The sequence below is a fragment of the Bacillus sp. FSL K6-0073 genome, from assembly GCF_038006085.1.
Taxonomy (GTDB): domain Bacteria; phylum Bacillota; class Bacilli; order Bacillales; family Bacillaceae_G; genus Bacillus_A; species Bacillus_A cereus.
Genome location: NZ_JBBOUN010000003.1, coordinates 268,612 through 317,697, shown reverse-complemented (window position 1 = coordinate 317,697; position 49,086 = coordinate 268,612). Strand labels below are relative to the sequence as shown.

The following is a 49,086-nucleotide window of genomic DNA, read 5'->3' as shown; positions in this document are numbered from 1 at the left end:
AAACCTAAGATGTTATCTTGTGCTAATTTTTTCAATTTATCATTAACAACACCTGACATTAGACAATTTTCAAAGCAACCTAAGTCTTTATTATAAGCACCAAGAACTATAACACCATATTCAGCTAACATGCTATCAAACTTTTCTTCAATGAAAATTTTCCCATAATATACATCGTTCATAGTTAACATAGAAATCCCTCCTGATTGTATAAGGTTACATATTTTCTGCATCTCTTTTTAATAAAGTTTTCCATAGAAACGCCTTATTTAATGTGTACTTTATATTATATATTCGAAGGTGCTGAAAAATAAGAGAGTGAATGAGGATTTCGTTTGCAAAGGGAAAGATATATAAATGTATCTATTACTTTGATTATAAAAAGTAAGGGGGAAACCAAAGTGAAAGGGTTTGTTTGTATTACATCATTTGAGAATTTACACGAATTTGACCTACATCCATATGCTGTGCGTCTGCATATTACCCGAAGTATAAAACAAGGGATTATGGTCGGAAAAGGATTTGTTCATGTACCACATCTATCTCCATCCTTACATCTCTTTTTTCAAACAAAAGATAAATGGAAAAAGTTAAAATTTACAGAGGAAGAGAAAGAGAAATTGGAAAAAGGAAATACAGGGACATGGTATGATTTGTATGAAGAATCGTTTATTAAAGAAGCAACAGAAAGAAAGGACTTTCAAAAAGCGTATAAGCGTCTTAAGCAGCGTTTAGAGGCAGGAGAAAATGCAGTATTGGTTTGTTATTGCGAGAACAAAGATAAGTGTCATAGGGGGATTGTAGGGCGTTTATTAGAAGAAGATGGTTATCAAGTAATCTATCAATAATAAAAATGAGAAGGTGAACCCATGCGTTCTAAAATTGTGCCGAAAGAAATGATACCTGAGATTACAAGAGGAGTATTTGTCGAATATGAACCAGAGTTGCCATATCCATTTGTTCACTATCCTACAAGAATGGGAGTATTTCATGCCTTCCAACAAGAGAAAGATGGCCCTTTATTTTATTGTTCGTGTCAAAAGCAAGGTGTTGAAAATTATTTAAAAGTAAAAGAACGTTTATCGTTTAGTGGTCTTCCGAAAGCATCACAGTTGGAATTAATGGAAATCTTTATTCAAAACATTAAATTCGAAGATAACTTATGCCACATCTGTAATAAAGTTTGTCCGAAGTATGGACATGGAAAAACAATGAATGAAACAAAGTTTTATTCTATTTATGGATATTATATAAAGGCATTGTCCTATTCTTATGGATTAGATAATAGATTTAGAGATATTTGCTACCCGAAGCATATTCCTGGGGATATTGTCCCGCTTCTAATTGCAGAAGAGCAATATGGGGGACGACTGGTTCTGGACGAGCAATCCTCTAAAGATTTTAAACGATACTGTGAAAATGTTATAAGAACTCAAATGGGGTACTTTGCAATAGGGAAAAAGTGGACATCTGAAATTAAACTTTTAGAATTAATTAAAGGGATTTTTCCTGGATACACGGTTATTCATCAATATGAGTTAGACCATCTAAAAGCGGATATCTATATTGAAGAATTACAGCTTGTCATTGAGTATCAGGGGGAACAACATTACAAACCTATTCCGTTCATGGGTGGAGAAGAAGGACTGAAGAGAAGGCAGGAAAGAGATAAGGAAAAAATAGATTTATGTAAGTATTATAATCTGGATTTAGTGTATGTAACATACTTAGATGAGTTGTCAGAGAAAGTGATAAAAAATAAAATATCTCCTTATTTGAGGGAGAGAATAAATTGAACGCAGGTTCTGAATAGAATCTGTGTTTTTTTTATTTGATTTATTGCTAAATAATCCTCTATAAAGATGATTTTGTTAATAGAGGATAACAAAAAGGCATATATTCTATAAAACTCTTTTATTGACTTTAGTCGATAAAATAAATAAAATTAAATAAGGGAGTTGATGTCGTGAATAAAACTGCAAAAAGGTGTCTATTAGGAATTCTAAGCATAGGTGTGTTAGCCATTTCTGTAGGTTGTGGGAATAATGAAGAAGAAAAAAAAACACAAACTACAAAATTAACACAAGAGCAATTGCAAAAAGTTTTAGATTCTCAAAATAAGAAAAAAGATAAAACAGAAGAAAATAAAGATGATAATAGCAAAGAAAAAGAAAAGCCAAAGCTTGAAAAAGATAAATTCATAAATGAAGTGAATCTAATGATGGGTGGAGAATACATCAAGAAAATTGATGTGGCTGATACCCATGCTACCTTAACTTACTATGATTCTTATCAGGCTGTTGTCTCTGAAAACTCTGCAATGAAAGATTTAAAAGAAGAAACATATAAAGAATATTGGAGTACAGGAGATAAGATTGATAAATTGTTTGTAATTGAAACAACGAGACTCTTTAAAAAGAATCCTGCGTTAGAAAACTTAGAAGTTATTCTTCCGTTTGAAGGAAAAACATATGAGGCTTCTATCAATAAAAAAGAATTAGAAAAAGTTCTGAAAGTAAAAATGGATACTTTGAATGAAAGTACAAATTGGAAAGAATTTACAGATAAATATGCCTATGGATTAGATAATGTAGAAAGACAAATGGTATTTAAACACTTTGTTACGATTGAATAGGTGTATGTAGAGAGTAAAGGAGGTGGAATATATGATACAGATGCATCAACCAAGAATGAGAATTCCTCATTTCACAGTCCATTAGGTGGACCAAATAATGGTCCCTAAGAAAGGGATGTGATATATATGAGTAGAAGCTATAAAAAAGTACCATGTGTAAAAGATAATCAAAAAGCAGAAAGAAAATTTGCCAATCGAAAGGTTAGAAAGTTTAAAGGTGAGCTTGCAAACGGAAGTGCATATAAAAAACTATATGACCAATATGACATTTGTGATTGGAAAGTTACCTATTATTACAATACATATGTTAAAGATAAAGAAGCAGAAGAAAAATCATTATTAAACGGTGGGCAAAAATGGTCTTATTGTGATGATTATTCATATAAAGATTGGTACAAACGATACAAAAGAAAATAAAGGAGCTAATACATGAAAACAATTCAAGAAATACAGGACGAAATGCAATCTTGTTTCCTAACGATTAGAAACTATAAAAATGCGTTCAATAATAAAAAAATTCCTGAAGATGTCCTGCAATCTGTTGTCTTGGAAAATGAATCAATGATACTATCGCTTAATTCAGCTTTGGAGATGACAGCAGAGCAGGAGATAAGAGATAAGATTAAAGATTTGGATGCCAACGAGAATGCTATACGGGATTCTTACAAGCAAGGGGAAATAGATAGACAAGTCTTTCGTTCGGAATTGTTGCAAAATAGCTCGCAAATTTTAGCTTTGAAATGGGTATTAGGAGAAAATGATAGATTTGATTAAAAGAACAGTAGAAAATTACTGTTCTTTTTTATTATGTATAAATACAGATGCAATAAAACCAACTGTGGAGCTTATAAAAACAGTTGTGGATAAAACGCTTACTCCTATAATAAACCAACCATCAAAAAGGAATGCAGACACATAAAAGGTTAAGCAGGACATAGCAATAAGAATTGTAGGTAGTACAAACTTTAGCCCTGGCTTTTCAGGATATTTTTGTTCGATAAAAGCAGAGAAAGAAATAATCAATATAAATACAATAAGACCAAGAAGAATTAGCTCGAAAAATCCATCCATACTATCAACTCCATTCTGTACAGTTATACTTATTATATGGGGAATCAACGAAAGGTAGATTGTTGTTTTTAATTATATTACTATATAAAAGAAAAAAGCACCTTTTAAGATGCTTTTCAGTGCTAACTTGTAAGGAATAGTATAATCCAAGGTATAAATATGATGGATGCAATAAAAATTCCTACATGAGTAAATAAACTTCCTGTATTCTTTATATTTGAACGCAATAAATGAATGAAATAAATTAATGAGATAGCAGGGAATATTAATACGAATAAGGTAGCTGTGAATTCATTTTCAGCCAAAGGAATTACAAGGGCGAAAATTGCTGATATCCCCACGCCCCCACCTAAAATTATTGTTAGTAGGTAAAGAATAAACTTAATTTTATTGCTCGTTAGCTTCATAACTTACAATTCTCTTTACTTGTAGGTAATTTATACAAAGATTCGAGTTGTTCTTGGGATAAAAGTACATTGCCAAGGCATCTATATTCTTTAAATGTAAAAACATACATTAATCCATTCGGAAATTTTTTAGCAATAGATTCAATGCCATCATTCACTCCAATAGATGTATATCCTGCATTCAATAAAGAGTCATACATTTTTTTATCTTCCATTACACTCATCCTTTGTATGTTATTTGAGGTTCTGCATGGCATATAACTGCTCTTGTGATAGAATCATCGTTCCAATACATTCGTTATCTTTAAAGGAGAAAGAATGGATAACGCCATCTGCAAACACTTTAGAAAGCACCTCTGTACCATCATGTACACCCACACTTTCATATCCTGCTTTCTTTAAATTCTCATACATTTGTTTTCCGTCAATTGCTTCGTTCATTCATGACACAACCTTTCGTTTTTTCTTTTTTAGTTCTTCATTTTCTATTGCAAGTTATTCACTAATCTTCTAATACTTTTCCTCCAGTAATTTCAAGACTCTATGTATCTCATCATTTGTTAAGGCTTTTATATTAGGAGCATATCCTAATGCTTCATTCATAACGAAATATTTTTCAGGAAGTGTAAAACCACGTTCTTTGAACTGTTTTTGAACTTCACGTCTTAGGTCATTTGTATTTTGAAAGAACTCTACCAGTAACATGTTGTATCCTCCTTTTATTTATAAGCGGTTGCTAAACGTCTGTTTATCCAAGTGCATATATTATTTTTTGTTATCGTATTCATTTCTCTTCTTTCAACGTAAATGCATAGTGTTTTAACATCATATTTTCGGTTTGTAAGCTCGTTCAAAATCTCTTTGAAGCAATCTTTGCCGATTAAATCAAATGCAATGAGAGAGCCATCTGACTTGTTAGGATAGCGAATCATCCACTCTTTTGTTTGGTAGTTCCAGTAAATGGCCAGAACATTTTCCTTTCTAAAATGGCTTGTTCGTTTTCTCGGATGGGATTCAGAAAATTCGTTTGTATGAACTCGGAACAAAAAAGTAGAGAGGTCATAATCTCTATTTAACAATTCCTGTAATAAAGAGAGAAAGAAACGTCTTTCAAGCAGTTGAGAATGTAGATAAGAACCACTTCCTGACCTTGGAAAATAAATCACCCAATCATTCTCTTTTTCTGACCATTTAAAACCTAATGTAGTCTTCGAATTAAGAGAGTAGTTCATCGCACTTTTACTCCAAACTCTTCTTCAATTCGTCTTTCCATAATCTGAACTTCTTCATCTTCCGTCATATCATACGCCCATCCTGAAAATAGTCTTTTTAAAATCTCTTGTTTTGAGGAGAGGGCATTTTGGAAAGCTTTATTACTTTTCTCCTTCATTTCTTTCAAGTGTGTTTCTGCTTCTATTTTGTCGAAGAAGTAGATTTTTCCAATATAATCCGTATCAAACCCGATGCTAAAATACTTCTCTTCCTCAGATAAGCATTTTAAGTTCCATTCTATAGAGTTATTCAGTGACTTCCTTACTTTACAGGGTTCAACTTTTTCGCCTCTGCATGAAGGTATAATTGCGTAAATAATCATGCCTTCTTTTATCTGATATTCTTTTGTCATTTCATTCACTCCACTCTTTTTCGTTTCGGAACTTTCTATTTAATGTACTTGTAGAAAGGGTACTAAGGATGTCTATTAATGTAGAGCATAAATCATCTGTATATGGGGAGTCTTCATGCTTTAATGTCTCTTGAAGAGCCCAAGCATCATAATCTAAATAAGGGATATCCTCTTTAGAAATAGGTAGTTTTGATTTGATAGTCTCTGAGTGAGAAAGCCCCTTGTCTAACATCCATTTCGTACATAATTCTGCTGAACGAGGCATCTCTAATTTTTTCACCTGTTCAAAAAAGTTCGTTATATTTGTAGATGTATGAATGTTGTAATACTTCATGAGTGCTGATTTATATAAGCGTAAAAGATTATTGAATGAAACATCGCCTGGATGTAATAAGTTAGATGATGTTGAGATGTTGAACCAATCCCTAATATCATCATCTTTTACTTCTATATTCTCTTTAATATTTATCCATATCACTGCACCGAGAGGGTGAGAGTAAGGAATCGGTTTTGGAAAGATAACAGGATTTCTAAAGACCCATGCGTGAGTTTTTTTATAAGGTGGTTCTGTATCTCCAGTCACAGGGATTTTATGGTGTTCTTGAGTACTATTAAAGGCTTCTTTTGTTAAGGGAATGCAATCTACTAAATCGACAGTTCCAAATACCATGCCTGAACCACTTTGAATCAACGCAATTGTTCCTCGGATTTTTGCATTTCTTCCTCGAATTTCCCAATCTTTTTGACCGCTTAATATAAGATTTATCCAATGTTTCTTAATTACAAGACCTTTCATAACCTTCTTTCACCGTCCTTTTGTTGATAATATTATAGTAACAATTTAATTAACTATAGTCAATGAAAAAAGCAACACCTATTAGGTATTGCTTTCATTCTGTTATGCTATTTTTTTAACGCTTTGATGAAATTCAAAGTATTCTTCAGGTTTTAACTGATGTGGAGAATCTAATAAAGTAGCACTTCGATAAAAACCGTTAGTTAATAAGTAATACATTACTCTATTATTTACTTTCTCATTTTCGTATCTATTTAAATAATATTGAAGTGAAGAGTGATTTTCCTTTTGCTTCGTTGGATGCTTTAATTGTTCTTGAATTGCGTCACATAATTCTTTATTTCCCCAAAATGCATCCTCTTGTGCGAATAACAGATGAGCATAAGACGCTCCTTGTAAATATGGGTTACGCTCTAATGCCACTTTGAAATAATTCTCAATGATTTGCATCAGATTTTTATATCTTGGGATACCAAAAACCTGCTTGAATAGATTTTGAGCACAGATAAAATTATCTCCTTCAATTTTATCAGCTTTTTCTTCAATCAGAACACCATTCATATAGTGTCTAAAATAGCCTGTATCCGTTACGCTATGGAAATGGAAGACGATGAAATCCTGCAAAGGAATTCTTTCTGATAATTCCTTTGCTAATGTCTCATCAGCAAATGGTGCAATTTCGTGATTCAAAATACTTCCGTAATTGATAACCTTGAAATTATATTTTTCATCTACAGGTAGCGTGACTAAGCACTGACTTCCGTAGTTAACTTTTAATTCGTTGTCCTTTAAAATTTCTAATGTTTTTTCTGCTAATACTTTGTTTGAAATAGAACCATGAACCATGATTCCGTAAAATTGTCTACTCATATATTCATCCTCCTTCATTTTATGATGCGGTTGCTAATGGTTTATATTGATGATTCAGTTTTAGCACACAAGGGAATAATTTATCTATTTGCATAAACTGATTAACAGGAAGTCGATGAAGCTCTAATTGAGATGTAAAGATCACTCGTATACCTTTCTCATTTAATCGTTCTACAAACTTTATAAATGAGGGGAAAGGTACTTCATTTAGTAGTTGCATTCCTTCATCAATCATTACCGTTTTTATTCCACTTTGAATTATAGTTTCAAAACTACTTACAAATTCCATGAATGAATGTTTGACTTCATCTAATGATTTTGAAAATGGATTAATTTCAACGATTTGAAATAAAGAACCATCAATATCATCATTTATTTTGGTAGAAGAAATCGTTCTACCATTAAATTTTGTAACAGGTGTTTTAAATTCATTTATATTAGGTGTTAGTAGTAGGGTGTTTTCGCTTTTCGTTAATAAATCCATAAGTGATTCATTTAAGAAAAAAGTCTTTCCCACTGCGATACCACCTGTAACCAGTAAGTTTTGATTTAAGATATGTACTCTGAACACAAGAAAAACCTCCGATGTGTATTTATAAGTTATATTATAAATAAATTATTAACTATAGTCAATAAAATCAAAGGAGTTTTGCTCGTGTGTATTAAATTGTAAGACTTCTATAATCCGATGTTAATTGGAAATAATTATTAGGTGATAGATAGGTGGGAGCATCTTTTAATGTTGCGTCACCCTCGAATCCATTCGTAAACAGATACATTTTTTCTAACGCTATATTTTTATTTGACTCCATTATGTAACGTTGATAATAAGGTCGAACGATAGAAGGAGGGAAACTGTGGGAACCTTTCAATGTACCTAATTCTTCATCCGTTACATTAGGATTTTGAATCAACGCTTGTACTTGTTCATACAATGCTCTACGCATCGGTCTTTTTTCGGATACAGAAGAGAAATGCAGGTGAGCATAAGAGATAAGAGAATAGGGATTTCTCTCATGCAGAAAAGAAAAATAAGAATCAATTGATGATAGGATAGATTCAGAAGCAGGGAAGTGTAAGGTATCAGTTAATAACTGTCGTCCTATTTCTAATTTATCGAGTTCTGGACTTTCAATTTTTTGCACAAGGCATCCATTTCTAAAATGCGAAATTAACCCTTGGGCAGTTCCGTCGCAATAATTGGCAATGATAAAATCCTCATTTCTAATTACGTTTGATAATTTCAGTGCGAATTCCCTGGGTGTAAAAACAGGTGATTCATAATTTCCAATAGAATCTAATGAGATTTTTTTGAAATAAAAATCAGGTGAGGGTGGGGCTACCATTAAAACATGGCTGTCCATTATTATATTTGGTTCATCCTTAAGTATTTGATGTGTTGATTGAATTAAGTCTTCATTTTTAATTGTTTTTGGTAGTAATAATACTTCAAAACGCCAACCCATTTCTATTCATCCTTTCTGTTTACTACTTGGTTTCATTTTCTTCCTCTATTTTGCGAATGATAGAGGAGATACTAATGTATGTATCTTGTGTTATCTGATGAAATTCTTTAATTAATTGTTTTGCTCTTTGATAGCAAGAAGGGCAAATATAAACAAATGTACCTCGATTAGAAGGGATTACACCCCATCCTGCATCTATTAGTTCTTTATTTAGAGAGTTTTTATTTGCCTTTATACTATGCTGTCCACATGTACAAGTTACTTTATGCATCATTCAATCTCATCCTCTAAGAATTGGTCTATAGATATATAAGGCTTTTCAAGAAGTTGATGCATGGCTACAGCATGTTCTTTTGCTTTAGTCCAACACGTAGGGCATAAATGAATGCACTCTGCATCAAAAGTAAATATAGTTTGAAATCCTGTATGTAAGAAGATATCTCCAATAGATGCAATACCTCTGTCTATCGTTTTCTTCTCTCCGCATTTACATGTAATGGTTCTCATTATTAACTACTTCCTTTCTTTACATTTCTTTATTTTCTGAACTGGTTACAACTGTTAAGCAATCAGATGGAGTAGGGGAGCTCAACCACACCTCGTCACCTGCATATTCAAAAGTTACGCCAAGATTCTTGGCCATAATGGTATCTACTTTTAATAAAACGGGAAACTGATTGCGTTTCGCAGATTTATTTGCAAAAAAGGTTGTTTCTGATAAGTGAACATTTACTCGTTTCATTGGCAGTAATCCCAAATTTTGAATAGAGTCCAAATGTTCCATACCAGTACCATGATAAAGAATATCTGGCAACACTCGATTTTGCTCTTCATCACTTTTTACCGCAATACTATGACCGTATCGAGCTTTTATTTTTGTTCCTGTAGAGTCGAGTTTGTAACGTTGTTTTTCGTCTGTTTTAACAACCTCTAAAATCATCTCAACATTCACAATATTAGCCCATTTTTCATTCGAAGAAATGGCATTTAATAGTTCATCAATTGGTGCATAACCATATTCATCTAAAGAAACATGGAATTGAGAAGGGGAATGACGAAGGATTTTACAAAGGAATCCACCGAGTTTATTTGCTTTTGTTTTTGATAAACGAGCCATGTGTAAAATACAATCCTTTCTTTAGTGGGATTTTTTATTTGGTACAAAGAATATTAATAAGGGCATAGCAATAAAACAGACAAAAACATTCATTGCCAGTGCATAATATAAAAATCCTTTATGAAACAAAAAAGATTCAAGTTCTTTATCATTTATTAACAAAAGAAAAAGGGAGCTGAATAGTACAGCTAATGTTGTCTGTAATAAAGTAAGATATGTATTTTTACTGCAAAAGTATAACTTTATTAATTGAATTCTATAATTTATAGGAGTCACGTCCTTTATCAGTGTTAATCGTATATAGTTATTGTAAAACGTAAATAAACTATTGTAAATAAAATATATAAAACAAGTAAAAAATATATTACTTAAATAGACAATCATTATTGTTTTTTGAGATTATATAAAATAAAAAACACCGTATTACAGTACGGTGTTTTTGTAAGAAGTATATAAGTTTATACTCCTATCTCCATATCGGATGTTTACCAATTAATCAACATTATACTTTACTGCAAAGAGAAAAACAAATGTTAGTTAACCTTGATTTTTCCGTTCTTCTTTAAGAAACGTAGTAATTTTCTTTCTTTTCTTTCAAGAGCCTGTTTTTCGGAGTTATTCATATCAAAATTATAGTTAAATTGAGAACCTGAAATTGTTTTGTTAATTCCTGTTAACGTTGCTTCAACTATGTAATTATGGCAATTTGGACATTCTTCTTTAACTGAGATTAACACACTACTATAATTAGAAGATTTCTCTACTAATGTAGACCCACAAACCATGCATACATTTTGTTTTATTTGTTTTTTCTTAATTCTCTTGTTCATCTGCTAAAACATCCTTTCAATGTATACAAGCTGAACAATGTATACACTTTCTTTTTTCAGCATATCGAGAAGAGACTTTTTCGTCAACTAATTTATTGTTTAGAGGTATTAGATTATGAGATTTTTTCTAAGTTTTTCATATGTAAAGTAGAACCATTTTTGCTTTTGAATTGCCCGTTGCCTACATAACTTTCAATGACATGTGTTTTACCACTTATTTTGTTAAGAACTGAATCCCCTTTGAAAAACGGATATTTATCAGAATTATCTTCTTTAGGTTCAAAAGTTTCTAAAATACGGATGGCGAATTCAATTTTTTTGCTATTTAATTCGTTTTTAGGAATTAATAAATTTTGAATAATTTCCGTACTTGTAGGATTTTCCCGTGCTTGTTTCTTGTAATTCTCGATATCTTCTTTTATACACTCCAAGTGTTTATTAAGTATCATAAGAGGTGCATCTAATGTACCCATTCTATTCACTTCCTTATTGTTTTTAATAAATTTACAAAAAGGCATTCGGATGAACTGGAATGCCTTCTTTTTAGTTATTGAGTTATTCTTTTAATCAGTTCAGGGATAGGAGGGAGCAATACAGGTAGTTTTTCTTTAAACTCCTGCCAATTGTTCACTCGCGTAATATCCGCTGATACCTCTTGGTTCCATGGTTGATTCATACATACAGTAACACGCCCTAATGAATGAAACTCTTCTAAATTATGAGGAGCATCATCAAATAGTAATGAACCTGTTACTAAATATTTTGAAGAAGTAAAAACAATGTTCTTTTGCTGAACAAAGGGCAAGTATTTCTCCACCCATTTTCTTTTATCGTCAGCAGGGTTAGAGGTTTTGTAATACTTGTGGCAGTGTGCCTCCCCATTAGCATGTCCTCTTGGGCTTGCTGAGACTAATACGATTTCATAGGTATCAGATAGCTCTTGTAATACGTCAACAGCTCCAGGCAAGGGTTTAGGATAGTGTAAGTATAATCCTGGATGTTTTAACAAGTCATAGATTTGTACCCCGCAATAATCTTTCGTATAATGCTGAACATCCCAACTTAACAATTGTTCTTTTTTTAAATTATCTTGATAATGATTGTTGTAAATAGATAACCATTCATCTACAAAATTAGCAATCGTATCATCCATATCGAATAATAAGATTTCTTTTCCTTCATTTGTAAAAAATCGTTCTTTACCCTTATAAAATACTCTTTTAATCATGCTTTTTTCCTTTCTCGTATCAATACAATATCTATTTAAAAAATTAAAGAATTCACTACTCCTAATAAAATATCTGCTTCAAAAACAAGTTCTTCAGATGAATTCCCCATGCCTAATTCGAAAAAATCTTCTTCTTTATTATAAGAAATATGTAATGGTTCTGTAGGATAGGGTGTGTTAAATGAATCAGATTTTACAGTAACACTTACATTGTTATTTGTAGTTTTTGCAAGAAATAACATGCGTTGTAATAAATCTGATTGAATACAAACTTCACGTTCAGAATGACCGTCTACTTCAGAATCATTTTCGCTTTGAAATACGAGTTCAATATTCTCACTTTCTAAGTAATGAATCACTGTTACAAGGTAGTGATAATCATATATATTTTTGCTTTTATTCTCTAAAGTTACCGTCATTTTTTGAGTCAACTCTTATCCCTCACAATCTTTTATTATACGTTTAATTATATATTCGCATTTAACTATAGTCAATATTATGTTATATTTAAGTAAATAATAATTTACGGTGGTGTAAACAGTGGAAGAACTAATTTACCTAAAAGGAGAAAACAAGACAGAAATAACAGCAATGCATATTGCACAAGAATTAATTAACAAGAGTAAGCCAAATACTAATGAATCTATCACACATCTAAAATTGCAAAAATTGCTGTACTATGCACAAGGATGGAATTTAGGGATTCATGGAGAGCCGATGTTTACAGATGATATTCATGCATGGGTACATGGACCAGTTGTTCCAACCATTTATAACCGATTTAAGCGATATGAGTATTTTGAAATTGGGAAGATTAATTGTTTCTGGGATGAAAAAACAAATAAACCCTTTGTAGACCATGAATTCAAAAGGATTTATTGTTCTAAAGAGTTATGGTGTCACATCATAAAGTCTGAAATCATGAATAAGTCGCAGAAAAGATTGTTTCATTTTCGAGGGAAGGATATAGAAGAAGAGATGAGCGAAGAAGTTAAAAGGGAATTGAAAAAATATCAGGATTATAATTTTTATCCAGAAGGAAGAGAGATAATATGATTAAACCACTGTTATATAAAGGTCTAACAAAGGGAGGGAAATGGGTGCGAGGTAACTTAGTATACACAACCGATTGCGAGAAAGAGCATCAGGCAATTATTATCCCTACTGAAAATAATGGTATGTATACACAAGAAAATACTTCATATCCTGTTTCAAAGAGTGATAAAGAATGTCTAAGAAAGATGGGAACGGAAAAATTTGAAACGAATGATTTAGGTTTTGAACAATGGTATCCAGTTGACATCAATACTGTAAAAATTATTAATAAGATAGAAAATGAAAGTTGTGCTGAACTACTCATGAAGAATGACAAAATAAAAGTTACAAAAGAAATTGCTGATGCATTATATGAACTAATAAATATGTGCGGAAACAATCCAGTTTGGGCAGTGAATGAATATTTTGATATGCGTTTTGAATGGGAGGAGCAAGGTGATGGACTTAAAGTTCTTACTGAATTAGGAACAGATAATTTTATAAAAGCGATGTACTTCGGTTATGAAGTTAAAAATGAAAGAGCAGAAAATGGAGTTGAATAGAAGTTGCTTGTAAAAAATTAGTACAGTAACCAATATCCTTAAACGAAAAAATCACTTTCTCAATTATAGGAAAGTGATTTTCAAGGAGAATATGTTATACTTCTTGTAATGTGATTATTAACCTAATACTCTGGCAATTTAAAGTGATATCGGTGCGCTTGATATACTTATGCATAGAATTAGACTATTTATCCATTATAATCATAAAAACAATTTATAACAATATTTAATTTTCATATATTTATAATAAAATTTATAAATTTGTTGCAAGCTTACAACAACCACTATCGTACAAATAATAGTTGTAAAAAAACAAGGGGCTAATTAGGCTCCTTGTTTTTGTTTTGCAACTAAATCTTCTGCGTAGTATGGTCTCAATATATCTTCAATTGTAAATTCTTCATTTTTATCTCTATTGAAAAACAGTTCGAATGGTGTTTCAGATGGTCTTTCTAAACGTAATTCAAATGTATATGGTGCTGTCATGATACTTACGGCACAATCACTGCCGATATAGCTACCGTTATCTGTTTGAATATGCTTTACAAATATTGATATAGTCAGTAATAACTGACTGTTATGTAAGTATGCATCTAAACATTGATATAACTGTTCATGAACGGAATGACCATTGTCTTGATATTCTGCTTCTGTAATTAAATCAAAATTATCTTCATAAAAATGAATGAGTCGAGGTAGCCTATCTCCTAAGTACATTTCCTTCCATAATAAATTTGATTGCAATAGAAGTGGCTTGTGATTTGCATGACGATTTCGAATTGATTTTATATGTGAGCCATAACCAGTCCCTAAATTATCAAAATCAAAATCAATTAAATCTTCTTCACCAAAAACACGCAATTCATCGTTTTGCAACTCGTATATATCAAAGAATAAACCTGCGTAAAAAGCGAGTTGAGATAAATCAAGTTCCTTTCCAACAACTGCTTCAATAAACATCAAAATATGTTCTAATTTTTCTCCAGTCATTTTTGTAGCAAAGACCTTTTTCATTTTAGGTTCAGTTTGATAAATTGTAAATATTTTAAACTTATTTCCATATAATCTTTTTCCATTCACTGTTTTCATTACAGGGTTTAGTCCTCTGTAGTAGGAGTATATAGCATGAAGGTTTTCTCTGATGCATCTTGCATTATTATCATCTTCTTGTTGAAAATAATTACTTGCTTGTATGTACCGTTGCAAAACTTGCTTATAGGATTCCTCAGAAAAGGAATCTAATGATATATCAATCCCTTTTAATATCGTTTCTTTTGCTATTTCATGAACAGAGAAGAAAGACAACTCTTCTAACTGGCTATATTTCATATTGAAATCTTTAATTAATTCAAGCATTTCTTTATCCATTATCATCACCTCAATTTTATTTTTTATATGTTATTGATAAAGATAAGTGAATATTCCTCATACATTTCTCTATCGCATATGTATAAATCAAAGGAAATGTTCTTTAAACTTAAATAAAAAAAGAACCCTTGGTACTATCATTGGGGCTCTTTAATCTGGTCTTTTATGGTTACTACAAATAAAAAAATTATTAAAATACTGGCACTTGAGAAATAGGAGATGTCAAAATATAGATTTTCTCTACAAATTCTCATAGAAGAGCAGAGAACTAAAATGAAATAGATAAAAAACAGAAGTTTAATAGAAGAGGGGAAGCCCTTAATTTTTTGTAAATCTATTTTGTCTTTCATTTTTATAGATTCCCTAACCGATAATAGTTTCCATCACGCTTTTCCCTTAAATCCCATACTTTAGAATAGGCTTCCTTGAACGTTAAACCTTTTTCTAATTGTACAACTTTTCCTGATTTGTCTTGCATAAGAATCCCATCTTTTTTTGGTTCTGTCATGTTATTCATCCTCTCTGATATATCTAATCTATTAAAATTATAAACATAATTATTTACTATAGTCAATTAATAAACTTAATCAAGTAAGGTATTTTTGATATTAATAATTGTTTCAAAGATGCGTTTTCTAATAAAAAAGACCTTTTCTATGAATATAGAAAGGGTTTTTAACAAAAAATTCATGCCGTTATTTGGCTGGAAGAAGAGTATATGACGGCATATTCTTTTTTCGTGTAAAGATATTCATATCGAGCTTTGGTAACTGCACCGATTAAGGAAAGGGTATTGCCACCTTTGTATTTTTCCTTGCTCTTGATATTAGACGTTTTCGGTAGTACTGTGCCTTCTATATGGACAGTTGTATATCCGTTATCTTTCCTTACAATAACGTGTACACCGTCCCAATTCGAAATCTCTGAATGTATTTTATAAACGGAAGCGTGTTCTGATTTACTAAGTAAATGAATCAAATCAACCATTTTTATTCTCCTTTTTTTCAGAATCTTTATTTTTGTATACAAAGAAAAATGCAATAATGCAAAGCCACCATAGGAATATAGCAACTGCATAACTCTTTAGAGCATCTATGAAGTTAGAAGCTCCAAGCATAAGATTGATACCTGATTTTTCTTTCATAGTTCTTGCAAAAATCATAGATAGTAAAAATAAAAACCCTGCCAATAAATACAACTCCCCGATAAACACCCACATAAGTATCCATCTCCTTTCTTAATTAAATCCATCCACCTCGATTGGACATACAAATAAATGCAAATAAAAGTAACCACCATAAGAAAATAGAGAGTGCATAACATTTCATTGCATCTATGTAGTTATTTTCTCCGATTTTGAAATCTGGTTTTTCTTTATCACGTATTGATTTTGTAAATATCATTCCAAATGTAAAAAGAATTCCTACTGAAACATATATGATGAAAATCTGGATAAATAGTTCCATGCCATTCACCTACTTTCTTATCTTGTTTAAATCCAACCACCACGACTCTGTGCAATAATGGCACAAGCAATGGCGATAGGCCATGCAAAAATGGAAATGCAATAGACTTGTATAATATCCACGAGTTTTGTTTCGCCAAATGTAAAATCTGGTTTTTCTCTATGACTAATGGAATTAAGGATAATACCTACTAATGGAGTTAGACATCCAATTAATAGATAAGTTTTTGCAATGAAAAAGAATGTATCCATATACATCACCTACTTTCTATTCTTCGTTTAGCTTTTTCATAAATCATGTCAAATATCATTTTCGCCAGTCTTCTCTGTGCAAGAGGGATATTAATGTTATTTATTATATGCAGATTACGTTCTAATGATTTTCTTTCTTCAATTGATACGTAAACCTTATTTGTCATATCCATCCTCTACACTTTCAGGTACTCGTTTAATATCCATATAAAACGTTCCTAAGAGTGGGTCTTTCGAAACAATATAGACTCTTGTTCCCGCATATGTCACGTTTTTAATAGATTCATTATCTCTCAATAAATCGGATATTTCTTCTGCTAAATAAGACCGATGATAAAGAGAGTTAATAGATAAGAACTCGCTTTTTGTAATTCGAGAATCTTCACGGTGATTAATTTTTTTAAATAAAATAGAATCATCCTCATATGAAATATTTAATACCTCTGCCCATTGTTTAGGAGTCAAGATAATAGGGGAAGAGGGTATATCTGTCCCTGAATTTGTGACATTCACTTTCTTTTTACCTAAAATAGATTTTAAAAATCGAAACATCAGAACCAACGCCTTTCCATTAAATACAAAACCCCTCCGAAACATAAACCTATATACTTAAATATTTTTTTATTAAATTGAATTTATTTAAATAAAACATAAAGAAACCATTTACATAAAAACAATATAAATAGAAAACGGTTTTTGTTATTTCTTGATAAATTAATATCCTTATAAATAGATTACTATTTTTCATTGACTATTGTCAATTTAATTTAGGTCATAGAAATAAAAAAGTCCTTCACTTAAAAAGGTGAAAGACTCATTGAATAATTTATGGTAAATGTTATTCAGTAAGAAAAGACTCTTTTTCTAAAGAGTCTTTTCTTACGAACTTGTGGTAGATTGTATTTTCGTAGCCCAGAAGTTTTTAATACGCTTTTATGAACACTTTCATACAAATTATAACATTTTTAATGAGCGACATTCAACAATATTTCCTATATATATAAAGTGTCTTTATTCTGAAATTATTTCTTTTTTCGTATTGAAATTTGATGATTGCATTTCTTTCAAAAACGCAGGTAAAATACAACTCAAATTCCCATCATCGAATTGAATAACCAGTGTATTTACATTTTTTTCTTTGCCAGACTCTTGATAACCTGCAATAGTTACAACAAACTGTTTGTTATCTCTTTTGTATAGGAAATCTTTCTTTGGTTTTGCGTTAAAGAATCCCCATTCTTTACACTTTTCGACGTAATGTTCTTCTGTTACAAAAGAAATATATTCGCCTGTGGGAGGAATGTATTGAGTTGGAATATGTTCATCCATTGTAAATAAATTGTATTCCATGTTTTTTCTCCTATTCAGTGAATGTAGCATACAGAGTTTCTACTTTTTTCAAATGTTGTTTATCCATCACACGACCAGTTGTATTCAGTTGAATGAAATATTCTAATTTCTGTTTTTCTGTTAGTTCATTTTGACTTTCGGCTAATGAAATAGAGTAGTTCCCAAAATGATTCTGGTCCCGTTGTGTTAATTGGCTAAAGTATTTTCCTTTGTAAGTGATTCTATCTTCAAAAAACTCTTGTAATGCAGATAGGCGTTGTTTTCCATCTAAGACTTCATACACATCGCCTTCGTATCCTCTAAAAACGAGAACGAATTTACCAATTTCTACGTGATTAAAAATGCTATCAATTAAAGATTCTTTGTCTTCTTGAGACCATACATAATCTCTTTGATAAAAAGGTGATGTATCAATACCTAAATGGTATAACTTGTGAAGAAGAGAATTGACAGTTACTTAAAAAAAATCCAAGCGAACATTATCTTCTTTAACAAAATTCGTTGCAGATTCATCAGGAATAGCTCTTACCTTCATCCACTCAAACCAAGCAATTCTCTCTGTATATTTATGTTCTCCTCCAACTCTAAAACTTTTCTGATAAGAGATTTCATAAAAACGACCATCATCGTAAACAGCTTCTACTTTTGCATTTCTTAAATGACTAACATTTACGGTATCTCCAATTTTATGTTGATAAGAAGGAGTGGGAGTGAATGCCCGACCTGTTCTAAGCTTATGTAGCTCTATTTCTCTTATTTCTTCAATTGTTAATGGTTTGCTTTCTTCTGTTTTTCGAGTTTTTCTTGGCATGTTTATCACTCTTTTCTTTACTAATTAACTAAGTAGTATCCTTAGTGCAAATACCTCCAAAACTTTTTCTGGTGTATCTGGGTTGCAAGGAACAAAAACTTTATATTTCTCATTTTTAAAAATAATATTTACATATTTTCCGTACATGCTATCTCCTTGTATCTATCTGTAAAATCTAAGGTGATTATCACCGATAGTTCTGTTTGTCACTTTATATTTATGATATAATCATTAAAAACTATAGTCAATAATTTTATATATAATAGTAAAAAATAAATTACTAAAGTGATTAGAGAGAATGGAGAGGTATTCTTTATGAATGAAAATCAAGCAAAAGCAAAAGAGTATATTAGGAAGCTATCAAAAGGATTAGTAAAATCTTTTTGCTATACGATATTGGTGAAAAGATTCAATCTATCAACGCAAGAAGCCATTGAAGTATGTAAAGAGCTTGTATCTGAAGGATTATTGGTTCAGAAGAATGATGTTTTATGCTATGAATGTTATCGAGTAATGGACTCGTATGTAGAAGGTGAAAAATCAAAGATTTCATTTCCCTATGATTGTGATTTATGTGGATTTGAACATGAAGAAATAGAGGATGCTTTAGAAAAATCGGATTCTTATCAGTTTGTCAAAAAGGGGGCGTGAGAGATGAAAGAGTTTGCATTTGATAAAGAAAAAGCAATTGCATTAGCTGAACAATTAGGTCTTACAGTGAAGTTGAATTCGAATACGCCTGGTATTTACTGTAATGGTAAAGAAGTGAATGTAAAAGAGATATTCCCTGAATTAAAGAAATTAGAAGAAGATACGTGTCTAATTTTATCAGAAGATGAAGCGGTAAAACATCAATCAGAATGGGAATACCCTGTTCTAATTCGCATTGCAGATAAAGATGGGGATTTACCTCCACTGGATAATCAAAATCAATACAAAGGGATATTAGAACTCTATTTCTATGATTTACGAATAACAGAAAAAGAATGGAAAGATAGAGAGTTGGAACAATATCCTATTTTTACAGATTTACAAGCATATCAGTTATTTTCATTCGTTAGGCAACATAAGGGGGCGGATTCCTTTGTAATTCATTGTGGAGCAGGGGTAAGTAGAAGTCCTGCAATTGCAATTGGTGTAGCCAAATATTTAGGAGATGCTGATTTAGTAAAAAGGATTATGGATAACAATAGATATTCACCTAATAAACACGTAATAAATGTGATAAGTGAAATGTTATGAAGATAACCCTATAAAAGGGTTTTTATCTACAAAAATCTTTAGAAAGAGGTACTAAATATGACAATAAGTATAAGCAAACAAAAATTAAGAGAAATTGGAGAGAGATTTTTCCCGATTAGTAGTAAATTGTATGTAACTATTTTTGTAAGCGAGCAGAACAAAATAATTATACGAGATAAAACGGGTGTATATGTAAATCAATTTCTTCCGTTTCCTACAATCTTACTGGTGGGTTCTGGCAAGGAGTGGACTCTAAAATGTATAGGGCAATCTTCAGATTATGAATGTATACTTAACTAAAAAAATATCGAATTAAACGACCACTTACCTTCTTTTTATTGTAATATAATAATGTAATACTTAATAATACAGGAGGTTTGTATGAATAAAGAATTAAATATGATTACCGAAAAATATCAATATGATAAAAGCATTCGTAAACACGCAGAGAGATATTTTGACTTTCATCAAAGAAGTAGCATTCATAGAAAAATCGAAACAAATGAAGATGTGTTGTTAGAAAAAAACGGGATTGAAAACAGGTTGCAAACTTATAAAGAAGTGTATCCGCTTATTTCTCAAGATATAATTGATATAGAGCGGTCATTAGCGAGATATGAGATTGCAGTAGGGAAAGTAATCCAATGTCCTTGGAATTTCTCTTTTTCTGCACAAGAGGTGTTAAATTTCATTACGAATATATCAGTCTATGAAGAAGAGATTTCGCATTTTCGTATGAGACATGCGTGTCAAGATTAACAACAGATTAGAAGAGACCTACACAGGTCTCTTTTTATTTTCTATAAATTAATGGTTTCAGTGCAAAAATCGTTTATTCCAGGACATTTTATTTGTGCTTAGAGCTACTACACGAGTTGTTAGAGCAGAAAAAAGTTATAACATTCCTCTTCTGTTTATATTATTAACTAAAGTCAATAATTAAGAAGGGGGAATTAACATGAAAAATAATAGTTTATTTGTTGGAACTGATAAGGAGAAGAAAAAGAAAGTCTTTTTAAAAGAATCGAGTAAAGGACTTAACACCTTGATAGTAGGCAGTGTAGGTACTGGAATATCAGGGATGTTTCACATACCAATGATAAAACAAGATATAGAACAAAAGAATCATGGTGTCACAGTCTTTGATAACCAAGGGGATGTAGCAAAGGTTGCTTATACATTAGCGAAAAGTAATCGAAGAAACGTGATTTATTTTAGTCCCTACCTTAAAAATGTGAAATTTAACCCATTAAGGGGAGAAGAAGAATTCGTTATTAATCTGATGAAAAAAATAGTGAAATGGGAAGGGAGAGATACCCCTAAATTTTTCTTAGACACACATGAACGTATATTAGAAGCATCTATCAAAATTCTAAACAAAATTTTTGATAATCATGTTACATTACAAGAATTAAGTGATTTTGTTAACAATACAAATAGAAAAGGAAAAGAATTATTTGATTTATATTGCTCATTAGAGGATGCTGATAGTCTTACTGTATTGTATATTGGAAAATATTTTGAAGAAGGCAGTAAATCATTTGAGCATAATAGTGGATTGAGAATGATGTTGTCTCGCTTAACAACAAACGCTAAAGTTTCTCACATTTTTAATACGAAGGAAAAAGGTGAGTTTGAGGAAATTGATTTTGTTAAACACATCAAAAACAAAGAAGTTGTTATCTTTAATTTGGAAGGGTATTCCTTAGATAAGGATATTGCGAGAATGCTCCCGCAATTAATATCTGGTGTATATAAACAAGCATGTATTTGTAACAAACGAAATAATGGAAAGAATAACAATAATTTGTACGTTAAAGATTTAAATGCTTGGATGAATGGCTTTGAGGATTTCTTTTCAATTAATTATGCAATGGATATTTCAATTATTGCTGATATCCAAAGTCTGTCATTACTAAAAATGAATGTTTCTGATTATGAGAATTACTTAATTGCTAATTTTAAAAATTTCATTTTAATGCCAGGTCTAAATCCTCAGGATATAAATGTATTCAAAGAATATTTTGTAATGGGTAATGAAATTCCTAAACTATATTTGTTAGAGCATGGTGAATTCTTCTTTTATCATTTCAATGATGAAGTTCCAGGGTTTGTAGAAAAAAGATTTTGTAAAGGAAGCCTTTTATCAAAGGAAGACCATGTTTTTATTGATAAACGTTGGAAACGATACAAAAGGGAATTTGAGAAATTAGAAAAAGGAATTGCTCTATAAATGAGTAATTCCTTTTGGTTTTTCCCTCTTTAACTTTGAATAACTCTTTGAAATTTATCAATACTACCATCATCACACCAATTTAAATTAGCACTTTTGGAAGTCGCCAATTTGAAGGATCTTTTTTTCCAATTGTAATCGAATTTAAAGGCAAATCCAACACAGTTACCATCTGTAACAACTTCCCCTTCTTTTATATCAGTTGTCAGCCTATACATCCCTGTTATTATTGCACGATTAATACTATCTTTTTGTTCTCTTGTATAAGAATTATATATATCCCACATAGTTACATACTCTGTATCATGCATTTTACGTTTAGATGGTGTTTCGCAGTCCATATAGTATTTTACGGTAAGCTCGCCTTCTGGAAATTTATCTCTGTTTATTTTATGTAGTACCCAAACAACAACTTTCTCATGTTCTGGTAAAATTACTGGTACATTCAATTCTTTTTTCATTTTATTCACTCCTTCATTGTATAAATCTCTTATCCTATGCTTCTTCTTTTAAAGTGTACTTCGATAAATCAATATCTACTTTATTTCCATTTTCATCTTCAACCCATTCGCCTCTATAATAACAATTTTTCATATTTTCAATGATTTCATCAATAGAATCAAATCGCATAGATTTTTTGTAAGTACCCTCATCTCCCCATTTTGGTGTATTAATCCAACATAATGAGTAAGAATTTTTCATAATAAAACACTCCTTGTAATTATATTTTTTAAAATACCAGATATGTAAACTCTTTTTATTATAGACTGTTCATCAATTTATATAAATATTCTTTAAAAGAGAGGTTGTTGACGATTAAAAAAATCCCCACTTTAAACTATTCTAAGTGAGGGTTTAATTCTTTAGATAATTCCATTCTGCCATCTCTCCGTAGTCTTTTTTCAGATGAGCGACTAATAAATTAAAAATCTATTGCCATGTGTAACCCTTTTTCTTGAGATTTGTAATATCTTCAGTGCTTAATTCTTTAGTGTCTTCTAAATAATCTGCCCACTCGTTTGAAAAATACAATTCTGCGTTAGTTCCGTTTAACTTAATTAATACATATGCAGGTGGTCCTGATACGAAAAAGTCAAAATCAGATTTTCCTGATGTGCTATGTTCACCATCAATATCAAATAGTTTTTTTAAAATGTTCTCCTCAAGGTAATCCAAATCCTCCATAAAAATCCCTCCTAATTTGATTTGTAAAAGTATATAAAATTAGAGAGCATAAGAGCTCTCTAATCGGAATGTTTTATTTCAGGAACAACGGCCACTTCAACATCAATTTCAAAAATCACATAATTCTCTCCATCTGCTCCACGAATGACTTCTCCAATTACAAATGGGCGATTTTCAGTAGGGAATGAATATTGACGAATATAGTTGTTACCTTCTTGTTTGTATACTGCTACTGTTCTTTCTGTGACCATATTGAATCACCTCTTTATTTTTATTAGTAAAATAGTTTCTATTTCTTATACGCATTTCGTAATCGTTTTACGCTATATTTTTATTCGTTTTATTAATCTAATATTATCTTTGCCATATCAGATATTCGAATTACATAGGGTAGGAATTGAATCATTTCTTTATCTTTTTGATTATCAATATCTACTCGCCATAAATATAAAGACTTGGTGTATTGAATTTTGTTAAAGAACCATCCTTGCTTATTTAAAAACTCAATAAATTGATTTTCTTGTTGTAAATCAATCTCAACTTTCAAACTAATTTCTGATTGGGAAGGGTCATTCACTTTACGCCATCTTACAACTGCTTTTTGGTTGTCAGGGTATGTCCATTTAACCGATAATTCCTGTTGAATAGAAATAATGGACGTTTCTAATTCATACATGTTTTTAGATGTGATTTTTTCGTCATGGAAATTACCGCATCCATCAAAAAATCTAATTTTTGTTTGCATTCTATTTTTCACTCCTAAATAAACGCATTACACATTTAAAATAATGAGCTATGATTACGCTATTTTTGACCGTTAATCGAATTTGAACTTTCATTTTTTATGGATTTAGTTTATCATTATTTATATACTATAGTCAATGAAAAAAGAGGTGTTTCCGAATGGTTAAACTGAGCGGAATAAGCAAATTGAAATTCATTTTTAACTTCTATATGAAAGACAAGGGCATCGGATTATCAATCATATTTGGAGCCGTTATAACGATATTTCTCATACAAATATATACAAACACAACGGATTGGATAATGATGACAATGCTTATATCAATTTTAAGTATTGGTTTCATTATTGGGTTTGTTCATTGTTATAAGGTAATTTCGCCTATGATTGACGATTATGAAAAACGTAGGTATTTAAAAGAAAAATATCCAGATTTAATATATAAATTCAACAAAATTAACTAAGAGGGAGATGTGCGTTATGTGTAAAAAACAAATGATTGTTTCACCGCAATTCACAAGGGATATACAGAACTGTTTATTTTGTAATGAGGTAGCAGAAGTGCATGTGCAGGTAATAGATATGGGGTTTAAAGTATCAGGACATTTTTGTAAGAAGTGTGTAAATGAAATGGAATTAGAAAAGATTGAGTTTTGTCCGTTTCAAAACCTTGTATCTGTTTTGAGAAAAAAAGGAATGCAAGAGTGGATAGTGGTTACGAATAAAAAATATGAAAATAATAATGTGGTTTTTAAAAAGATACGTTTTCGTAAAAATTCGAGATATTTTATCGAAATGGAAGTCGTATGTAGTGGCGAATTAAATCGCACTATGGTTCATGAATCTGATTTTAAATTAATGTTAGAAGATATTGTTTATGGAAATTGGTTCATTGAAAAAGAGAAAGAGGGGGAAAGGCAATGAATATCTTAGGTTTTATAGCAGATGTAATAGCAGAAAGATGTATGGGATGGAAAGAGATAGAAAGACCGTTTAGTGAGGAAAATTGGAATCCTATTCGTGTATATGTAGATAAAGATGGACAAGAAATCATGGCAGTTCACAAGTTTAATCCTATGAGGAAAGAAGAGCAAGCTTTTATGATTTTGGATGAATTGAAGAAACAACATGTGAAATTTTCAATTGGAGTGAATGAAAAACAAACGGCCTATACTTTTAAAATATTTGATAAAGGGAAAAACGTTATACATGAACGAGAACATGTAGACCTAATAGCTGTTATTTGTTTAGGTGTTCTGGAGTGGGCAGGTATTACTATTACATCTGAAATTGCTGGGACTGTCGATATTGAGGTAATTTCCTAAAATGAATGAAATGAAAACATATGATGTAATTCTACATAATACGAATGATGAAAAAAATGATATAGATGTTTGGATAGTTATAGAATGTTTGAATGGCACAAAATATCGAATAGAAGATATCTACCTTTCTGTAGATGATATAGATAATACATTGCAATTGATAAGAAAGACGATGAAAGAAGCAGTACAACAAAAATTACCATTGTCCATTACTTACGCAAGAAAAGATTGTGATGAGAATCGCTATCTTTGTATAGATGGAAGTCAAGTTCTTTCTTTTCAAGTGCTTGCTTCAGATATTAAGAGTAGAAAACAAAAAAATGTATCTTAAGAAGAATCTGACATGTATTACATAGAAAGAGAGAGATTCATATGAATAATATAAAAATACCTTACTTTGTAGCTATAGAAATCCAAGAAGCGAAGCAACATGTAATATCTACTGTAGAAGTTTTGAAAAGATTCTATAATAAATCTCAAGACAATGAAGAATTAAAATCCTGGCTAAAAATTGAAGGGAACTCAGTAAAATTATTTGTTGCAGTTGAAGAAGATTATGATGTTGAATACATGGACATTTTTGGTGCAATGGAAAAATTAGAAGCAGGATATATTTGTTGTTGCATTCAGGAAGGGATGAATACATATTACCGATTTAATAGTGCGAGTGCTGTTTATGAGCAATGGTTTAACGAAAATAATAAGCATGTAGATGGATGGATAATGATAGACAGTAATTCTCTTAAAAAGTTAAAAACTGATTGGTATGTAGTTCCAAGGCAATGTGCAGAAAAGTTGTTCATAAATTTAAAATAATGGCTAATGTAGATTGTTAAATAAAAATGAATGGGGTTAATTATATATGTATAAATATGCTGAGAAATACGGAAGTATATATTTGTTTGATGAAAGGGGAGAGGTTCTGTTTGAAATGAAAGAACCTGCCATTCTGTTTGATAGAAACTTTTTTACTCGTCATCAATTAGGTAATAAGAAAGACGTTGAAAAGTATTATGAGGAATGCATAGAAAAGTGTAGGGTAGCAAACAGCACCTTATATGAAGATTGGATGATTATGGATTTACCAAAAGATGTAGAGTTGCTGAATAAGTTATTACATACGATTGATTACATGCAGGTCTTCTTACGGAAAGAGGGCTTAATGGAATTAATAGAAAAACAACAGTAGATAATAAAGGGAGAGATAGAAGTCATGGAATGTTATCATAACGCAATTTCGCTTGAAAAAGGATACCCTCAATGTTTGGATTGTGGCAAAGAGTTTAGAAATGGAGAGTTAGGGAGAATTCGAAAAGAGCGAGAGGATAAATGTAGTCATCCACGTTTAGAGCATGGATATGCATCTAATTCACCTACGTCTTGGTGTCCTGATTGTGGAGGGTATTTCAGCGATTTAGAACTTAAGAAGATGAAAAATAAGCAGTTAAAGAAAGAAGAGATTTAGCTGTATGATGAAAGATTTTAGGGGCGTTGAAATAACTCATGTTCGTACCACAATGAGAATGAGAGAGAATGGGAAAATCCTCTTGTTTGAATATGACAAGGAATATGAAATTGAAAAAGTAACGAAAAAATATATGTATGTTCGAAATGAATTAGGAAATTTAGACTCATTTTCTTTGGATATGCTATCTCCTATATATTACGAGAGATTTTTTGTATTGGTAACACCAGATAATTTTTATGAAAGATTTTACGAAGCACAAAGGAAAGAAATATAACAAAAAAGATGACTTCTTGTAAGCCATCTTTTTTATATACTCTGTACATCTTTTAAAGTTATTCCCTGCCTTGGGAATCTATCTTTTATTTCCTTATAGCTTTTTAATGGTTTTCTCGGATATAGTTTACTATCAATTTTCCCAATCCTCCATATATTATTCGATGTAAAGAAAGCATCAGATATGGGTATCTCAGAGTTCATTAACTTAGAAACAGTAGTCTCATTTACTTCGCTGAATAATAATTCTCGAATGGTTATTACTCCAAAGTTATTTTGTTTTGAAGTGTCTTGTAAAAGATAAACCAAATACGTTTCATTTTTATAATTCAACTCCCAAATAATTGGTTGAGAAATTTCTAAGATGACTTTTTTTTTAACAAAGGGATGATTTGTTTGTTCCCTAAAAATAGCGTCAAATAATATAGCATCCTCTATCTGTAAGTTCATATGCCAGTCCTCCTATTAGATACTTTATTATTTTTGTAAAACCCACAAAGCATTATCTGCAACAAAAGGTGTCATTCTTAATGTTCTTTTTTTGCCAAATAACCATCGAATAGAACCATCCTCATATTTCTTCACACAATAAGCATTGTTATATGCAGGACATAAGTCTAATTCATTTGTGCGTGGGCTATTCATACACTGTGCAATTTGCCCAACTTGTATTGTTTGAATCATCGTAGCAGTTGACACACCGTTTGAATCGAAGTACACATTTAGCAAATCAATTGCCTCTGAAAAATGTCCAATTTTATTTTTAAGCATTTGATATGAGGAAGAATCCTTATCAAGTTGGGATAGTTTCTTTTCTAATTCACTTTTAATTTCTTTTAATCTATTAATCGAATCTTTACGCTTCATTCTGCATCATCCTTTCTTTTTTGTTTTTTCTTTCTTTCTTTTTCCTCGTAGTTTGACTCAACTACAACTTTGGTTCCATCTTCATGGATTTCAATTAATTGGTTATTCGAAACTGCTCTAATTGGTTTTGTCATATCACCATCTTTAACCATATCCATTAATTCTCGATACAAACCAATGAAAGAATGGTTATTTCCTGCAATAAACCCATCATAATCTGCACCAATCGCCCAAAACATCATTAAATGTTGCGTTGGATATTTTAGTTGCCAAGAGCAAATCGTATTGTAAAATATATCAAAAAAATTCTTTATTTGTGCATCAGAATAAGAAGAGGGGTTACTTTCTATATCGAGAAGGATGTTGTTTTGTCTATGTAACCAATCTGTTTCTTCAGCGTTTGTTTGTAAAGCCATTTTCATTCCCCTTTCCATTACTTCAAAATAGTAAGTCATAATCATTATTATACACAAAATAAAATAATTGACTATAGTAAATGAATGAAATAGTATTAACTATAGATAATTAAAGTTAGATAACTATTTTGATTGAGGTGAGTGAACGATGATATCAGCAGAGGTTGGTTCTATCTTTGGAAAAAACAAAGTGAATATTAAAGGGAAAAAAGGTTGTTATGTGACAAAGGTTAAAAGGAAACGACATGATGGTGCAACTGATGGCAAGGGGAATAGAATTAAAGAAGCTGAGTATATTGTTATTCTTATTCCTAAATCAAAAGTACGGAATTTAGAAAAACGCGAGATGTATCAAAGACCATATAAAATAGGTGCGGGTTTTCAAATAATTGATAGAGGATTATATATAGAACTAAGTGGTTTTTTTGAAGAATTATTGGCGACAACTTTTGTATTACATCAATTAAGAATGGATGGATATATATACTACGTTAAGAAAAACTTCCCTGATGAAGCAGGTGAATATCCTATGTTTGTAGAGGCCCACACACCATATCAAGTCACTTACAATGTCTTCTCTGTACTCGCAAGTGGAATATATAAATTATTTCATTGGAATAAAAAGAATAAGAACCAGGGAAATAATGGAGGTGATACAACATGTTAGGTAAAAAACAAGAACTTGATGAACTTGTAGAAAGCTCAAGAACATTGATAAATGAAGCAACTCTTCTATTAAAAGATAAAAGCATAGAAAATTGTTTGGAATTTATAAAGAATGAAAAATTGTGGAGAGTATTAAGTCATTCGAACAAAATGGTTATTACCAAGGATATTGAGGATTATTTAAACAAACATATAATTCCTTCAAATAGTGTTTTTCGTTTTTGTATGCATGGTAGTTTTGAAGTGGTCATCTATTTGTATGTAGAGGATGAAGTTATTGGCTTTTTGCATTTGGGAAGTTCAGAACTACATATATTTAATTCGTTTTGTAGTAAATATACAGTATTGCCCGCAAATATACTTCAAACAAAAACAGAAGTAGCTTATTTCAAATATCAGCTAAAAGCAATGGATAAACATCAAAAGAAATTAGAAGGATTTCCGAAACGACTACTTAAAACAACTGCAAATGAACTAAAATCTCTCGTGGAGAAAAAACAAGAACTGGAGAAACGAAAGTCTTCTTTAGAAATGAACTTATCAAAATATCAAGATGCATACGGGGAAGCTAAAAGTGAAGAAACGATTCATAGGGCAAGAGCAGAACTGTTAGTAATTGCTGATAATTTGAAGGAGCTTCAGATACATACTCGTTATAGAGAATGGGAGCCTTCTAAGGTATATCAAATTTTCAAAAAGAAAGATAAAGAGATTTGCTACGGAAGTAAATGTTTAGCAGAAACAAAAAGTAGGGTCATTGTGTATCAAGGGGATTTTTCGAAAAAAGAGTTTTTGATTTGGAAATTGGATAAATTTGACTTTATAGATTTCAAGCAAGTATTTGAAAGAAATGGATTCAACTGTTCGATTAAAGATGAAGTTTTGTTTGTTGAAAAGGACGTAATTACATATGAGTTTTATCTGGATGGAACAATTGAGATTCATGATAATAAAGCAAGTTTAGTTGATTTGTTAGAGGTAGAAGAAATATCACGAATGTTGTTAGGGGGTGACCTAAGTTGCTGTATGGCATAGATGAGGAAAAGGTATTGGTAATGGATTCAGAAGGAAAGACGTTACATGTAATGAGTTTTACATATAAAGATTTCCTTTTTTATAGCTATGACAAATGGGAAACAAAAGGAGTTCGTGTAAGTAGTTCATTGCCATGTTTAAAAGCAATGCATCAAAAAACAGGGATTGTACTTTGTGGACCAGAGAATAGCTCTATGATTAAGAGTCGAAATTTTATGTGTAGATTTATAGATATGTATCTAAAATAGCGGTTGTTATTTTGCTATATTTTTTCGTAATTTTTAATACCTCCTATATCTATAATAAATAGATATGAAAAACAAGGTATTAATACTAATTAATTTGAGAGGATGTTTGTTATGGTAAAAGTAAACGAACAAAAATTAGAAAGAGTAAAAATGGTAAATGAATTAATTAAATTTATTGCAGATGTTGATATGGCTTGCACAGAAAAAAGTAGTGCAATGTTCTTTTCGAATGAATCAAGAAAAGGTACACAAAATCATTATGCATCATTTGTTTTAGAAGGAAGAAATATTTATTACATTGATGATTATACGGAAGAAAAAGTGTCTTTCCATCCTGCAAGTAAACATCGAGGATTTTCTCCTGGTGGAACAATGTGGGGTCTTGTCAGTGATTTTAAAGAGTGGATTAAGACAGGAGAAGCATCAAATGGGATTCATGGATATGGTGGATTATACGCTTTAAATTGGGGCAGTCGTATTCCTTTATTAGTTAGGGACATGATTATTAACAAGGCAAAGGAGATGGGATATTTAAGAGCTGATGCAACGGAATTTAGTACGTATGTAATAGGCTATGTTGGTGATAAATATGAGCACGTTATTCAGTGGCATTTAGAAGAAGCTAAAAGATTTATAGGTTGTGTTCAACCTGTGGAATCGTTAGCGGAGGTAATGATAGATAGAAATATTTCTCTAATGGATTTAGAAACTGTAACTGGAATTCCTGTTAAAGATTTATTAAAAATCTTAAGTGCAGAAACTCGCATTACAGAGGAAGTTGCAGAGAAACTTGAAATTGCTCTTGCTATAAAGAAAGAATTTTGGATTAATCTTGAAAATAAATTTCAGAAATCTGCATTAACTAAGTAGATAAACAAATGAAAAGAGTGTGATGATTGCACTCTTTTTTATCTGTTAATAAAAAAGGAAAAGAGGAAATTAAGATGGCCAGAAAACAAAAAGATAAAATCGTAAGGGTTCAATTTGCAAAAGAAAATGTCATGATGTTTGGTAATTCCTATAAACCATGGGAAATGCAGTTTGAGGAATACTTACAGATATTGAGACAACACAATGAGCTTACATCTGTAGAACAAGTCAGTGTCAGTGTTTCTGATAATGCTTGGGTATCATGGGGCGGTTTAAAGTGGTGTCCTGAAGAGAATATGCAACATCAGTTCAATCGTGAAGGTTGTCAATCGAATGAAGAGGACAATCCGAATCCTCGAAATTATAACGAAATGCAATTCTACTCTGATGTAACTGTAGCTGAAAAGGTTAATAAACTCATTAAAAAATATAAAAAGAAATAATAAATATAGCGCTATTTCCGTTTATATAAATAAAATTGAAAAGGAAGATAGAGATGACTAAAAAAATTAGATTAATTCGAACAATGGTAACAGAATACGTACCAAACCCTGAGTGTTATGACAAAGGGATGACGATTGAAGAAATGGCTCAATCTGATGCAGAGCAGGATGATTTAGAAACCATCTTTAGTGAGATAGAAAAAGATGAAGTAAAATGGGAAATTATTAACGGAGATTCTACATGCTTTGTGAAAGATGTTAGTGAAGCAGAATCAGTGGAAGTTAGAAATGTTATACCGACAATCTTAGAAGAACAGGAAGTTGTTGTAGCCTGGGCAAGGAAGAAAAAAGAAGATTGGAATGTGTCTTCAATCATTGAAGCTTTAGTAAGTGAAAAACCTTCTAAGACTTTAAAAAAAGATGAAGAATATATGAGAGCAAGAGAAGTATACAGAGGAAAAAACAATAGTTGGCGAGATTCAGTTTTGCTTGCGATTCAAATGAATATATATCGAATGGAAAATGACATTAAACAAGGACAGTTAGTTACAAATGGATGTGCGATTGGTTTTGCAGGGGAATTTGATTTCTCAGAAAGAAGCTTTCATTTATTTGCTACAAAAGATGAAAGTATCAAAATTGGAAAATATCTAATGGATGATTTCCAATCTGTAAAATAATCTATCTAACTGCATTTCTCTTCTATATGTGAAGAGAGTGCAGTTTTTTAGAGAGATTGATAGAACTATACGAATAAAGGAAGATGGGAATAATAATGAAGAAAACATTGATTGCATTAGGAACAGTATTTTTATTAAGTGGATGTGTGGGGTTGCCAGAAAAGGATGTGAAATTACAATTTCTGAATAATAATGCTGAAGTAGTAAAAGAACTTAAAATTGATGATTATGAAATTATGGATGGAGAATTAAAATATCGTATTGGTAAAAAGGTATATATTTCTCAGTATGCACCATTTATTATTGAAGGAGAAAAAAGTACAGAAGATTAAGTAAGGGTGAGATTAAATAGCTGATTATGTGTACAAAAACAATGAAAGAGCGGATATATCATTTGCTCTTTTTTATATAAAGGAGAATAGAAAATGATTGATTTTAAAAGAGTTTCAAAAGAAGATTTAGAACAATTAGAGAAACAAAGAGAGAAGCAATTTGAACAAGCGATGAATGGTATCTTTGTTGAGAGTCAATCTAACAATCTCCTTATTAATGAATTGAGATTCAATCATAATTACTTGTATATGGGGAAGTTTTTAATACAATCGCAAACGGGAGCTAAGTTTGAAATACATGAGATTAATGATGAACATATATTTATTGCTTTTATTGGTGTTCCTACTGAGGACAGAAGACAAGGATTAGGGACTCAAATGATGGAAGAGCTAACTCGCATTGCAGATACACATGGATTCAAACTGTCTTTAAATATTGACCCTAAATTTGGTGTCGGAAAAAGAGTATTGAAGAAGTTCTATAAAAAACATGGATTTGTAGAATCTGAATGGTATAAAAATAATGCGGAAATGATTCGAGAGGCTATTAATAATTAACAGGGTTATGAAGATAACTTAGAAAAGAAAGGGACAGTTTATAATGAAAAAATACGGAATTGTTAAAAACGGTGTAATTCTTGAAAGATTTTCTGATAGGGATGAAATGAAGCGGGAATTCATAAAACGTAGAGAAGAGGATAAAGAATTATGGGGTAGAGAATTAAAGTTTGATGAGCTTTTAGAGGATGAAAAACTTGAGGTAATGGAAGAGAAGTTGAAAGAACTTCGTGACTTCTTGGACTTTGCACGTGAAAACTATGATGGAAGAACAATCCAAACTCATACAAGAATCTATGCTGATGAGCTACAATGGCTGATAGAACATGCAAAGAGCAATCTTGGTTATACAAATAGTTAAGTTAAGAATAGATTTAAAATTTAATAGTTTATTAAAGTAAAAAAGCAGAGAATTTTTCCCTCTGCTTTTTTAGTATTTACTTCATTCTTTTTAAAATTTCTTCATATAATCTATCAATCATGACCGCAAAATATTCTTTAGCCTGCTCATCAGTTTCATATGTTCGAACTGCACCTGTATAATGACTTAACAATGAGTCATTATCAGTTGGTAAGACTTGTCGTAAGTAATCTTCTAAATCCATTCTATCGCTTTCTGTCATTGGTACTGTTTTTCGAGGTTTCAAGGCACATACTCTCCTTTTTATCTTGAATAATAATTTAGTTTGTTCTTGTATTTAATTCTTTGTTGGTCGTAAAGAATCAAGAGCATCATAATTTAATTTGATATTGAATTCGTTAGGGTGGTCACAGATTAATGTGCCTACTGCTTGCATAATGGTTCTTCCTTTAGAACAAATACCTGGATGTCCCTTTAGATGAACATGGAATTCGCCATTCTTTCTTACAGCTATAATTTCATTTAATATATCGTTTGTGTTGTGCATATGAAACACCTCATTATGTTTATTTATTTTCTTCTACAATCATATCTAAATATTTATCATTATCTGGTATATCTGCAACCTGCTTCTTGCAACATTTGCATTCAAAAGAATTTTTATTTCCAAATTCAAAAGAAATCCAACCACCACCGATGAAATACCAGTCATGACCTCTGAGAGAGCAAAGGAAGTAACTTTTCCACCAACCTATTGTAATAAAGAATAGGAACCGTAATATGTAATCAAATCCCATTAATAATAGGATAGGAATATAGCATGTGTAATATAAAAGGGACGAAGTAAGATGTCTCATCATGTGAAATCTCCTTTCTAAGTATTATATTGTCTATCAAAAAAGGTAGAATGGTTACCATATCTACCTGTAAAAATTGAATTCTATTTTTCTTCTCTTATTCTTTTAATATTAGAAAACACTTGCATGAATTGTTCGGTTTCATCTTGACTTAATCCAATAGATTCTGATTTTCTAATAGCTCGTTGTAAAACATAGAATAAATTATCATCTGTTAAAATCTTCTTCATTTCCTCTGCGGTTTCTGTCAATTTGAACACCTCTTTCTGAGATTAGTATACTACCTTTATTTTACTATAGTCAATAAAAACTACATAATAATTCCGTGACTCTTTAAAGTTTCTTTTCCTAACTCGGACGTAGGTGTATAACCTTTTCTAATCAATTCACGAATGTAAATCTTATTATAGAAGAAGGCAAAGATAATTCCTGCAAACCCATATGTACATAGTCCTGCAACGATAAGGATTAAGAACCATTTCCAATCACCACGTAGCAATGGGACAAGTGCTCCAAAGAAAAATGTTGTCCAACTAAATCCTACTTTTACTTCTTCTCTTAGATTGTTTTTAGCGTTTATCATTTCGATAATCATAGGTATCCCTCATTTCAATATGTATTTTATAAAGCTAATCTATTATAGTGAGAATCAGTTCGAAATAATCAAAAAAGAATGCTTACATATTTGTAATAAAAAAAGATAGTAGATTTATATACTCTACTATCTTTACTTCATCTTTTATTTTTCTTCTGATTTCGTTTCCCTTACTCGTACACCTGTTGTTTCTGCCGTATGTGACGCCTCTAAAATAGCAGAAGGGTCAATTTCTAATACTGTATCTTTTAATTTCGAATAGGTTACCCTGCTTGTAATACAGTAGATGACTTTTTTTGCATCTCCTTTGTAACCACCTTCGCCATGTAGGTAGGTGATAGAAAGATTCAATTCTTTCATTAATTCCTGTCCAATCGCTTCGGCTTTATCAGATATAATCATTACGGATTTTCCTTGATTAAACCCATCTAAAATAAGGTCAATCATTTTCGTTACAATATAGAAGATTGCTAATGAGAACATTGCTTGCTCTAAAGAAAATACAATTGCTACTGCAATTAAAATGATAGCATTAGCACTTAATAAAATGGTACTTACTGCAATACCATAATTTTTATTAACCCATACAGCTAACATTTCCAGACCATCAATCGCTCCTCCAAGACGAACGACAATTCCGACACCAAGACCAAATAATAAACCGCCATATAATACAATTAATAATTCAGAAGATGTAATAGGAGGGAATTGTTTTAAAAACATCATAGAGCCTGTTGCAACTAAATTTGCATATAATGTGCGAATTGCAAACTTTTTTCCCATTGTTCTGGACGTAAATAACAAAATGGGAAGGTTTAAGCTAATAAATAAAACATAAACAGGTAGTCCAAACAATTCATTCCCCATAATAGATAGGGCAGTAACACCACCATCTACTAAGTTATTAGGGGATAGAATTAAATCAATTGCAACGGCTGAAATCATTGCACCAATGGTCAGTAATACGTATTCTATAAATCTTTTCATTGAATCCACTCTTCTTTCTTTTTCGGTAATACTCCTGCGAGCTTTTCATTTCCTACCCATGCAGGATATACAAAACATGCAGAACATCTTGCTTCATAATCGGTTGTATCTCCAATCAAAACTTCATCTCCAGGAGGAGCAGGTTCATTGTTTACAAGTCTTTGTGTATGAATAGCATCATAACTTCCACACGAAAGACATACAGCAGATAGTTTATGAACAGCGTTAGCAACTGCCATAAGTTGAGGTGTAAAACCAAATGGCTTCCCCTCATAAGACATGTCTAATCCACTCATATAGACAATTTTCCCTTGTAGTCGAAGTGTTAACGCAATGGTGACAATTTCTTCAGAGAAAAACTGTACCTCATCAAAAATAACAATCTCATAAGAAGAAGATATATTACAAATCTCTCTCGTCTCTTTTTCTGTAAGTTGCCTTGGGAGGTTATGACATGGTAATTCAAACATTCTATCTCTATCAGTAATTGTATTTTCACTAAATCTGTTATCAATCATTGGTTTAAAGCCAATAATACGTTTTTTTGCATACTGATGTCGTGTTACTTCCCTTCCTAAAAACTGTGTTTTTCCTGCAAACATGGGACCTACAATTAACGATATGTTTCCTTCTTGTGGTGAAATCATGATTCCCTCTCCTTTTATTCGAACGTATCAAGCACATAGTAAATCCTAACAATTTTATTGACAATAGTCAATGTAAAAAGTACAATTATTCCATAGTTAATCTTATGTGGAGTTGATAAACGATGAACAAAACAGTCTTGTTATTAGTAAATGGAGGGGAATATGCTTCGTGCCGTTTTGAAGAGGACTATAACCCTCAAGAATTTTATGAGCAAATGGTCGATATCGGAATTACCAAAAAGGAATATCTGCACGAAGAGGGGACTACCATTGTGGTTTCTATTCATGAATTCCCTTATATTAGTCCTTTATTTATCGAACTGGTAAAGAAGGAACTGATGGATGATGAACATGCAAAGGATGTAAACATTTACGAGGTAAAAGGCATAGATGTGGAGCAGAAAATTAATGTTACTGAAGTTAGAGGTATAGAAGTATCAGGTTTAATGAAAGAGATGGGATTAGGAAATAAAACTGCTACGAGAGAGTAGTTGTTATACATGTAAAAATCTATACTAATTCATGTTGTAATCAATGAGAGAGGGATGGGTAGGTTTGAAGAAAATAATTTGTTTGTATATAGATGGAGATTATTTTGCTTATCAAAAATTCAAGGAAAAATACAATCCTGAAGATTTCTTTAATAAAATGAAAAAAGAAGGAGTTACCTCTAAAAATTTAGTTATAGAAGATGATTGTGATGAAACAGAGGTTTGTGTAGAAGTGGAAATTAAGGAGTTTATTAATGTAGATGAGGTATTCCTTGAATTTCTAAAATTTAATTTTATTCATAACTCTGCTGATGATAAGAATCTTTATATCGTCAAAGAAGAGGAAATGTGAAACGAAAACATTAGTATTTCAAAAAGATTAAAATGAAAGTAGGAGTTAATATGTCAGGTTTAATTTGCTTACATGTCAAGGGTGACGAGTATGCGGCCATGTACTTTGAGGAAAGATACGAGGAACAAGAATTTTATGAACGAATGAAAAAAGATGGTGTTGAATCCAAACAATTGAATATTGAAGGATTATATGTTGAAGTAACGATTAAACGATTTGGAGCAGTTGATGATAAGTTTTTAGATTTTATCAGAGGTAGCTTCATAGATTATGACGAGGCTAAAACGGAAAAATTCTTTATTGTATATGATAAATAATTTGTTTTATATATAAGGATTATAGGTTTGATGAGAAGGTGTTAATTAAATGCAAGTTATTGTAAATGTAATAAAAGGTCTTGGAATTCTGCTCTATTTATTAGTTGCATTTATTCTTGGATATGCGTGGGAGTTTGTATCTACTACAGTTGTAATGATTGTAAAGTTTCCGTGGAGGTGTTCATGTAAGAAACAAGGGCATGAATGGGTTTGTCATGGTACGGGTGGTTGGGGTCTTGGTCCATTATATCCTTTTACTTGCGAAAAATGTGGGAAACGTAGCAGAGGGGATATGAAAGACTTTGATAACAAACCATTTACAGCAAAACTAAAAATTTAGGAGTGATAAAATGTTAGTCTATGATTTTACAAATAAGGAACATGAAGTGATGTTAGAAGCAAAAAGAAATACAGTTATGATTATGGCACGAGTACCAAAAGTGATTGTGTTTGAAACAGGCGATGAATTAAGTACAATGGCTAATGTGTTAGAGCATCTTTCAGAAGTAGCTGATGACCGTGAAGACGGGGATGGTGAGATGGCTCTTGGTATGTTTGATGAATTCCATAAAGAAAGCTATATGAAGGATGAAGAAGAGTATTCTTCACGAAATTTAAAGATTTTTACTTGTAAAGATAATGCTCTCCTATATGATGATAAAGTTTCAATCTTTTTTGGGGTATTGAACAGTGGAGATTGTTTCATTGAGCCTGCGGATATCCAAGTAATTATTAGATATTTTAAGGAGTTTACGGAAAGTGATATGTGTAAAGACACAACAAAAGAAATGTTATTACAAATTGTTCAAGTGTTAGAAGAAGACTTACAAGCATTAAAGGAAAACAAAACTTATTTCAAAGTTGAAGTTGATGGAAATTAATTCATTTCGAGAATCGTTTCTGACGATTCTTTTTTCTTGGATGCAGAATGAAATAATCTTAAATATCTATAATGTATAGATAACTATAAATAGGCATTTAATAAAATTAATTAAAAAGGTAGGTATTTTTAAATGAGCTTTAAAAGTATGATTAATAAGTGGAAACAAGATGTAATGAAGGAAATTCATAAGAAACCGCATTTGATGGATAAAATCGGTTTGTATGATAAAGTTGAAATTCATGTAGATGGGTCATTAATTATTAAATCCCAAAATGAACACATCTCAAATGAAACGATTACTGATGTTGTAACACCGTTTAGAGATTGGAAGAAAAGAAGAACTGCTTAAAAGCGGTTCTTTTTTTATGTTTCATAGAATATGCGGAGCCAATGATATCTATTATATAAAGATAAATATAAACAGGTATTTTATAAAATTCATTAAAAAGGTGGAGTTAAGATGTTAGAACTTACTGAACAGGAATTACAAATGGTAGCAAATGAATTAAAAAGGAATGTAGAAAGTTTGAAAGAGGATATTAAAAAGGAAGATATTCAAATTTTCCCCTCTTATGAAGCGTTTTTCTATTGGTTACACAATGATTTAGAACTGCAACAGTGTCTTAAAATGCTATTTGAGAAAAAGACATTAGTAGATGAAGCAGAATTTCTTATTTTAGAAACTGGTACAACAGTTTATGTGCGTTAAATTATAGTTCAGATATAAATAGGTATTTTACAAAATTAATTAAAAGGTGGAATTGTAATGTTAGAACTCAATGAAAGAGAAATGAAAATTGTAGCAAATAAATTTGATGTAAATATGGAAACGTTAAAAAGAGAAATTGAAAAGGATAATGTTCGAATGTTCCCTTCATATGAAACGTTTTTCTATTGGTTACACGATGATTTAAAACCAACTCAGTATATTAAAATGCTGTTTGAAAAATCAAATCTATTAAAGGAATCAAAATACATTGTCTTAGGAAGTGGTATAACAGTTTATAAGTATTAAATTATAGTTTGGTATAAATAGGTGTTTTATAAAATTAATTAAAAGGTGGAATTGTAATGACACAAGTAAATGAAAATAAATCAATTAAATTCGGTTTAAATACTGAAGTGAACAAGAATCAGACATTGAATGATTCAATCATCCAGCCAGGATATTTAGTAGGGTGTATTAATTCAATGAAAGTAGTTGGAGCAATTAAAACTCGATTCTTTTATCTTTCTATGGAAACGAAAGAAGTGAGAGACGTAACTCGTGAATTATCTTATGCTATTGATAAATTTAATGAAGAAGCTAAAAAGATTAGAGAAACTGGAGAATATTCTATGCTTATTCCATACGATTATGTAGATGGTTTAGTGGAATATAGTCATGGATGTGGTCTATCACATTATTTACAAGAAAGTGTATTTGAAAGATTAACGGAAGTAGGTAAAGATATTTTAACCTTCCCTTTAATGGGTTGCACATTGTCTATGTATACACCTGCTGATGTTAAGAATATTTTAGGATGTGTCGGTAGTTTTGACTTGAAAATTACAGATGCATTAAGAGAACAATTTCTATATTTCTAATATAGATAAATAGATGAAAAGAACGTTGCCTATAAGGTAGCGTTTTTTTATTGTTTATATTTATAATAAATACATCTATTTTCTATAATATAAAGATAACTATAAACAGGTATTTATAAAAATTGACTAAAAAGGAAGGGACTGTTTAAAAATGTTGAGTGTACAAGAATATCAATCTGTAATGCGAGGAAGTAACTATAAGGAGCATTTAGATTCTGCGGATAGTTTTTGGTTTGGGAAGCCAGATAAGGTAGATGAGACGGATTTTTTTGGTTCTCACAAATGGGTTTTTCGGTATTATGAAATAAATATAGGAGTAATGCATAAAACTGATGAATTCTTTAAACCATCTGAATGTGGACCAGGGAAGTTTCTACACGATTTATTAACAGAAAATGACCAGTATTATATTTATAAACGATTTGAAAATGGAGTTTTGAGAATAACAAGGAAAAAATATTTGTCTTAAATGGAGGTATTAACATGTTTCAAGTCTATACATATATAAACGGAATTAAGTATTATAAAAATTACGATACGGAAAAAGAATGTGATGATTATGCGAAAACAAAGAAGTGGGATATTTATTGGATTGCAGAACTATAAATAATTAATATAGTTGAATGATAGATAAGAAGTTTCTAATTTAATATAAAGGAGTAGGGATTATGAAACAAGTAAAGCATAATGATTTTTATTTTGGAAAAGTAAAATGGAACGAAATGTTTGAAGATGAATTAGACTTAGTAAATGCTTTAAAACTAATTGAGATTGATAAGTTTAAGAAGAACTGTAATGGATATGAATTCATTGAAGGATTTCAGAAGACTTTGATGAGAAAAGGGGAACTAAGCAAACCGCAAATGACTCAATTGAAAAGACTTGCAAAACAAGTTTATAAATATCATAACAACTTATAAGAAATAGGTAATTAAAGGCAAGGGGTGAAACATCTCTTGCTTTTTGTTTTGTTATAAACACTTAAATAGTCAACTACTATATAGCTAATAGCGAATATTTTTGACTTGAGGAGGTGTTTTTTTGAATAATATAAAGGTTATACTTACATTGAACTTATCTATCAATCTTATTTTATTATTGTCTATTCTTTTATTTGTACAATCTCCCTTATATATATTCATCTTGGTAGTGAGTGAATTATCTACTGTAATTGGAATCATGATGATTTTTATTTTTGGCAAAAATATTAAAGAGAATGAAAGAATTGAACAAAAAAACAAGGACTCAATTTAATCCTTGTTTCTTATTATTTCATTGAGTAAAAATCAAATCATTATCATTTTTAATAAGATAAAAACCGCCCACAATGCCGGCAAGCGTTTGAAGGGCGGTTTTAAGAAAAAATAAACTTTTTTAGCAACCATCCACCTTGCGGTAACAGTTACATAAGGCGAGATGTTGGAGCATTTCACCTTATAGAAATATTATAACATAATTGATGTTTCCTGTTACCTAAAATTCGTTCAATAGTTGAATTGCTTCATCTCGTTTTCTATGATTTAATCCATCTTCATAAGGGTTTGTTAGAACAAGTCTATCTGATAAATGTAGCATGTCATCTCCATCATCTATGATGATGAATCTATCAATAGGATTCTTGAAATTGTCCATAAAAGCCTGTATTTCAGCTCCTCTTGGTTCGCCTCTTAATTCAGGTGTTCTGCCTATAACGTATTTTTGCAAACCGTAATGAGAGAAAATAGCCCTCTTAAGTATTTTTACCGAGCCGAGTTTTCTCCAAGTAGAAGAAACCACTATTTTTGCATCACACTTTTCAAGTATTTCTTTAAGATTTGCTAATGCCGTTGGACAAAATGCCTGTAACATATGATGTTTACTTCTAACGAAATAATTTGAATGATTCATAACACCATCAATATCTAAGAAAATAAGCTTCATATATATCACCTATTAGTAATGTCTTTTATTGTTAGATTTAGATTCTCTTGAAAGCTCCATGATAAATCCCAAATCGCTTGCGAATGATATCAAATTGGCTTTAATCCTGTTCGATTTAACTTCCTGTTTAGGAGAGTTATAGACCATATCCTTTTCTCTAATGGATGAATTCGTAAAATAAACTGGCTCACACATAAGAACCTGACAAATATAATCCATATCTACTTCATGTACTTGTTTTATTGATAGTGCATTATTCAGCAATCCATTAACAATATGGATATCAACCGTAGATTCTTTAGATAAACGATTCATATCGTATCCAAGAGATAACATACGTTGTCTTAGTGTAGCTCCTATAAACATATTCATCACGTCCTTTTACCAAAAGATAATATCAAACCCATGATTTTTAGGACAATCTTTTGCCCATTGCATAATTTCTTTAAACATTTGTTCAGGCTTTGTAGCTTTTGAAAATTCCTTCTTTCCATCTTGGTGAATTTCATTTCCTTTATTCACTTCAGGGATATATTGATATTTAAAACGAACCTTTACGTAAATTCCTTCATCCGTCTTATCATCTACATCTGCATTTAAAAATCCCATGAATAATAACTCTTCTTTTAAATCCATGTTGTATCGTATCCTTTCAGCATTCATTTGCTAAATGCTTTAATTTTTTGGCGTACTTTTCTAAGTTGATTTTTTCTTCGGTCAAAATTTGAATTTTTTCTTTGTGTCTTACAATCTGAAATTCATTAGCGAAAAATTCTTTTTCTTTTTCCTGTTTTAACAATCTTTGTTCTGCTTTAATCTTCTTTTTTATGTGTTTTACACAATCTTTGACACCATCGCTCTTTGCTAATAAACGTTCTTTTTCAGTCATAATATGGTTCATCCTTATGTCAAATTTTAATTTCTTCTAATTTGAAATATCTTCCTAAGTGTTCGAATACAGGAGTCAATTGTATTTCACCCAATCTTGTATTTTCCTTTACATGAATGACAGCATATTTGTTTCCGCACATAGGGTATGCCTCAACGTTGTAACCTTTAAATACAGAGGAATCTTTTAAAAGTGAATCTACAACCTCTTGTTCGTTATCTTTCGAAACGAATGGAATGACTTTCGTTTCTTCTTTAGGGAAAACTTTTCGTTTAATTTCAACTAAGGATTTCATTTCCATTTAGCACTCCCTCATTTCGGATTTTATGTATTCTTAGCTTTGACTACTTTCCAATATCCATCATTGTAATGAGGAGGAAAACAGTTCAAGAAACTATTAACTTAGTGATATCTCGCTCTCTTTTACACCAATTGCATCAAGAATAAGTTTTTGCTGATAGTCTGGAATATTGTCAAAACTGCCATTGTGTTGTAGTAATGCTCTCACCTTGAAGTTCTTAAGTGCTAACTCATCAACTTTTTTTAATAATTCGTCTTTTGTTAATTGCATAATGTTCATTCCTTTTCTGTAGTTACTTTTTAATCATCTTTAGATGGAGAACACTCTTTATTAATCCCTAAAAACATATCAAATTCATCCTGCATTTCTTTTGTGGGAGGAGGGAAACGAATTGTTCCTCTATAGTTCCCCTTAGAAGTAGGAAGTAGTGATAAAAGAAGCGCTATAGATAAAGCCCCCACCACAAATAGGTGGGGATTTTCAATTATTTTATGGATGAGTATAAGCATGTTATATGCAACTCCTTATATAGTAGTTATCCTACGCTACAATCGAATCGTAGTGCTTTGATTTTTTAATTAAATTTTTCGCAACATCCATATAAATATCTAAATTAATTTCCACTGTATCTCCGAAAGTTTGGATAAAGACATATCGAAGAACAACAGCAAAGTCTGATAGAGTTTGGATAGAATGTTCTTTAAACGCATCAAAAATGGTTTCAGTTATTGACCATAATTCGTGGTAATGACTATTTTCAACTCTCTCTTTTTCACTTATATTACGGCAAGACGGAATCAAAATTTTAGAATCATAGTATTCACTCAATAAAGATTGAAGTTGTTCTTTTGGAAGATTCAGCTCAACTTTTCTTGAAATCATTTCAAATTCACTGAAGACATGTTGTTCAATATAATCTCTATCTTTAGAGAACTGAGGTGTGTTAAAGTCTACATCCCATTTTGTTCTTGTAGCAGTACCTTTTAAATAGGATTGTTTCGTAATGCATACACCTCGTTTTTGCCAAATAGGGAGGTTGTTCCAGTTAATGTTCTTCTCTGTAAATAGTTTTTCTTGTAACTGCGAACCGTTATATCCTTGTAATTCTTTGTGTTTAAAGTTTGCTTGAGCAACCATCGCAATACTGTTTTTCGTAGCGTCTTGTTGTCTCCATAAGAAATAGTTCGTCACTTCTTCTTTCGGTAATACAAATGCTCTACTGTCAAAAAATGCAAGTGTTCCTGTAATAGGGAACATAATCTCATTGAATTTTGCAGTGGCCATAGAAGCAGATACAGAAACCATTTTTTGCAAATCATTACCGAACCATGATTGAGTTGTTACTTTTTCATAGTTTGTTAATAATAATGAAATTTCATCGCTTTGGTGGTAAACCATTTTGCAACCCATAATGTTTTGAGCAAGATATTTCGCTGTTTCCCAGAATGCTTTTGCGAGTACCTCGTCAAACGGTTTTTTCATATTTTTTGTATATGTGTGAAAGTGTGTACCGTCAATACGAATAATTACGGGGCTTCTTTTTGTTAATTTTGTTTTATTTTCGTACTCTTTCATTCGAGCACCTAATTTGTTTGAACTCATAATTACATCTCCTAAAAATTTAAATTTATATGTCTTTTCATTTGCTTTTTTCTTTAAAATCTATAATCAATATTACATTTGTTATTAACTAAAGTCAATGATATACTATGAAATAGTAAAAAATAATTTACGAGGTGTGACAATGAAAATACAAGAAATTTTAAAATTAAAAGAAGCATATGACGAAGCGATGAAGAAAGGGGAAGAAGAAGTTGCTCAAACGACTGCAATCATGCTTGTTGAAAAGGGAGTACCAGATTTATTGAAGATGTTAGAAAACGAGAAGTTTGCAGTGAAGCGAACAAAGAGTATTTTGAAGCGTAAAAAAAGTGAGGTGGCGTTATTTGAGCATTTATTTTTAGAAGAACAACAAAAAGTTAGTGATTTAAAAGGAGAACCTGCATTGGTAGGAAATAAAAGAAGAATATATGGAGAATATTTTGATTTAGATGAGCTCTTGTTTGAAGGTAAGAACATTCAAATTATCACAGCATCACTGTGGAATCAAAGAGTGGAAAGAATAGAAGATATGTGGAAGGGAATTTATGTAAAATGGAAAGATTCCAGTGTTGAGTCCTCTGAATTCTTAGCACAACTTGAAGGTTATGAACATAACGATTGGGTTTTATTTATGTACAAAGGACAGAGAACAGCAAATGATACACATTTTGAATTTAATGGAAAAATAACTGTAAAGCCTTATGAGATAAAAGAAGGAGAGTTGAATTTTAGATACTATTTTTATACTTATATAGAGTTCAAAAAAGAGGGAGAAGATGTGGTTAGCTATAAAGAAATAGATGGTGTGACAGTAGAAGATAAAGAAGAATTACTGGAAGGTTTAAAACAGCACTTGAATGAACAAGAAAAAACTCAATGATAACTAATCATTGAGTTTTTTTATTTATTAACTATTATTGAATAAATCCGTGAGCTTTCGCCTCTTTAATCCATGATGGGAATTCGTTCATAAGTTTTTCTAATAATTCTTCTGGAGACATGTTATTAATCTCTTCTCTTGTAAATTGAACAAAATTAGCATTGTCAATTACACGACCACCCATGTTGTCTAAGTCTTCAAGGAAGGCAAACGAACCTCGTTCCCCGATTCCAACGAATTGCCAGAAGATTGGCTGGTCAGAAGATTCTCGAATGATACGCTTAGTTGGAGCTTTGTCTTCATTAAAGTTATCCCCATCTGTAATAAACACAACGAATGTTGGGTATTTTGCAGGAATTGGTTTTTCTACAGTTTCAACTTTAGCATTTCCACCAAATAATTTTGATAAGAATCCACCTTTAGATTCAACAGGTTTTTGCACTGATTTGGTCCCATATTTATTCACGATTTCTTGCATAACACCTGCATAGAAAGTAGCACCCTCTAAACTGAATTTACGAAGGAATACATTTTGAATGAAATTCTTGTAATTCTCTTTGCTTACAGCCCCGATATGCTTATGACTTCTTCCGAAACCGTAAATATCAATTGAGTTATTGGCATCAATATTTAAACCAACTGCTAAAGCGGATTCTGTTACATCTTGTACAGTATGGTTAATGTATAATCGCTCCATAGATGTAGAACCATCTACTACAAAAACAACTTCAGCAATTACTCCTTTAAGATTTTTCTTCTCTAATACAATCTTTGCAATCTCCGTTTTTTTCTCTAATGAAATAGCCATTTTAATATCTCTCCTTAGTTATCTAATCGTTATGTATCTATAAATAATTATAAAGCGTTTTATTAACTAAAGTCAATGGAATGTTATTATTTATGTTAAATATAAATCACTAAGGCTGAAGATGTTTGGGAAATGTTGAACGTATTGCTCTTGTAGGTCACGTAGGGCGTTGGAATAGAAGTCCTGTAGGTGGTAGAATGTTATCGTATGATGAGAATCCATTAGAATGTATGGGACGAGTAGATTCTATTGATGTAAGTGTAGAGAAAGATGGTTCACTTATCATTTCTGGTCATCATCATGACGGTTCACATGATATGCAGTTATATTTCTTGTCTGAAAACAAATTAAACAAATTGGATAGAGAATGGGATGCATGTTGGTTTGACTTTGATGCAAATCATTTTGAACAGATTTATAATGATTTCAAACCTTTGAAATTAACAAAATCAGGTCGCGTATTTTATAATCCAATTCTTCATTAGGTTAAAAAGCTTGTATTCGTTATGGATACAAGTTTTTTTATTGTAACTATATAATGTTGAAATAATAGTGAATGTTTGTGGTTGATGAGTATAATATTTTAATTTATGTTTATATAACAAAAAGAATTTAAAAAAGAACCCTAAAAGGATTCTTTTTATCTCTTGTATCGCTTATTTAATATTCATCTTCATTTTCTTCATCATTGTCATCAATTTCTTCAATTGAAATAGTCATTTTTATTTTCTTCCCATTATATCTATTCAATAGCTCTTCTATTGAGGGGGCAGAATTATAACCAATACTGTATTCAAAATCGAATCTTGGGTCTCCAGTATCACTTGTTCTATCATAGATTACCTTACCTTCGAATTCTTGCTTCATTATACTCATCCTTTCTACATAAGTTCTTAATCCGTCTCAATTATTTCATCTTATCGAAAAGCTCTTCTTCAGAAATAATAGGACACTCAAACTTAACAGCATTTTTATACTTAGAGCTGTTAGTTTCTTTTTCAGGCAATTCTCCTGTTACATGATTATATCCACCAAGAACTAAGAAATTTGTCTTTGCAGATACTGAACCTGATACTTTTCCACCACGAGCTTCAATTTCTTTTTTGATATCATTACGAGGTTTAGATAATGAGCCTGTAATGACGAAAATTTTACCATCAATTTCTTCAGAGGCGATAATTTCTTCTACTTCTTCCATCATTGAAAATCCAATTGAATACAAGAATTCAATAAGCTCAATGTTGTGAGATTCTTCAAAGTAACTTACCATACTACTTGCTACTGTCTCACCGATACCATCAATTTTCATTAATTCTGTTTTTAGCACAACAGTGTCTTTTGAAAGTTCTATTAGATGTCTCATTGTTTTGAATTTCTTTGCAATGTCTTTTCCTGTACTGGAGCCAACGTTAGGAATAGCTAAAGCGTATAAGAATTTAGATAGGGGGACATGTTTGCTTTCCTCAATCCCTGATAACATTTTTTGAATCTTCTTTTCACCGAATCCACGTAATACAGATAATTTATCTAAGTTATCTTTTAAAGTATAAATATCAGAGATAGAAGAAAGGATACCTTTTTCGTAAAATGTTTCAACTGTTTTTGCCCCTAATCCATCAATATTCATTGCATTTCGAGATACAAAATGTTTTAAAATACGTTCTTGTTGAGCACTACATGTACTGTTAATACAGAAATAATGAACATTATCTTCTTCTTTTACCACTTCTCCATTACATACAGGACAACAAGTAGGCGGTAAGATTTCTTTTTCTGTTCCATCACGTAGTTCAGTAACAGCCGATACAATTTGTGGAATGACATCATTTGCACGAGCAACAACAATTGTATCTCCAATACGGATATCACGTTCTTTTATGTTGTCGTAATTTGCAAGAGAAGCTTTTTGAATAGTAACACCATCAATCTCAACAGGTTCAAAAATACCATTTGGTGTAATTTGACCAGATTTACCAACGGTCTCTACGATATTAAGTAGTTTTGTTGTGGCATCAAGACTATCAAATTTAAAAGCAAAGCCCCAACGAGGGAATTTAGATGTATAACCTAAAGCTTCTCGAACAGCTAAATTATTAAATTTAAGCACAAGTCCATCAATCATATGAGGAATTGTTGGT

General features: G+C 31.2%; 96 protein-coding genes and 1 pseudogene (2 of these 97 cut by a window edge). 43 read left to right on the top strand and 54 right to left on the bottom strand.

The window, feature by feature from the left end; all coding sequences use genetic code 11:
• Positions 1 to 191, bottom strand: the 5' portion of a protein-coding gene (locus MHB52_RS33150; protein WP_000957072.1) for a hypothetical protein. 67 nt of this gene lie to the left of the window's left edge; the window shows 191 of its 258 coding nt (coding positions 1–191); it begins with the start codon at positions 189 to 191; its stop codon lies off the left edge, out of view.
• 210 nt (positions 192 to 401) lie between these two features.
• Here MHB52_RS33150 and MHB52_RS33145 point away from each other — a divergent pair, with 210 nt between their 5' ends.
• The 5 genes from MHB52_RS33145 to MHB52_RS33125 all read left to right on the top strand — a co-directional run bounded on the left by MHB52_RS33145 (position 402) and on the right by MHB52_RS33125 (position 3,409).
• The gene (locus MHB52_RS33145; protein WP_242306481.1) at positions 402 to 848 is read left to right on the top strand and encodes a DUF488 family protein, N3 subclade; all 447 of its coding nucleotides are present in this window, start codon (positions 402 to 404) and stop codon (positions 846 to 848) included.
• A 21-nt stretch (positions 849 to 869) separates the two neighbouring features.
• Positions 870 to 1,796 carry a hypothetical protein gene (locus tag MHB52_RS33140; protein ID WP_061662252.1) on the top strand — a complete coding sequence of 309 codons (927 nt, stop codon included), beginning with the start codon at positions 870 to 872 and terminating at the stop codon, positions 1,794 to 1,796.
• Positions 1,797 to 1,966: 170 nt separating this feature from the next.
• Positions 1,967 to 2,635: a hypothetical protein gene (locus MHB52_RS33135; protein WP_061662253.1), complete on the top strand. Its 669-nt coding sequence runs from the start codon at positions 1,967 to 1,969 to the stop codon at positions 2,633 to 2,635.
• A 126-nt stretch (positions 2,636 to 2,761) separates the two neighbouring features.
• Entirely contained in the window at positions 2,762 to 3,052 is a 291-nt protein-coding gene (locus tag MHB52_RS33130) for a hypothetical protein (RefSeq protein ID WP_061662254.1), read from the top strand.
• Positions 3,053 to 3,064: 12 nt separating this feature from the next.
• The gene (locus MHB52_RS33125; protein ID WP_061662255.1) at positions 3,065 to 3,409 is read left to right on the top strand and encodes a hypothetical protein; all 345 of its coding nucleotides are present in this window, start codon (positions 3,065 to 3,067) and stop codon (positions 3,407 to 3,409) included.
• Positions 3,410 to 3,424: 15 nt separating this feature from the next.
• Here the strand turns inward: MHB52_RS33125 and MHB52_RS33120 are convergent, their stop codons facing one another.
• From MHB52_RS33120 to MHB52_RS33040, 17 genes are all read right to left on the bottom strand, one after another.
• The gene (locus MHB52_RS33120; RefSeq protein WP_061662256.1) at positions 3,425 to 3,706 is read right to left on the bottom strand and encodes a YesK family protein; all 282 of its coding nucleotides are present in this window, start codon (positions 3,704 to 3,706) and stop codon (positions 3,425 to 3,427) included.
• A gap of 403 nt (positions 3,707 to 4,109) precedes the next feature.
• Positions 4,110 to 4,328: a hypothetical protein gene (locus MHB52_RS33115; RefSeq protein ID WP_061662258.1), complete on the bottom strand. Its 219-nt coding sequence runs from the start codon at positions 4,326 to 4,328 to the stop codon at positions 4,110 to 4,112.
• 19 nt (positions 4,329 to 4,347) lie between these two features.
• Positions 4,348 to 4,554 carry a hypothetical protein gene (locus tag MHB52_RS33110; RefSeq protein WP_061662259.1) on the bottom strand — a complete coding sequence of 69 codons (207 nt, stop codon included), beginning with the start codon at positions 4,552 to 4,554 and terminating at the stop codon, positions 4,348 to 4,350.
• A gap of 69 nt (positions 4,555 to 4,623) precedes the next feature.
• Complete coding sequence (locus tag MHB52_RS33105) at positions 4,624 to 4,818, bottom strand: hypothetical protein (protein WP_061662260.1); 195 nt, start codon at positions 4,816 to 4,818, stop codon at positions 4,624 to 4,626.
• A 14-nt stretch (positions 4,819 to 4,832) separates the two neighbouring features.
• Entirely contained in the window at positions 4,833 to 5,345 is a 513-nt protein-coding gene (locus MHB52_RS33100) for a hypothetical protein (protein ID WP_061662261.1), read from the bottom strand.
• Entirely contained in the window at positions 5,342 to 5,737 is a 396-nt protein-coding gene (locus tag MHB52_RS33095) for a hypothetical protein (protein WP_061662262.1), read from the bottom strand. Before MHB52_RS33095 ends, MHB52_RS33100 begins: the two co-directional genes overlap by 4 nt.
• Before the next feature lies 1 nt (position 5,738).
• Positions 5,739 to 6,533 (bottom strand): ASCH domain-containing protein, encoded by a 795-nt coding sequence (locus tag MHB52_RS33090; protein ID WP_061662263.1) that lies wholly within the window; start codon positions 6,531 to 6,533, stop codon positions 5,739 to 5,741.
• A 102-nt stretch (positions 6,534 to 6,635) separates the two neighbouring features.
• Positions 6,636 to 7,403 carry a hypothetical protein gene (locus MHB52_RS33085; RefSeq protein ID WP_253703038.1) on the bottom strand — a complete coding sequence of 256 codons (768 nt, stop codon included), beginning with the start codon at positions 7,401 to 7,403 and terminating at the stop codon, positions 6,636 to 6,638.
• A gap of 19 nt (positions 7,404 to 7,422) precedes the next feature.
• The gene (locus MHB52_RS33080; RefSeq protein ID WP_061662265.1) at positions 7,423 to 7,974 is read right to left on the bottom strand and encodes a hypothetical protein; all 552 of its coding nucleotides are present in this window, start codon (positions 7,972 to 7,974) and stop codon (positions 7,423 to 7,425) included.
• A 91-nt stretch (positions 7,975 to 8,065) separates the two neighbouring features.
• Positions 8,066 to 8,869 carry a hypothetical protein gene (locus MHB52_RS33075; protein WP_061662266.1) on the bottom strand — a complete coding sequence of 268 codons (804 nt, stop codon included), beginning with the start codon at positions 8,867 to 8,869 and terminating at the stop codon, positions 8,066 to 8,068.
• Between the two features lie 22 nt (positions 8,870 to 8,891).
• Entirely contained in the window at positions 8,892 to 9,143 is a 252-nt protein-coding gene (locus MHB52_RS33070; RefSeq protein ID WP_061662267.1) for a hypothetical protein, read from the bottom strand.
• Positions 9,140 to 9,376 (bottom strand): hypothetical protein, encoded by a 237-nt coding sequence (locus tag MHB52_RS33065; RefSeq protein WP_061662268.1) that lies wholly within the window; start codon positions 9,374 to 9,376, stop codon positions 9,140 to 9,142. The genes MHB52_RS33070 and MHB52_RS33065 overlap by 4 nt, the downstream gene beginning before the upstream one ends.
• A gap of 19 nt (positions 9,377 to 9,395) precedes the next feature.
• Positions 9,396 to 9,986 (bottom strand): RNA 2'-phosphotransferase, encoded by a 591-nt coding sequence (locus MHB52_RS33060; RefSeq protein ID WP_061662269.1) that lies wholly within the window; start codon positions 9,984 to 9,986, stop codon positions 9,396 to 9,398.
• Positions 9,987 to 10,519: 533 nt separating this feature from the next.
• Positions 10,520 to 10,816: a hypothetical protein gene (locus MHB52_RS33055; RefSeq protein ID WP_061662270.1), complete on the bottom strand. Its 297-nt coding sequence runs from the start codon at positions 10,814 to 10,816 to the stop codon at positions 10,520 to 10,522.
• A 113-nt stretch (positions 10,817 to 10,929) separates the two neighbouring features.
• On the bottom strand, positions 10,930 to 11,289 hold the full coding sequence (locus MHB52_RS33050; protein WP_242298154.1) for a hypothetical protein: 360 nt from the start codon (positions 11,287 to 11,289) through the stop codon (positions 10,930 to 10,932).
• 74 nt (positions 11,290 to 11,363) lie between these two features.
• Complete coding sequence (locus MHB52_RS33045; protein ID WP_061662272.1) at positions 11,364 to 12,044, bottom strand: 5' nucleotidase, NT5C type; 681 nt, start codon at positions 12,042 to 12,044, stop codon at positions 11,364 to 11,366.
• Between the two features lie 35 nt (positions 12,045 to 12,079).
• Complete coding sequence (locus MHB52_RS33040) at positions 12,080 to 12,475, bottom strand: hypothetical protein (RefSeq protein ID WP_253703040.1); 396 nt, start codon at positions 12,473 to 12,475, stop codon at positions 12,080 to 12,082.
• A 109-nt stretch (positions 12,476 to 12,584) separates the two neighbouring features.
• Here MHB52_RS33040 and MHB52_RS33035 point away from each other — a divergent pair, with 109 nt between their 5' ends.
• Positions 12,585 to 13,100: a Panacea domain-containing protein gene (locus MHB52_RS33035; RefSeq protein ID WP_242298150.1), complete on the top strand. Its 516-nt coding sequence runs from the start codon at positions 12,585 to 12,587 to the stop codon at positions 13,098 to 13,100.
• Positions 13,097 to 13,642, top strand: a complete 546-nt coding sequence (locus tag MHB52_RS33030) for a hypothetical protein (RefSeq protein ID WP_061662273.1) — start codon at positions 13,097 to 13,099, stop codon at positions 13,640 to 13,642. The genes MHB52_RS33035 and MHB52_RS33030 overlap by 4 nt, the downstream gene beginning before the upstream one ends.
• 324 nt (positions 13,643 to 13,966) lie before the next feature.
• Here MHB52_RS33030 and MHB52_RS33025 read toward each other — a convergent pair whose 3' ends face one another.
• The 10 genes from MHB52_RS33025 to MHB52_RS32980 all read right to left on the bottom strand — a co-directional run bounded on the left by MHB52_RS33025 (position 13,967) and on the right by MHB52_RS32980 (position 18,888).
• Positions 13,967 to 15,010: a hypothetical protein gene (locus MHB52_RS33025; RefSeq protein WP_061662274.1), complete on the bottom strand. Its 1,044-nt coding sequence runs from the start codon at positions 15,008 to 15,010 to the stop codon at positions 13,967 to 13,969.
• A 352-nt stretch (positions 15,011 to 15,362) separates the two neighbouring features.
• Complete coding sequence (locus MHB52_RS33020) at positions 15,363 to 15,518, bottom strand: hypothetical protein (protein WP_172796972.1); 156 nt, start codon at positions 15,516 to 15,518, stop codon at positions 15,363 to 15,365.
• A 179-nt stretch (positions 15,519 to 15,697) separates the two neighbouring features.
• Positions 15,698 to 15,997, bottom strand: coding sequence for a hypothetical protein (locus tag MHB52_RS33015; protein WP_061662275.1), 300 nt, complete (start codon positions 15,995 to 15,997; stop codon positions 15,698 to 15,700).
• Complete coding sequence (locus MHB52_RS33010; RefSeq protein ID WP_253703048.1) at positions 15,990 to 16,199, bottom strand: hypothetical protein; 210 nt, start codon at positions 16,197 to 16,199, stop codon at positions 15,990 to 15,992. The genes MHB52_RS33015 and MHB52_RS33010 overlap by 8 nt, the downstream gene beginning before the upstream one ends.
• A gap of 52 nt (positions 16,200 to 16,251) precedes the next feature.
• Complete coding sequence (locus tag MHB52_RS33005; protein WP_061662277.1) at positions 16,252 to 16,476, bottom strand: hypothetical protein; 225 nt, start codon at positions 16,474 to 16,476, stop codon at positions 16,252 to 16,254.
• Between the two features lie 26 nt (positions 16,477 to 16,502).
• Positions 16,503 to 16,727, bottom strand: coding sequence for a hypothetical protein (locus MHB52_RS33000; RefSeq protein ID WP_253703050.1), 225 nt, complete (start codon positions 16,725 to 16,727; stop codon positions 16,503 to 16,505).
• Between the two features lie 156 nt (positions 16,728 to 16,883).
• A complete protein-coding gene (locus MHB52_RS32995) occupies positions 16,884 to 17,279 on the bottom strand; it encodes a hypothetical protein (RefSeq protein WP_061662279.1) in 396 nt (131 codons plus the stop codon).
• Between the two features lie 459 nt (positions 17,280 to 17,738).
• Positions 17,739 to 18,077 carry a hypothetical protein gene (locus tag MHB52_RS32990; protein ID WP_061662280.1) on the bottom strand — a complete coding sequence of 113 codons (339 nt, stop codon included), beginning with the start codon at positions 18,075 to 18,077 and terminating at the stop codon, positions 17,739 to 17,741.
• A 10-nt stretch (positions 18,078 to 18,087) separates the two neighbouring features.
• Positions 18,088 to 18,492 (bottom strand): DUF262 domain-containing protein, encoded by a 405-nt coding sequence (locus MHB52_RS32985; RefSeq protein ID WP_277996095.1) that lies wholly within the window; start codon positions 18,490 to 18,492, stop codon positions 18,088 to 18,090.
• Between the two features lie 42 nt (positions 18,493 to 18,534).
• Complete coding sequence (locus MHB52_RS32980; protein WP_253703055.1) at positions 18,535 to 18,888, bottom strand: hypothetical protein; 354 nt, start codon at positions 18,886 to 18,888, stop codon at positions 18,535 to 18,537.
• Positions 18,889 to 19,203: 315 nt separating this feature from the next.
• Here MHB52_RS32980 and MHB52_RS32975 point away from each other — a divergent pair, with 315 nt between their 5' ends.
• The 4 genes from MHB52_RS32975 to MHB52_RS32960 all read left to right on the top strand — a co-directional run bounded on the left by MHB52_RS32975 (position 19,204) and on the right by MHB52_RS32960 (position 22,363).
• On the top strand, positions 19,204 to 19,539 hold the full coding sequence (locus MHB52_RS32975; RefSeq protein WP_061662281.1) for a hypothetical protein: 336 nt from the start codon (positions 19,204 to 19,206) through the stop codon (positions 19,537 to 19,539).
• A gap of 3 nt (positions 19,540 to 19,542) precedes the next feature.
• Complete coding sequence (locus tag MHB52_RS32970; RefSeq protein ID WP_061662282.1) at positions 19,543 to 20,130, top strand: hypothetical protein; 588 nt, start codon at positions 19,543 to 19,545, stop codon at positions 20,128 to 20,130.
• A gap of 381 nt (positions 20,131 to 20,511) precedes the next feature.
• On the top strand, positions 20,512 to 20,889 hold the full coding sequence (locus MHB52_RS32965) for a hypothetical protein (protein WP_061662284.1): 378 nt from the start codon (positions 20,512 to 20,514) through the stop codon (positions 20,887 to 20,889).
• Between the two features lie 199 nt (positions 20,890 to 21,088).
• Entirely contained in the window at positions 21,089 to 22,363 is a 1,275-nt protein-coding gene (locus MHB52_RS32960; protein ID WP_061662285.1) for a hypothetical protein, read from the top strand.
• Positions 22,364 to 22,392: 29 nt separating this feature from the next.
• Here the strand turns inward: MHB52_RS32960 and MHB52_RS32955 are convergent, their stop codons facing one another.
• The 5 genes from MHB52_RS32955 to MHB52_RS32935 form a co-directional block, all read right to left on the bottom strand.
• Complete coding sequence (locus tag MHB52_RS32955; RefSeq protein ID WP_061662286.1) at positions 22,393 to 22,824, bottom strand: hypothetical protein; 432 nt, start codon at positions 22,822 to 22,824, stop codon at positions 22,393 to 22,395.
• A 34-nt stretch (positions 22,825 to 22,858) separates the two neighbouring features.
• Positions 22,859 to 23,065 carry a hypothetical protein gene (locus MHB52_RS32950; protein ID WP_061662287.1) on the bottom strand — a complete coding sequence of 69 codons (207 nt, stop codon included), beginning with the start codon at positions 23,063 to 23,065 and terminating at the stop codon, positions 22,859 to 22,861.
• Between the two features lie 228 nt (positions 23,066 to 23,293).
• Entirely contained in the window at positions 23,294 to 23,548 is a 255-nt protein-coding gene (locus MHB52_RS32945; protein ID WP_061662288.1) for a hypothetical protein, read from the bottom strand.
• Between the two features lie 59 nt (positions 23,549 to 23,607).
• Positions 23,608 to 23,799, bottom strand: coding sequence for a hypothetical protein (locus MHB52_RS32940; RefSeq protein WP_061662289.1), 192 nt, complete (start codon positions 23,797 to 23,799; stop codon positions 23,608 to 23,610).
• Positions 23,800 to 23,891: 92 nt separating this feature from the next.
• On the bottom strand, positions 23,892 to 24,293 hold the full coding sequence (locus tag MHB52_RS32935; RefSeq protein WP_061662290.1) for a hypothetical protein: 402 nt from the start codon (positions 24,291 to 24,293) through the stop codon (positions 23,892 to 23,894).
• 158 nt (positions 24,294 to 24,451) lie between these two features.
• On the opposite strand from MHB52_RS32935, the gene MHB52_RS32930 reads away from it, so the two are divergent.
• From MHB52_RS32930 to MHB52_RS32895, 8 genes are read left to right on the top strand one after another with little or no spacing between them, the layout of a single operon-like run.
• A complete protein-coding gene (locus MHB52_RS32930; RefSeq protein ID WP_061662291.1) occupies positions 24,452 to 24,754 on the top strand; it encodes a hypothetical protein in 303 nt (100 codons plus the stop codon).
• A gap of 16 nt (positions 24,755 to 24,770) precedes the next feature.
• Positions 24,771 to 25,214, top strand: coding sequence for a hypothetical protein (locus tag MHB52_RS32925; RefSeq protein ID WP_061662292.1), 444 nt, complete (start codon positions 24,771 to 24,773; stop codon positions 25,212 to 25,214).
• Positions 25,211 to 25,615: a BC1872 family protein gene (locus tag MHB52_RS32920; protein WP_061662294.1), complete on the top strand. Its 405-nt coding sequence runs from the start codon at positions 25,211 to 25,213 to the stop codon at positions 25,613 to 25,615. Before MHB52_RS32925 ends, MHB52_RS32920 begins: the two co-directional genes overlap by 4 nt.
• 1 nt (position 25,616) lies before the next feature.
• Positions 25,617 to 25,946 (top strand): hypothetical protein, encoded by a 330-nt coding sequence (locus MHB52_RS32915; RefSeq protein ID WP_061662296.1) that lies wholly within the window; start codon positions 25,617 to 25,619, stop codon positions 25,944 to 25,946.
• Positions 25,947 to 25,987: 41 nt separating this feature from the next.
• Positions 25,988 to 26,431, top strand: coding sequence for a hypothetical protein (locus MHB52_RS32910; protein WP_061662297.1), 444 nt, complete (start codon positions 25,988 to 25,990; stop codon positions 26,429 to 26,431).
• A 46-nt stretch (positions 26,432 to 26,477) separates the two neighbouring features.
• Positions 26,478 to 26,804 carry a hypothetical protein gene (locus MHB52_RS32905; RefSeq protein WP_061662298.1) on the top strand — a complete coding sequence of 109 codons (327 nt, stop codon included), beginning with the start codon at positions 26,478 to 26,480 and terminating at the stop codon, positions 26,802 to 26,804.
• Positions 26,805 to 26,828: 24 nt separating this feature from the next.
• A complete protein-coding gene (locus MHB52_RS32900) occupies positions 26,829 to 27,080 on the top strand; it encodes a hypothetical protein (protein ID WP_061662299.1) in 252 nt (83 codons plus the stop codon).
• 4 nt (positions 27,081 to 27,084) lie between these two features.
• Positions 27,085 to 27,357, top strand: a complete 273-nt coding sequence (locus tag MHB52_RS32895; protein WP_061662300.1) for a hypothetical protein — start codon at positions 27,085 to 27,087, stop codon at positions 27,355 to 27,357.
• Between the two features lie 32 nt (positions 27,358 to 27,389).
• On the opposite strand, the gene MHB52_RS32890 is transcribed toward MHB52_RS32895, so the two are convergent.
• Genes MHB52_RS32890 through MHB52_RS32880 form a run of 3 tightly spaced genes read right to left on the bottom strand, consistent with a single transcriptional unit; the run spans position 27,390 to position 28,639 of the window.
• Positions 27,390 to 27,806, bottom strand: coding sequence for a hypothetical protein (locus MHB52_RS32890; RefSeq protein WP_061662302.1), 417 nt, complete (start codon positions 27,804 to 27,806; stop codon positions 27,390 to 27,392).
• Positions 27,807 to 27,833: 27 nt separating this feature from the next.
• Positions 27,834 to 28,223 (bottom strand): hypothetical protein, encoded by a 390-nt coding sequence (locus MHB52_RS32885; RefSeq protein ID WP_061662303.1) that lies wholly within the window; start codon positions 28,221 to 28,223, stop codon positions 27,834 to 27,836.
• A complete protein-coding gene (locus MHB52_RS32880) occupies positions 28,220 to 28,639 on the bottom strand; it encodes a hypothetical protein (protein WP_253703057.1) in 420 nt (139 codons plus the stop codon). The genes MHB52_RS32885 and MHB52_RS32880 overlap by 4 nt, the downstream gene beginning before the upstream one ends.
• 148 nt (positions 28,640 to 28,787) lie before the next feature.
• Here MHB52_RS32880 and MHB52_RS32875 point away from each other — a divergent pair, with 148 nt between their 5' ends.
• The 9 genes from MHB52_RS32875 (at position 28,788) to MHB52_RS32835 (ending at position 33,832) form a co-directional block, all read left to right on the top strand.
• Positions 28,788 to 29,306 carry a hypothetical protein gene (locus MHB52_RS32875; protein ID WP_061662305.1) on the top strand — a complete coding sequence of 173 codons (519 nt, stop codon included), beginning with the start codon at positions 28,788 to 28,790 and terminating at the stop codon, positions 29,304 to 29,306.
• Positions 29,300 to 30,340 carry a hypothetical protein gene (locus MHB52_RS32870; RefSeq protein WP_061662306.1) on the top strand — a complete coding sequence of 347 codons (1,041 nt, stop codon included), beginning with the start codon at positions 29,300 to 29,302 and terminating at the stop codon, positions 30,338 to 30,340. The genes MHB52_RS32875 and MHB52_RS32870 overlap by 7 nt, the downstream gene beginning before the upstream one ends.
• Positions 30,325 to 30,588 (top strand): hypothetical protein, encoded by a 264-nt coding sequence (locus MHB52_RS32865; RefSeq protein WP_080451493.1) that lies wholly within the window; start codon positions 30,325 to 30,327, stop codon positions 30,586 to 30,588. The genes MHB52_RS32870 and MHB52_RS32865 overlap by 16 nt, the downstream gene beginning before the upstream one ends.
• Before the next feature lie 111 nt (positions 30,589 to 30,699).
• Positions 30,700 to 31,458 carry a helix-turn-helix transcriptional regulator gene (locus MHB52_RS32860; protein ID WP_253703059.1) on the top strand — a complete coding sequence of 253 codons (759 nt, stop codon included), beginning with the start codon at positions 30,700 to 30,702 and terminating at the stop codon, positions 31,456 to 31,458.
• Between the two features lie 74 nt (positions 31,459 to 31,532).
• Positions 31,533 to 31,901 carry a hypothetical protein gene (locus MHB52_RS32855; protein WP_061662310.1) on the top strand — a complete coding sequence of 123 codons (369 nt, stop codon included), beginning with the start codon at positions 31,533 to 31,535 and terminating at the stop codon, positions 31,899 to 31,901.
• 53 nt (positions 31,902 to 31,954) lie between these two features.
• Positions 31,955 to 32,581 (top strand): hypothetical protein, encoded by a 627-nt coding sequence (locus MHB52_RS32850; protein WP_061662312.1) that lies wholly within the window; start codon positions 31,955 to 31,957, stop codon positions 32,579 to 32,581.
• 95 nt (positions 32,582 to 32,676) lie between these two features.
• Positions 32,677 to 32,913, top strand: coding sequence for a lipoprotein (locus MHB52_RS32845; RefSeq protein WP_061662313.1), 237 nt, complete (start codon positions 32,677 to 32,679; stop codon positions 32,911 to 32,913).
• Positions 32,914 to 33,006: 93 nt separating this feature from the next.
• The gene (locus tag MHB52_RS32840; RefSeq protein WP_061662315.1) at positions 33,007 to 33,471 is read left to right on the top strand and encodes a GNAT family N-acetyltransferase; all 465 of its coding nucleotides are present in this window, start codon (positions 33,007 to 33,009) and stop codon (positions 33,469 to 33,471) included.
• Between the two features lie 43 nt (positions 33,472 to 33,514).
• Positions 33,515 to 33,832 carry a hypothetical protein gene (locus tag MHB52_RS32835; RefSeq protein WP_061662317.1) on the top strand — a complete coding sequence of 106 codons (318 nt, stop codon included), beginning with the start codon at positions 33,515 to 33,517 and terminating at the stop codon, positions 33,830 to 33,832.
• 76 nt (positions 33,833 to 33,908) lie between these two features.
• Here MHB52_RS32835 and MHB52_RS32830 read toward each other — a convergent pair whose 3' ends face one another.
• From MHB52_RS32830 to MHB52_RS32800, 7 genes are all read right to left on the bottom strand, one after another.
• Entirely contained in the window at positions 33,909 to 34,118 is a 210-nt protein-coding gene (locus MHB52_RS32830) for a hypothetical protein (RefSeq protein ID WP_061662319.1), read from the bottom strand.
• Between the two features lie 51 nt (positions 34,119 to 34,169).
• Positions 34,170 to 34,379, bottom strand: a complete 210-nt coding sequence (locus MHB52_RS32825) for a hypothetical protein (protein WP_061662321.1) — start codon at positions 34,377 to 34,379, stop codon at positions 34,170 to 34,172.
• A gap of 19 nt (positions 34,380 to 34,398) precedes the next feature.
• Positions 34,399 to 34,692, bottom strand: a complete 294-nt coding sequence (locus MHB52_RS32820) for a hypothetical protein (RefSeq protein WP_253703061.1) — start codon at positions 34,690 to 34,692, stop codon at positions 34,399 to 34,401.
• Between the two features lie 80 nt (positions 34,693 to 34,772).
• On the bottom strand, positions 34,773 to 34,940 hold the full coding sequence (locus MHB52_RS32815) for a hypothetical protein (protein ID WP_172796974.1): 168 nt from the start codon (positions 34,938 to 34,940) through the stop codon (positions 34,773 to 34,775).
• 59 nt (positions 34,941 to 34,999) lie between these two features.
• The gene (locus MHB52_RS32810) at positions 35,000 to 35,284 is read right to left on the bottom strand and encodes a hypothetical protein (RefSeq protein WP_061662322.1); all 285 of its coding nucleotides are present in this window, start codon (positions 35,282 to 35,284) and stop codon (positions 35,000 to 35,002) included.
• A gap of 144 nt (positions 35,285 to 35,428) precedes the next feature.
• Positions 35,429 to 36,271, bottom strand: a complete 843-nt coding sequence (locus MHB52_RS32805) for a YitT family protein (protein ID WP_061662323.1) — start codon at positions 36,269 to 36,271, stop codon at positions 35,429 to 35,431.
• Positions 36,268 to 36,918: a thymidine kinase gene (locus tag MHB52_RS32800; protein ID WP_061662324.1), complete on the bottom strand. Its 651-nt coding sequence runs from the start codon at positions 36,916 to 36,918 to the stop codon at positions 36,268 to 36,270. The genes MHB52_RS32805 and MHB52_RS32800 overlap by 4 nt, the downstream gene beginning before the upstream one ends.
• Positions 36,919 to 37,040: 122 nt before the next feature.
• On the opposite strand from MHB52_RS32800, the gene MHB52_RS32795 reads away from it, so the two are divergent.
• The 13 genes from MHB52_RS32795 (at position 37,041) to MHB52_RS32735 (ending at position 41,802) form a co-directional block, all read left to right on the top strand.
• Positions 37,041 to 37,409: a hypothetical protein gene (locus tag MHB52_RS32795; protein ID WP_061662325.1), complete on the top strand. Its 369-nt coding sequence runs from the start codon at positions 37,041 to 37,043 to the stop codon at positions 37,407 to 37,409.
• 64 nt (positions 37,410 to 37,473) lie between these two features.
• Complete coding sequence (locus MHB52_RS32790; RefSeq protein ID WP_253703063.1) at positions 37,474 to 37,761, top strand: hypothetical protein; 288 nt, start codon at positions 37,474 to 37,476, stop codon at positions 37,759 to 37,761.
• A 50-nt stretch (positions 37,762 to 37,811) separates the two neighbouring features.
• Positions 37,812 to 38,078 (top strand): hypothetical protein, encoded by a 267-nt coding sequence (locus MHB52_RS32785; RefSeq protein ID WP_253703065.1) that lies wholly within the window; start codon positions 37,812 to 37,814, stop codon positions 38,076 to 38,078.
• A 49-nt stretch (positions 38,079 to 38,127) separates the two neighbouring features.
• Entirely contained in the window at positions 38,128 to 38,418 is a 291-nt protein-coding gene (locus tag MHB52_RS32780; protein WP_061662329.1) for a hypothetical protein, read from the top strand.
• A 10-nt stretch (positions 38,419 to 38,428) separates the two neighbouring features.
• Positions 38,429 to 38,959 carry a hypothetical protein gene (locus MHB52_RS32775; protein ID WP_061662331.1) on the top strand — a complete coding sequence of 177 codons (531 nt, stop codon included), beginning with the start codon at positions 38,429 to 38,431 and terminating at the stop codon, positions 38,957 to 38,959.
• 132 nt (positions 38,960 to 39,091) lie between these two features.
• Positions 39,092 to 39,310: a hypothetical protein gene (locus MHB52_RS32770; protein WP_061662333.1), complete on the top strand. Its 219-nt coding sequence runs from the start codon at positions 39,092 to 39,094 to the stop codon at positions 39,308 to 39,310.
• 111 nt (positions 39,311 to 39,421) lie between these two features.
• Positions 39,422 to 39,670 (top strand): hypothetical protein, encoded by a 249-nt coding sequence (locus MHB52_RS32765; RefSeq protein WP_061662334.1) that lies wholly within the window; start codon positions 39,422 to 39,424, stop codon positions 39,668 to 39,670.
• Between the two features lie 57 nt (positions 39,671 to 39,727).
• Entirely contained in the window at positions 39,728 to 39,976 is a 249-nt protein-coding gene (locus MHB52_RS32760) for a hypothetical protein (RefSeq protein WP_061662336.1), read from the top strand.
• Between the two features lie 56 nt (positions 39,977 to 40,032).
• Positions 40,033 to 40,548, top strand: a complete 516-nt coding sequence (locus tag MHB52_RS32755) for a hypothetical protein (protein ID WP_061662337.1) — start codon at positions 40,033 to 40,035, stop codon at positions 40,546 to 40,548.
• A 151-nt stretch (positions 40,549 to 40,699) separates the two neighbouring features.
• Positions 40,700 to 41,017, top strand: coding sequence for a hypothetical protein (locus MHB52_RS32750; RefSeq protein WP_061662338.1), 318 nt, complete (start codon positions 40,700 to 40,702; stop codon positions 41,015 to 41,017).
• Positions 41,018 to 41,031: 14 nt separating this feature from the next.
• Positions 41,032 to 41,154, top strand: coding sequence for a hypothetical protein (locus MHB52_RS32745; RefSeq protein WP_277996090.1), 123 nt, complete (start codon positions 41,032 to 41,034; stop codon positions 41,152 to 41,154).
• 62 nt (positions 41,155 to 41,216) lie between these two features.
• Positions 41,217 to 41,468 (top strand): hypothetical protein, encoded by a 252-nt coding sequence (locus MHB52_RS32740; RefSeq protein ID WP_061662339.1) that lies wholly within the window; start codon positions 41,217 to 41,219, stop codon positions 41,466 to 41,468.
• Positions 41,469 to 41,589: 121 nt separating this feature from the next.
• A complete protein-coding gene (locus MHB52_RS32735) occupies positions 41,590 to 41,802 on the top strand; it encodes a hypothetical protein (RefSeq protein WP_061662340.1) in 213 nt (70 codons plus the stop codon).
• A 219-nt stretch (positions 41,803 to 42,021) separates the two neighbouring features.
• Here the strand turns inward: MHB52_RS32735 and MHB52_RS32730 are convergent, their stop codons facing one another.
• The 8 genes and pseudogenes from MHB52_RS32730 to MHB52_RS32695 all read right to left on the bottom strand — a co-directional run.
• Positions 42,022 to 42,468 (bottom strand): HAD domain-containing protein, encoded by a 447-nt coding sequence (locus MHB52_RS32730; protein WP_061662341.1) that lies wholly within the window; start codon positions 42,466 to 42,468, stop codon positions 42,022 to 42,024.
• A gap of 12 nt (positions 42,469 to 42,480) precedes the next feature.
• Complete coding sequence (locus tag MHB52_RS32725; protein WP_253703067.1) at positions 42,481 to 42,834, bottom strand: hypothetical protein; 354 nt, start codon at positions 42,832 to 42,834, stop codon at positions 42,481 to 42,483.
• A gap of 15 nt (positions 42,835 to 42,849) precedes the next feature.
• Positions 42,850 to 43,104, bottom strand: coding sequence for a hypothetical protein (locus MHB52_RS32720; protein WP_061662343.1), 255 nt, complete (start codon positions 43,102 to 43,104; stop codon positions 42,850 to 42,852).
• Positions 43,105 to 43,120: 16 nt separating this feature from the next.
• Positions 43,121 to 43,357 carry a hypothetical protein gene (locus tag MHB52_RS32715; RefSeq protein WP_253703070.1) on the bottom strand — a complete coding sequence of 79 codons (237 nt, stop codon included), beginning with the start codon at positions 43,355 to 43,357 and terminating at the stop codon, positions 43,121 to 43,123.
• Between the two features lie 19 nt (positions 43,358 to 43,376).
• The gene (locus MHB52_RS32710) at positions 43,377 to 43,658 is read right to left on the bottom strand and encodes a hypothetical protein (protein ID WP_061662345.1); all 282 of its coding nucleotides are present in this window, start codon (positions 43,656 to 43,658) and stop codon (positions 43,377 to 43,379) included.
• A 96-nt stretch (positions 43,659 to 43,754) separates the two neighbouring features.
• Positions 43,755 to 43,928 carry a hypothetical protein gene (locus MHB52_RS32705; protein ID WP_172796975.1) on the bottom strand — a complete coding sequence of 58 codons (174 nt, stop codon included), beginning with the start codon at positions 43,926 to 43,928 and terminating at the stop codon, positions 43,755 to 43,757.
• Between the two features lie 29 nt (positions 43,929 to 43,957).
• Entirely contained in the window at positions 43,958 to 44,167 is a 210-nt protein-coding gene (locus MHB52_RS32700; RefSeq protein WP_061662346.1) for a hypothetical protein, read from the bottom strand.
• A gap of 370 nt (positions 44,168 to 44,537) precedes the next feature.
• Positions 44,538 to 45,260: pseudogene (locus MHB52_RS32695) on the bottom strand (tRNA(His) guanylyltransferase Thg1 family protein); the annotation flags it as partial.
• 142 nt (positions 45,261 to 45,402) lie between these two features.
• Here MHB52_RS32695 and MHB52_RS32690 point away from each other — a divergent pair.
• The gene (locus MHB52_RS32690) at positions 45,403 to 46,140 is read left to right on the top strand and encodes a hypothetical protein (protein WP_061662348.1); all 738 of its coding nucleotides are present in this window, start codon (positions 45,403 to 45,405) and stop codon (positions 46,138 to 46,140) included.
• A 34-nt stretch (positions 46,141 to 46,174) separates the two neighbouring features.
• Here MHB52_RS32690 and MHB52_RS32685 read toward each other — a convergent pair whose 3' ends face one another.
• Positions 46,175 to 46,948 (bottom strand): VWA domain-containing protein, encoded by a 774-nt coding sequence (locus MHB52_RS32685; protein ID WP_061662349.1) that lies wholly within the window; start codon positions 46,946 to 46,948, stop codon positions 46,175 to 46,177.
• Positions 46,949 to 47,073: 125 nt separating this feature from the next.
• Between MHB52_RS32685 and MHB52_RS32680 the strand changes: the two genes are divergently transcribed.
• Positions 47,074 to 47,433: a hypothetical protein gene (locus MHB52_RS32680; protein WP_253703072.1), complete on the top strand. Its 360-nt coding sequence runs from the start codon at positions 47,074 to 47,076 to the stop codon at positions 47,431 to 47,433.
• Positions 47,434 to 47,608: 175 nt separating this feature from the next.
• Here the strand turns inward: MHB52_RS32680 and MHB52_RS32675 are convergent, their stop codons facing one another.
• On the bottom strand, positions 47,609 to 47,815 hold the full coding sequence (locus tag MHB52_RS32675) for a hypothetical protein (RefSeq protein ID WP_061662350.1): 207 nt from the start codon (positions 47,813 to 47,815) through the stop codon (positions 47,609 to 47,611).
• A gap of 40 nt (positions 47,816 to 47,855) precedes the next feature.
• A protein-coding gene (gene ligA, locus MHB52_RS32670; RefSeq protein WP_061662351.1) for an NAD-dependent DNA ligase LigA crosses the window boundary here: on the bottom strand, positions 47,856 to 49,086 show its 3' portion. 779 nt of this gene lie beyond the right edge of the window; only the last 1,231 of its 2,010 coding nucleotides appear in the window; its start codon lies beyond the right edge, outside the window; it ends in the stop codon at positions 47,856 to 47,858.

Excerpts from the sequence above, each read along its gene's own strand:
- MHB52_RS32885 (WP_061662303.1), bottom strand. The coding sequence starts at position 28,223 with ATGAAGCGTAAAGATTCGATTAATAGATTAAAAGAAATTAAAAGTGAA.
- MHB52_RS33045 (WP_061662272.1), bottom strand. The coding sequence starts at position 12,044 with ATGATTAAAAGAGTATTTTATAAGGGTAAAGAACGATTTTTTACAAAT.
- MHB52_RS32805 (WP_061662323.1), bottom strand. The coding sequence starts at position 36,271 with ATGAAAAGATTTATAGAATACGTATTACTGACCATTGGTGCAATGATT.
- MHB52_RS32800 (WP_061662324.1), bottom strand. The coding sequence starts at position 36,918 with ATGATTTCACCACAAGAAGGAAACATATCGTTAATTGTAGGTCCCATG.
- MHB52_RS32785 (WP_253703065.1), top strand. The coding sequence starts at position 37,812 with ATGTCAGGTTTAATTTGCTTACATGTCAAGGGTGACGAGTATGCGGCC.
- MHB52_RS32770 (WP_061662333.1), top strand. The coding sequence starts at position 39,092 with ATGAGCTTTAAAAGTATGATTAATAAGTGGAAACAAGATGTAATGAAG.
- MHB52_RS33020 (WP_172796972.1), bottom strand. The coding sequence starts at position 15,518 with ATGACAGAACCAAAAAAAGATGGGATTCTTATGCAAGACAAATCAGGA.
- MHB52_RS32745 (WP_277996090.1), top strand. The coding sequence starts at position 41,032 with ATGTTTCAAGTCTATACATATATAAACGGAATTAAGTATTATAAAAAT.
- MHB52_RS32720 (WP_061662343.1), bottom strand. The coding sequence starts at position 43,104 with ATGGATTTAAAAGAAGAGTTATTATTCATGGGATTTTTAAATGCAGAT.
- MHB52_RS32795 (WP_061662325.1), top strand. The coding sequence starts at position 37,041 with ATGAACAAAACAGTCTTGTTATTAGTAAATGGAGGGGAATATGCTTCG.
- MHB52_RS32820 (WP_253703061.1), bottom strand. The coding sequence starts at position 34,692 with ATGATGAGACATCTTACTTCGTCCCTTTTATATTACACATGCTATATT.
- MHB52_RS33100 (WP_061662261.1), bottom strand. The coding sequence starts at position 5,345 with ATGAACTACTCTCTTAATTCGAAGACTACATTAGGTTTTAAATGGTCA.
- MHB52_RS33130 (WP_061662254.1), top strand. The coding sequence starts at position 2,762 with ATGAGTAGAAGCTATAAAAAAGTACCATGTGTAAAAGATAATCAAAAA.
- MHB52_RS32775 (WP_061662331.1), top strand. The coding sequence starts at position 38,429 with ATGTTAGTCTATGATTTTACAAATAAGGAACATGAAGTGATGTTAGAA.
- MHB52_RS32760 (WP_061662336.1), top strand. The coding sequence starts at position 39,728 with ATGTTAGAACTCAATGAAAGAGAAATGAAAATTGTAGCAAATAAATTT.
- MHB52_RS32990 (WP_061662280.1), bottom strand. The coding sequence starts at position 18,077 with ATGGAATACAATTTATTTACAATGGATGAACATATTCCAACTCAATAC.
- MHB52_RS32930 (WP_061662291.1), top strand. The coding sequence starts at position 24,452 with ATGGTTAAACTGAGCGGAATAAGCAAATTGAAATTCATTTTTAACTTC.
- MHB52_RS32850 (WP_061662312.1), top strand. The coding sequence starts at position 31,955 with ATGACTAAAAAAATTAGATTAATTCGAACAATGGTAACAGAATACGTA.
- MHB52_RS33125 (WP_061662255.1), top strand. The coding sequence starts at position 3,065 with ATGAAAACAATTCAAGAAATACAGGACGAAATGCAATCTTGTTTCCTA.
- MHB52_RS33025 (WP_061662274.1), bottom strand. The coding sequence starts at position 15,010 with ATGGATAAAGAAATGCTTGAATTAATTAAAGATTTCAATATGAAATAT.
- MHB52_RS32940 (WP_061662289.1), bottom strand. The coding sequence starts at position 23,799 with ATGGTCACAGAAAGAACAGTAGCAGTATACAAACAAGAAGGTAACAAC.
- MHB52_RS32870 (WP_061662306.1), top strand. The coding sequence starts at position 29,300 with ATGTTAGGTAAAAAACAAGAACTTGATGAACTTGTAGAAAGCTCAAGA.
- MHB52_RS32860 (WP_253703059.1), top strand. The coding sequence starts at position 30,700 with ATGGTAAAAGTAAACGAACAAAAATTAGAAAGAGTAAAAATGGTAAAT.
- MHB52_RS32730 (WP_061662341.1), bottom strand. The coding sequence starts at position 42,468 with ATGAAGCTTATTTTCTTAGATATTGATGGTGTTATGAATCATTCAAAT.
- MHB52_RS32925 (WP_061662292.1), top strand. The coding sequence starts at position 24,771 with ATGTGTAAAAAACAAATGATTGTTTCACCGCAATTCACAAGGGATATA.
- MHB52_RS33085 (WP_253703038.1), bottom strand. The coding sequence starts at position 7,403 with ATGAGTAGACAATTTTACGGAATCATGGTTCATGGTTCTATTTCAAAC.
- MHB52_RS33055 (WP_061662270.1), bottom strand. The coding sequence starts at position 10,816 with ATGAACAAGAGAATTAAGAAAAAACAAATAAAACAAAATGTATGCATG.
- MHB52_RS33140 (WP_061662252.1), top strand. The coding sequence starts at position 870 with ATGCGTTCTAAAATTGTGCCGAAAGAAATGATACCTGAGATTACAAGA.
- MHB52_RS32895 (WP_061662300.1), top strand. The coding sequence starts at position 27,085 with ATGATGAAAGATTTTAGGGGCGTTGAAATAACTCATGTTCGTACCACA.
- MHB52_RS32980 (WP_253703055.1), bottom strand. The coding sequence starts at position 18,888 with ATGCCAAGAAAAACTCGAAAAACAGAAGAAAGCAAACCATTAACAATT.
- MHB52_RS32725 (WP_253703067.1), bottom strand. The coding sequence starts at position 42,834 with ATGTTTATAGGAGCTACACTAAGACAACGTATGTTATCTCTTGGATAC.
- MHB52_RS32975 (WP_061662281.1), top strand. The coding sequence starts at position 19,204 with ATGAATGAAAATCAAGCAAAAGCAAAAGAGTATATTAGGAAGCTATCA.
- MHB52_RS33120 (WP_061662256.1), bottom strand. The coding sequence starts at position 3,706 with ATGGATGGATTTTTCGAGCTAATTCTTCTTGGTCTTATTGTATTTATA.
- MHB52_RS33015 (WP_061662275.1), bottom strand. The coding sequence starts at position 15,997 with ATGGTTGATTTGATTCATTTACTTAGTAAATCAGAACACGCTTCCGTT.
- MHB52_RS32845 (WP_061662313.1), top strand. The coding sequence starts at position 32,677 with ATGAAGAAAACATTGATTGCATTAGGAACAGTATTTTTATTAAGTGGA.
- MHB52_RS32840 (WP_061662315.1), top strand. The coding sequence starts at position 33,007 with ATGATTGATTTTAAAAGAGTTTCAAAAGAAGATTTAGAACAATTAGAG.
- MHB52_RS32825 (WP_061662321.1), bottom strand. The coding sequence starts at position 34,379 with ATGCACAACACAAACGATATATTAAATGAAATTATAGCTGTAAGAAAG.
- MHB52_RS32960 (WP_061662285.1), top strand. The coding sequence starts at position 21,089 with ATGAAAAATAATAGTTTATTTGTTGGAACTGATAAGGAGAAGAAAAAG.
- MHB52_RS32810 (WP_061662322.1), bottom strand. The coding sequence starts at position 35,284 with ATGATTATCGAAATGATAAACGCTAAAAACAATCTAAGAGAAGAAGTA.
- MHB52_RS32675 (WP_061662350.1), bottom strand. The coding sequence starts at position 47,815 with ATGAAGCAAGAATTCGAAGGTAAGGTAATCTATGATAGAACAAGTGAT.
- MHB52_RS33060 (WP_061662269.1), bottom strand. The coding sequence starts at position 9,986 with ATGGCTCGTTTATCAAAAACAAAAGCAAATAAACTCGGTGGATTCCTT.
- MHB52_RS32765 (WP_061662334.1), top strand. The coding sequence starts at position 39,422 with ATGTTAGAACTTACTGAACAGGAATTACAAATGGTAGCAAATGAATTA.
- MHB52_RS33005 (WP_061662277.1), bottom strand. The coding sequence starts at position 16,476 with ATGGAACTATTTATCCAGATTTTCATCATATATGTTTCAGTAGGAATT.
- MHB52_RS32690 (WP_061662348.1), top strand. The coding sequence starts at position 45,403 with ATGAAAATACAAGAAATTTTAAAATTAAAAGAAGCATATGACGAAGCG.
- MHB52_RS32995 (WP_061662279.1), bottom strand. The coding sequence starts at position 17,279 with ATGTTTCGATTTTTAAAATCTATTTTAGGTAAAAAGAAAGTGAATGTC.
- MHB52_RS33090 (WP_061662263.1), bottom strand. The coding sequence starts at position 6,533 with ATGAAAGGTCTTGTAATTAAGAAACATTGGATAAATCTTATATTAAGC.
- MHB52_RS32955 (WP_061662286.1), bottom strand. The coding sequence starts at position 22,824 with ATGAAAAAAGAATTGAATGTACCAGTAATTTTACCAGAACATGAGAAA.
- MHB52_RS32855 (WP_061662310.1), top strand. The coding sequence starts at position 31,533 with ATGGCCAGAAAACAAAAAGATAAAATCGTAAGGGTTCAATTTGCAAAA.
- MHB52_RS33000 (WP_253703050.1), bottom strand. The coding sequence starts at position 16,727 with ATGGATACATTCTTTTTCATTGCAAAAACTTATCTATTAATTGGATGT.
- MHB52_RS32740 (WP_061662339.1), top strand. The coding sequence starts at position 41,217 with ATGAAACAAGTAAAGCATAATGATTTTTATTTTGGAAAAGTAAAATGG.
- MHB52_RS33070 (WP_061662267.1), bottom strand. The coding sequence starts at position 9,143 with ATGATGCATAAAGTAACTTGTACATGTGGACAGCATAGTATAAAGGCA.
- MHB52_RS32905 (WP_061662298.1), top strand. The coding sequence starts at position 26,478 with ATGTATAAATATGCTGAGAAATACGGAAGTATATATTTGTTTGATGAA.
- MHB52_RS32920 (WP_061662294.1), top strand. The coding sequence starts at position 25,211 with ATGAATATCTTAGGTTTTATAGCAGATGTAATAGCAGAAAGATGTATG.
- MHB52_RS32890 (WP_061662302.1), bottom strand. The coding sequence starts at position 27,806 with ATGAACTTACAGATAGAGGATGCTATATTATTTGACGCTATTTTTAGG.
- MHB52_RS33065 (WP_061662268.1), bottom strand. The coding sequence starts at position 9,376 with ATGAGAACCATTACATGTAAATGCGGAGAGAAGAAAACGATAGACAGA.
- MHB52_RS32900 (WP_061662299.1), top strand. The coding sequence starts at position 26,829 with ATGGAATGTTATCATAACGCAATTTCGCTTGAAAAAGGATACCCTCAA.
- MHB52_RS33050 (WP_242298154.1), bottom strand. The coding sequence starts at position 11,289 with ATGGGTACATTAGATGCACCTCTTATGATACTTAATAAACACTTGGAG.
- MHB52_RS32950 (WP_061662287.1), bottom strand. The coding sequence starts at position 23,065 with ATGAAAAATTCTTACTCATTATGTTGGATTAATACACCAAAATGGGGA.
- MHB52_RS33105 (WP_061662260.1), bottom strand. The coding sequence starts at position 4,818 with ATGTTACTGGTAGAGTTCTTTCAAAATACAAATGACCTAAGACGTGAA.
- MHB52_RS32970 (WP_061662282.1), top strand. The coding sequence starts at position 19,543 with ATGAAAGAGTTTGCATTTGATAAAGAAAAAGCAATTGCATTAGCTGAA.
- MHB52_RS33075 (WP_061662266.1), bottom strand. The coding sequence starts at position 8,869 with ATGGGTTGGCGTTTTGAAGTATTATTACTACCAAAAACAATTAAAAAT.
- MHB52_RS32705 (WP_172796975.1), bottom strand. The coding sequence starts at position 43,928 with ATGCAATTAACAAAAGACGAATTATTAAAAAAAGTTGATGAGTTAGCA.
- MHB52_RS32945 (WP_061662288.1), bottom strand. The coding sequence starts at position 23,548 with ATGGAGGATTTGGATTACCTTGAGGAGAACATTTTAAAAAAACTATTT.
- MHB52_RS33095 (WP_061662262.1), bottom strand. The coding sequence starts at position 5,737 with ATGACAAAAGAATATCAGATAAAAGAAGGCATGATTATTTACGCAATT.
- MHB52_RS32755 (WP_061662337.1), top strand. The coding sequence starts at position 40,033 with ATGACACAAGTAAATGAAAATAAATCAATTAAATTCGGTTTAAATACT.
- MHB52_RS33115 (WP_061662258.1), bottom strand. The coding sequence starts at position 4,328 with ATGGAAGATAAAAAAATGTATGACTCTTTATTGAATGCAGGATATACA.
- MHB52_RS32875 (WP_061662305.1), top strand. The coding sequence starts at position 28,788 with ATGATATCAGCAGAGGTTGGTTCTATCTTTGGAAAAAACAAAGTGAAT.
- MHB52_RS32710 (WP_061662345.1), bottom strand. The coding sequence starts at position 43,658 with ATGGAAATGAAATCCTTAGTTGAAATTAAACGAAAAGTTTTCCCTAAA.
- MHB52_RS32700 (WP_061662346.1), bottom strand. The coding sequence starts at position 44,167 with ATGCTTATACTCATCCATAAAATAATTGAAAATCCCCACCTATTTGTG.
- MHB52_RS32685 (WP_061662349.1), bottom strand. The coding sequence starts at position 46,948 with ATGGCTATTTCATTAGAGAAAAAAACGGAGATTGCAAAGATTGTATTA.
- MHB52_RS33030 (WP_061662273.1), top strand. The coding sequence starts at position 13,097 with ATGATTAAACCACTGTTATATAAAGGTCTAACAAAGGGAGGGAAATGG.
- MHB52_RS32835 (WP_061662317.1), top strand. The coding sequence starts at position 33,515 with ATGAAAAAATACGGAATTGTTAAAAACGGTGTAATTCTTGAAAGATTT.
- MHB52_RS32910 (WP_061662297.1), top strand. The coding sequence starts at position 25,988 with ATGAATAATATAAAAATACCTTACTTTGTAGCTATAGAAATCCAAGAA.
- MHB52_RS32780 (WP_061662329.1), top strand. The coding sequence starts at position 38,128 with ATGCAAGTTATTGTAAATGTAATAAAAGGTCTTGGAATTCTGCTCTAT.
- MHB52_RS32750 (WP_061662338.1), top strand. The coding sequence starts at position 40,700 with ATGTTGAGTGTACAAGAATATCAATCTGTAATGCGAGGAAGTAACTAT.
- MHB52_RS32965 (WP_061662284.1), top strand. The coding sequence starts at position 20,512 with ATGAATAAAGAATTAAATATGATTACCGAAAAATATCAATATGATAAA.
- MHB52_RS32880 (WP_253703057.1), bottom strand. The coding sequence starts at position 28,639 with ATGGCTTTACAAACAAACGCTGAAGAAACAGATTGGTTACATAGACAA.
- MHB52_RS33110 (WP_061662259.1), bottom strand. The coding sequence starts at position 4,554 with ATGAACGAAGCAATTGACGGAAAACAAATGTATGAGAATTTAAAGAAA.
- MHB52_RS32715 (WP_253703070.1), bottom strand. The coding sequence starts at position 43,357 with ATGACTGAAAAAGAACGTTTATTAGCAAAGAGCGATGGTGTCAAAGAT.
- MHB52_RS32915 (WP_061662296.1), top strand. The coding sequence starts at position 25,617 with ATGAATGAAATGAAAACATATGATGTAATTCTACATAATACGAATGAT.
- MHB52_RS32935 (WP_061662290.1), bottom strand. The coding sequence starts at position 24,293 with ATGCAAACAAAAATTAGATTTTTTGATGGATGCGGTAATTTCCATGAC.